General features: G+C 64.2%; 53 protein-coding genes, 2 tRNA genes and 2 riboswitches (2 of these 57 cut by a window edge). Of the genes, 29 read left to right on the top strand and 26 right to left on the bottom strand.

Annotation, left to right across the window (positions count from 1 at the left end):
• Positions 1 to 190: the end of a DNA mismatch repair endonuclease MutL gene (gene mutL / locus H163_RS0103410; protein ID WP_019963143.1), read on the top strand. Its footprint begins 1736 nt before the window's first position; 190 of the gene's 1926 nt are visible here — the last part of the coding sequence; its start codon lies beyond the left edge, outside the window; the stop codon is at positions 188 to 190.
• A 132-nt stretch (positions 191 to 322) separates the two neighbouring features.
• Here mutL and H163_RS0103405 read toward each other — a convergent pair whose 3' ends face one another.
• The gene (locus tag H163_RS0103405) at positions 323 to 1486 is read right to left on the bottom strand and encodes a porin (protein ID WP_026355402.1); all 1164 of its coding nucleotides are present in this window, start codon (positions 1484 to 1486) and stop codon (positions 323 to 325) included.
• A 473-nt stretch (positions 1487 to 1959) separates the two neighbouring features.
• Here H163_RS0103405 and H163_RS0103400 point away from each other — a divergent pair, with 473 nt between their 5' ends.
• Positions 1960 to 2226 carry a hypothetical protein gene (locus H163_RS0103400; RefSeq protein ID WP_019963141.1) on the top strand — a complete coding sequence of 89 codons (267 nt, stop codon included), beginning with the start codon at positions 1960 to 1962 and terminating at the stop codon, positions 2224 to 2226.
• 34 nt (positions 2227 to 2260) lie between these two features.
• Here H163_RS0103400 and rsmD read toward each other — a convergent pair whose 3' ends face one another.
• Entirely contained in the window at positions 2261 to 2821 is a 561-nt protein-coding gene (rsmD, locus tag H163_RS0103395; protein WP_019963140.1) for a 16S rRNA (guanine(966)-N(2))-methyltransferase RsmD, read from the bottom strand.
• An 11-nt stretch (positions 2822 to 2832) separates the two neighbouring features.
• Complete coding sequence (locus H163_RS22100; RefSeq protein WP_051105318.1) at positions 2833 to 4377, bottom strand: pseudouridine synthase; 1545 nt, start codon at positions 4375 to 4377, stop codon at positions 2833 to 2835.
• A gap of 666 nt (positions 4378 to 5043) precedes the next feature.
• Here H163_RS22100 and H163_RS0103385 point away from each other — a divergent pair.
• A complete protein-coding gene (locus tag H163_RS0103385) occupies positions 5044 to 5526 on the top strand; it encodes a nucleoside deaminase (RefSeq protein WP_115336400.1) in 483 nt (160 codons plus the stop codon).
• 6 nt (positions 5527 to 5532) lie between these two features.
• On the opposite strand, the gene H163_RS0103380 is transcribed toward H163_RS0103385, so the two are convergent.
• The 5 genes from H163_RS0103380 to purD all read right to left on the bottom strand — a co-directional run bounded on the left by H163_RS0103380 (position 5533) and on the right by purD (position 10391).
• A complete protein-coding gene (locus tag H163_RS0103380; RefSeq protein ID WP_081625949.1) occupies positions 5533 to 6477 on the bottom strand; it encodes an MBL fold metallo-hydrolase in 945 nt (314 codons plus the stop codon).
• Positions 6478 to 6650: 173 nt separating this feature from the next.
• On the bottom strand, positions 6651 to 7004 hold the full coding sequence (locus H163_RS0103375) for a hypothetical protein (protein ID WP_019963136.1): 354 nt from the start codon (positions 7002 to 7004) through the stop codon (positions 6651 to 6653).
• Positions 7005 to 7145: 141 nt separating this feature from the next.
• A complete protein-coding gene (locus H163_RS0103370) occupies positions 7146 to 7979 on the bottom strand; it encodes a patatin-like phospholipase family protein (RefSeq protein WP_040678052.1) in 834 nt (277 codons plus the stop codon).
• A gap of 105 nt (positions 7980 to 8084) precedes the next feature.
• Positions 8085 to 8987 (bottom strand): alpha/beta fold hydrolase, encoded by a 903-nt coding sequence (locus tag H163_RS0103365; protein ID WP_208975297.1) that lies wholly within the window; start codon positions 8985 to 8987, stop codon positions 8085 to 8087.
• A gap of 141 nt (positions 8988 to 9128) precedes the next feature.
• The gene (purD, locus tag H163_RS0103360; protein ID WP_019963133.1) at positions 9129 to 10391 is read right to left on the bottom strand and encodes a phosphoribosylamine--glycine ligase; all 1263 of its coding nucleotides are present in this window, start codon (positions 10389 to 10391) and stop codon (positions 9129 to 9131) included.
• 111 nt (positions 10392 to 10502) lie between these two features.
• Between purD and H163_RS0103355 the strand changes: the two genes are divergently transcribed.
• Positions 10503 to 10979: a GNAT family N-acetyltransferase gene (locus H163_RS0103355; RefSeq protein WP_019963132.1), complete on the top strand. Its 477-nt coding sequence runs from the start codon at positions 10503 to 10505 to the stop codon at positions 10977 to 10979.
• A gap of 127 nt (positions 10980 to 11106) precedes the next feature.
• Positions 11107 to 12060: a 4-hydroxybenzoate octaprenyltransferase gene (gene ubiA / locus H163_RS0103350; protein ID WP_019963131.1), complete on the top strand. Its 954-nt coding sequence runs from the start codon at positions 11107 to 11109 to the stop codon at positions 12058 to 12060.
• A gap of 3 nt (positions 12061 to 12063) precedes the next feature.
• On the opposite strand, the gene H163_RS23575 is transcribed toward ubiA, so the two are convergent.
• On the bottom strand, positions 12064 to 13320 hold the full coding sequence (locus H163_RS23575) for a GGDEF domain-containing protein (protein WP_051105306.1): 1257 nt from the start codon (positions 13318 to 13320) through the stop codon (positions 12064 to 12066).
• Between the two features lie 202 nt (positions 13321 to 13522).
• The gene (locus H163_RS0103340) at positions 13523 to 14122 is read right to left on the bottom strand and encodes a DUF6101 family protein (protein WP_208975296.1); all 600 of its coding nucleotides are present in this window, start codon (positions 14120 to 14122) and stop codon (positions 13523 to 13525) included.
• Positions 14123 to 14368: 246 nt separating this feature from the next.
• Here H163_RS0103340 and H163_RS0103335 point away from each other — a divergent pair, with 246 nt between their 5' ends.
• From H163_RS0103335 to lpxK, 6 genes are read left to right on the top strand one after another with little or no spacing between them, the layout of a single operon-like run.
• Positions 14369 to 15712 (top strand): TldD/PmbA family protein, encoded by a 1344-nt coding sequence (locus H163_RS0103335; RefSeq protein WP_019963128.1) that lies wholly within the window; start codon positions 14369 to 14371, stop codon positions 15710 to 15712.
• Complete coding sequence (locus H163_RS0103330) at positions 15699 to 16496, top strand: 3'(2'),5'-bisphosphate nucleotidase CysQ (protein ID WP_019963127.1); 798 nt, start codon at positions 15699 to 15701, stop codon at positions 16494 to 16496. The genes H163_RS0103335 and H163_RS0103330 overlap by 14 nt, the downstream gene beginning before the upstream one ends.
• Before the next feature lie 48 nt (positions 16497 to 16544).
• Positions 16545 to 16790: a DUF4170 domain-containing protein gene (locus H163_RS0103325; RefSeq protein ID WP_019963126.1), complete on the top strand. Its 246-nt coding sequence runs from the start codon at positions 16545 to 16547 to the stop codon at positions 16788 to 16790.
• Positions 16791 to 16828: 38 nt separating this feature from the next.
• Complete coding sequence (locus H163_RS0103320; RefSeq protein WP_019963125.1) at positions 16829 to 17527, top strand: lysophospholipid acyltransferase family protein; 699 nt, start codon at positions 16829 to 16831, stop codon at positions 17525 to 17527.
• Entirely contained in the window at positions 17520 to 18842 is a 1323-nt protein-coding gene (locus H163_RS0103315; protein ID WP_019963124.1) for a 3-deoxy-D-manno-octulosonic acid transferase, read from the top strand. The genes H163_RS0103320 and H163_RS0103315 overlap by 8 nt, the downstream gene beginning before the upstream one ends.
• Complete coding sequence (gene lpxK, locus H163_RS0103310) at positions 18839 to 19864, top strand: tetraacyldisaccharide 4'-kinase (protein ID WP_019963123.1); 1026 nt, start codon at positions 18839 to 18841, stop codon at positions 19862 to 19864. The genes H163_RS0103315 and lpxK overlap by 4 nt, the downstream gene beginning before the upstream one ends.
• 332 nt (positions 19865 to 20196) lie before the next feature.
• Here lpxK and H163_RS0103300 read toward each other — a convergent pair whose 3' ends face one another.
• The gene (locus tag H163_RS0103300) at positions 20197 to 20421 is read right to left on the bottom strand and encodes a DUF2093 domain-containing protein (protein WP_040678048.1); all 225 of its coding nucleotides are present in this window, start codon (positions 20419 to 20421) and stop codon (positions 20197 to 20199) included.
• A gap of 288 nt (positions 20422 to 20709) precedes the next feature.
• Here H163_RS0103300 and tldD point away from each other — a divergent pair, with 288 nt between their 5' ends.
• The 3 genes from tldD (at position 20710) to H163_RS22090 (ending at position 23855) form a co-directional block, all read left to right on the top strand.
• Positions 20710 to 22089: a metalloprotease TldD gene (gene tldD / locus H163_RS0103295; protein ID WP_051105317.1), complete on the top strand. Its 1380-nt coding sequence runs from the start codon at positions 20710 to 20712 to the stop codon at positions 22087 to 22089.
• Between the two features lie 33 nt (positions 22090 to 22122).
• A complete protein-coding gene (locus H163_RS0103290; protein ID WP_019963120.1) occupies positions 22123 to 22737 on the top strand; it encodes an HAD family hydrolase in 615 nt (204 codons plus the stop codon).
• Positions 22738 to 22820: 83 nt separating this feature from the next.
• Positions 22821 to 23855 carry an IS110 family RNA-guided transposase gene (locus H163_RS22090; RefSeq protein WP_081625948.1) on the top strand — a complete coding sequence of 345 codons (1035 nt, stop codon included), beginning with the start codon at positions 22821 to 22823 and terminating at the stop codon, positions 23853 to 23855.
• Between the two features lie 500 nt (positions 23856 to 24355).
• Here the strand turns inward: H163_RS22090 and H163_RS0103280 are convergent, their stop codons facing one another.
• Positions 24356 to 26314 carry a tetratricopeptide repeat protein gene (locus H163_RS0103280; protein WP_026355397.1) on the bottom strand — a complete coding sequence of 653 codons (1959 nt, stop codon included), beginning with the start codon at positions 26312 to 26314 and terminating at the stop codon, positions 24356 to 24358.
• A gap of 917 nt (positions 26315 to 27231) precedes the next feature.
• On the opposite strand from H163_RS0103280, the gene galE reads away from it, so the two are divergent.
• Entirely contained in the window at positions 27232 to 28236 is a 1005-nt protein-coding gene (galE, locus tag H163_RS0103275; RefSeq protein WP_019963117.1) for a UDP-glucose 4-epimerase GalE, read from the top strand.
• A gap of 72 nt (positions 28237 to 28308) precedes the next feature.
• On the opposite strand, the gene H163_RS0103270 is transcribed toward galE, so the two are convergent.
• The 3 genes from H163_RS0103270 to H163_RS0103260 form a co-directional block, all read right to left on the bottom strand.
• Positions 28309 to 29391 (bottom strand): hypothetical protein, encoded by a 1083-nt coding sequence (locus H163_RS0103270; protein WP_026355396.1) that lies wholly within the window; start codon positions 29389 to 29391, stop codon positions 28309 to 28311.
• The gene (locus H163_RS0103265) at positions 29388 to 29651 is read right to left on the bottom strand and encodes a spike base protein, RCAP_Rcc01079 family (protein ID WP_019963115.1); all 264 of its coding nucleotides are present in this window, start codon (positions 29649 to 29651) and stop codon (positions 29388 to 29390) included. Before H163_RS0103265 ends, H163_RS0103270 begins: the two co-directional genes overlap by 4 nt.
• 247 nt (positions 29652 to 29898) lie before the next feature.
• A tRNA-Gln gene (locus H163_RS0103260) sits at positions 29899 to 29973 on the bottom strand.
• Between the two features lie 313 nt (positions 29974 to 30286).
• Here H163_RS0103260 and H163_RS0103255 point away from each other — a divergent pair.
• A tRNA-Pro gene (locus H163_RS0103255) sits at positions 30287 to 30363 on the top strand.
• Between the two features lie 182 nt (positions 30364 to 30545).
• Here H163_RS0103255 and H163_RS0103250 read toward each other — a convergent pair.
• Positions 30546 to 31031, bottom strand: a complete 486-nt coding sequence (locus tag H163_RS0103250) for a peroxiredoxin (protein ID WP_019963114.1) — start codon at positions 31029 to 31031, stop codon at positions 30546 to 30548.
• Positions 31032 to 31156: 125 nt separating this feature from the next.
• A complete protein-coding gene (locus H163_RS22085) occupies positions 31157 to 32065 on the bottom strand; it encodes a protein-disulfide reductase DsbD domain-containing protein (RefSeq protein WP_019963113.1) in 909 nt (302 codons plus the stop codon).
• Positions 32066 to 32219: 154 nt separating this feature from the next.
• On the opposite strand from H163_RS22085, the gene H163_RS0103240 reads away from it, so the two are divergent.
• The 5 genes from H163_RS0103240 (at position 32220) to H163_RS0103220 (ending at position 39554) form a co-directional block, all read left to right on the top strand.
• Positions 32220 to 32834 (top strand): YqgE/AlgH family protein, encoded by a 615-nt coding sequence (locus H163_RS0103240; protein WP_019963112.1) that lies wholly within the window; start codon positions 32220 to 32222, stop codon positions 32832 to 32834.
• 200 nt (positions 32835 to 33034) lie between these two features.
• Positions 33035 to 34441 carry a threonine synthase gene (gene thrC / locus H163_RS0103235; RefSeq protein WP_019963111.1) on the top strand — a complete coding sequence of 469 codons (1407 nt, stop codon included), beginning with the start codon at positions 33035 to 33037 and terminating at the stop codon, positions 34439 to 34441.
• 228 nt (positions 34442 to 34669) lie between these two features.
• Positions 34670 to 35956 (top strand): M16 family metallopeptidase, encoded by a 1287-nt coding sequence (locus H163_RS0103230; RefSeq protein ID WP_026355394.1) that lies wholly within the window; start codon positions 34670 to 34672, stop codon positions 35954 to 35956.
• Between the two features lie 108 nt (positions 35957 to 36064).
• Complete coding sequence (locus H163_RS0103225) at positions 36065 to 36622, top strand: GNAT family N-acetyltransferase (protein WP_019963109.1); 558 nt, start codon at positions 36065 to 36067, stop codon at positions 36620 to 36622.
• Positions 36623 to 36680: 58 nt separating this feature from the next.
• Positions 36681 to 39554 (top strand): EAL domain-containing protein, encoded by a 2874-nt coding sequence (locus H163_RS0103220; protein WP_040678043.1) that lies wholly within the window; start codon positions 36681 to 36683, stop codon positions 39552 to 39554.
• Positions 39555 to 39808: 254 nt separating this feature from the next.
• Here the strand turns inward: H163_RS0103220 and H163_RS0103215 are convergent, their stop codons facing one another.
• The 4 genes from H163_RS0103215 to ispH are packed head-to-tail and all read right to left on the bottom strand — an operon-like array spanning position 39809 to position 43271.
• A complete protein-coding gene (locus H163_RS0103215; protein WP_019963107.1) occupies positions 39809 to 40834 on the bottom strand; it encodes a diacylglycerol/lipid kinase family protein in 1026 nt (341 codons plus the stop codon).
• Positions 40831 to 41307, bottom strand: coding sequence for a ribonuclease HI (rnhA, locus tag H163_RS0103210; RefSeq protein WP_019963106.1), 477 nt, complete (start codon positions 41305 to 41307; stop codon positions 40831 to 40833). Before rnhA ends, H163_RS0103215 begins: the two co-directional genes overlap by 4 nt.
• Positions 41304 to 42269: a homoserine kinase gene (locus H163_RS0103205; protein WP_019963105.1), complete on the bottom strand. Its 966-nt coding sequence runs from the start codon at positions 42267 to 42269 to the stop codon at positions 41304 to 41306. The genes rnhA and H163_RS0103205 overlap by 4 nt, the downstream gene beginning before the upstream one ends.
• A 6-nt stretch (positions 42270 to 42275) precedes the next feature.
• Positions 42276 to 43271: a 4-hydroxy-3-methylbut-2-enyl diphosphate reductase gene (gene ispH, locus H163_RS0103200; protein ID WP_019963104.1), complete on the bottom strand. Its 996-nt coding sequence runs from the start codon at positions 43269 to 43271 to the stop codon at positions 42276 to 42278.
• A gap of 196 nt (positions 43272 to 43467) precedes the next feature.
• Between ispH and H163_RS0103195 the strand changes: the two genes are divergently transcribed.
• The 7 genes from H163_RS0103195 to H163_RS23570 all read left to right on the top strand — a co-directional run bounded on the left by H163_RS0103195 (position 43468) and on the right by H163_RS23570 (position 50204).
• A complete protein-coding gene (locus tag H163_RS0103195; protein ID WP_019963103.1) occupies positions 43468 to 44106 on the top strand; it encodes a hypothetical protein in 639 nt (212 codons plus the stop codon).
• 181 nt (positions 44107 to 44287) lie between these two features.
• Positions 44288 to 44402: riboswitch (glycine riboswitch) on the top strand.
• Between the two features lie 3 nt (positions 44403 to 44405).
• Positions 44406 to 44513: riboswitch (glycine riboswitch) on the top strand.
• A gap of 58 nt (positions 44514 to 44571) precedes the next feature.
• Positions 44572 to 45738: a glycine cleavage system aminomethyltransferase GcvT gene (gene gcvT / locus H163_RS0103190; protein WP_019963102.1), complete on the top strand. Its 1167-nt coding sequence runs from the start codon at positions 44572 to 44574 to the stop codon at positions 45736 to 45738.
• 42 nt (positions 45739 to 45780) lie between these two features.
• Complete coding sequence (gene gcvH, locus H163_RS0103185) at positions 45781 to 46152, top strand: glycine cleavage system protein GcvH (RefSeq protein ID WP_019963101.1); 372 nt, start codon at positions 45781 to 45783, stop codon at positions 46150 to 46152.
• Between the two features lie 3 nt (positions 46153 to 46155).
• Positions 46156 to 46659: an OsmC family protein gene (locus H163_RS0103180; RefSeq protein WP_019963100.1), complete on the top strand. Its 504-nt coding sequence runs from the start codon at positions 46156 to 46158 to the stop codon at positions 46657 to 46659.
• A 5-nt stretch (positions 46660 to 46664) separates the two neighbouring features.
• On the top strand, positions 46665 to 48011 hold the full coding sequence (gene gcvPA, locus H163_RS0103175) for an aminomethyl-transferring glycine dehydrogenase subunit GcvPA (protein ID WP_019963099.1): 1347 nt from the start codon (positions 46665 to 46667) through the stop codon (positions 48009 to 48011).
• Positions 48008 to 49600, top strand: a complete 1593-nt coding sequence (gene gcvPB / locus H163_RS0103170) for an aminomethyl-transferring glycine dehydrogenase subunit GcvPB (protein ID WP_019963098.1) — start codon at positions 48008 to 48010, stop codon at positions 49598 to 49600. Before gcvPA ends, gcvPB begins: the two co-directional genes overlap by 4 nt.
• Before the next feature lie 175 nt (positions 49601 to 49775).
• Positions 49776 to 50204, top strand: a complete 429-nt coding sequence (locus tag H163_RS23570) for a cupin domain-containing protein (RefSeq protein WP_019963097.1) — start codon at positions 49776 to 49778, stop codon at positions 50202 to 50204.
• 2 nt (positions 50205 to 50206) lie between these two features.
• Here H163_RS23570 and H163_RS0103160 read toward each other — a convergent pair whose 3' ends face one another.
• Complete coding sequence (locus H163_RS0103160; RefSeq protein ID WP_019963096.1) at positions 50207 to 51109, bottom strand: glycoside hydrolase family 18 protein; 903 nt, start codon at positions 51107 to 51109, stop codon at positions 50207 to 50209.
• 413 nt (positions 51110 to 51522) lie between these two features.
• Between H163_RS0103160 and tyrS the strand changes: the two genes are divergently transcribed.
• Entirely contained in the window at positions 51523 to 52788 is a 1266-nt protein-coding gene (gene tyrS / locus H163_RS0103155) for a tyrosine--tRNA ligase (protein WP_019963095.1), read from the top strand.
• Positions 52789 to 52938: 150 nt separating this feature from the next.
• On the opposite strand, the gene H163_RS0103150 is transcribed toward tyrS, so the two are convergent.
• From H163_RS0103150 to H163_RS0103135, 4 genes are all read right to left on the bottom strand, one after another.
• The gene (locus H163_RS0103150) at positions 52939 to 53727 is read right to left on the bottom strand and encodes a hypothetical protein (protein ID WP_147290391.1); all 789 of its coding nucleotides are present in this window, start codon (positions 53725 to 53727) and stop codon (positions 52939 to 52941) included.
• Between the two features lie 292 nt (positions 53728 to 54019).
• A complete protein-coding gene (gene arsC, locus H163_RS0103145; protein WP_019963093.1) occupies positions 54020 to 54442 on the bottom strand; it encodes an arsenate reductase (glutaredoxin) in 423 nt (140 codons plus the stop codon).
• Between the two features lie 3 nt (positions 54443 to 54445).
• Entirely contained in the window at positions 54446 to 55504 is a 1059-nt protein-coding gene (gene arsB, locus H163_RS0103140; RefSeq protein WP_019963092.1) for an ACR3 family arsenite efflux transporter, read from the bottom strand.
• A gap of 3 nt (positions 55505 to 55507) precedes the next feature.
• Positions 55508 to 55518, bottom strand: partial view of an arsenate reductase ArsC gene (locus H163_RS0103135; RefSeq protein ID WP_019963091.1) — the end only. 517 nt of this gene lie beyond the right edge of the window; the window shows 11 of its 528 coding nt (coding positions 518-528); the start codon falls outside the window, past its right edge; its stop codon occupies positions 55508 to 55510.

The following is a 55518-nucleotide window of genomic DNA, read 5'->3' as shown; positions in this document are numbered from 1 at the left end:
CGATCACGTGGCGGCGACGATGGCCTGCCATGGCTCCATCCGCGCCGGCCGCCGCATGCGTCCGGAAGAGATGGATGCATTGCTGCGCGAGATGGAAGCAACACCGCTTTCCGGCCAGTGCAACCACGGACGGCCGACATGGATCGAGCTGAAACTCTCAGACATCGAAAGGCTGTTCGGCCGGAAGTAGCGATCCGGTTCGGGTCTGGACCTGCTTCATAAAGAAGAGGGCCGCACGGTGGCGGCCCTCTGGTCTCGTCCTGGGAGGGACTGTGTCAGAACGTGGCATGGCGCAGGTGCACCATGCCACAGAGCTTCATCATCAGAACACGCGCTCGACGCGGATCGTGGTGTAGAACTCGTCGCGGTCACGGCGGCCCGAGCTACGGTTGTAGTCGAAGCTGCGGTAGGCGAATTCGGTGCCGATGGAAAAGTCGGAAACCGGCTTCCAGTTGACGTTGAAGTTGGCGCCCCACTGCTTGAAGTCGTTGGCAGTGCCAGCTGCATCGGCGGAGTAGTAGCCGCCTTCAATGTTGGCATCCCACTGCTCGCTGAAGTTATGCAGGAAACCAGCGCCAATGCCCCAGGCCTTGGTGGTCTTGAGTGCAGCACCGGTCAGCGTTGCGTCAGAGATCGACGCATCCCAGGAGTCGAGCACATAGCCCGATGCACCATCGCCATACATGGCCTGCAGCGCAAAGGCGTCACCCTGAGCGAAGTAGGGAACGTTGATCTGCACACCGGCGCCGACGGCGTAGCCAACCTTGCTGTCGGAACCAGCGGTAACTGCGCGTGCCTCGTGGAGGGCACCCATGACCTGTGCGGAGCCCCAGGCCTGATCAAGGCGCAGGTTAGCGACCAGATCCGGCAGACGATGTCCGGCGTAGGCGCTGCCGTTGATGCCCCAGCGGCGGACGGTGCCATCCTCGATCGAAACGGTCGCGCTCAGGCCATTGCCCAGCGATGCCGTATAGGCGGCAACCCAGTTGCGCACATCGGTGTACTGGGTCTGGAAGTTGCCGTAGGAGTAGCCCGTCCAGAAGTCATACATGGACGCGGTGCGGCCGAAGGTGAAGTTGCCGAACTGGACGAAGGCGTGCTCGAGCGTGGTGGAGGTGCCGGTGCCGTTGTTCGAATTGTTTTCGAAGTAGGTGTTAATGTAGGCGCGGACGAGGCCGTATTCGCTGTTGGTGCGCGCATCCAAACGGATGGTGCCACGGGCACGCGTGTAGGTGCTGAAGTCCGTGCGGTCATCCCAGGCATTGTCACTGTCGCCGAAATTGTCAAAGCGATACTCGGCGCGGACACGTCCTTCGACGCGCAGGCAGGTTTCGGTGCCGGGGATATAGAAGAAGCCGGTGCCGAAAGCATCACAGACGCGGACGTAATCAACCGGCTCGGGAGCAACCGGGAGATCGGCTGCAAGGACGCCAGCAGAAGAGGCAGCCAGAAGTGTCATTGCAGAAATCAGTCGTGCACTGCGCATTCAGAGATCCTTCCCAAAGAGCCAGCTCCCCGCCCCAAAGGCGGCTGGTGAGTCGGTGTTCGATACCAAGATGATACGCCGGCTTGAAAAAAAGAAAATCGGCAGAACAATGAGATTTACTTATTTAATCGGGTAGATGCAAAAAAGACACGCGCCTGTTTACAGGGCTGCATTCTGATTGTGAAAAATGCAAATGGATGAAAGCTTTGGCAGTCAAGTAAGGTGTTGTCTGCCTTGTTTTTGACCATATGACTAAGGGGCGTGCGCCTCCCGTGGTTGATCGTTTTCCGCAGCAGGCAGGGGAGAGCGGGCCGGCCGGTCCCGGGCAGGAGACTGAGCTGATTGCCCATCATGCGCCCGTCACGCGCCCGTCACGCGCTTGTCTTGGACGCGTGGCAATCAAGTGGGAGGCAGGGAATCCGCCGGCTTCGGCGAGGGCGCTGCGGCGGAGTGCCGGGAGACTTCAGATCCGTATGAAAAGCATTGTCTGGCTGGCCGCACTTCCGGTCCTGCTCGCGGGGCTTGTGACATTGCCCCTGCCGCTGCCAACCGGGCTTCCTCTCATCGCCCTGAGCCTCTTCATGGTGCTTGCTGCCAGCCCCTGGGCCATCCGCCTGCTGAGACGCCTGCGGCGGCGGTCGCTGCGCCTGAACGGTATCTTCATGAAGCTGGAGGACAAGGCTCCGCTGCGGCTGGGGCGCGTGCTGAAGCGCACCCGTCCCCGCATCAGGATGCCGTGACCGCAAAACCGCAGCCTTTAGCCTGAAAAGGGGATCAGCGCGGCATGCAGCGCGCGAAAAGCACCTGACTGTCGCCGCTTGTGCGCTGGTCGAGAAGCTCGAAGCCAGCCGGAAGCGTGACCGTGTTGCTGGCCCGTTCTTCCAGAATGCAGATGGCGCCACCGGCCAGCCAGCCGCCTTCGCGGGCAGAGGCCAGGGCCAGTTCGCCGAGGCCCTTGTCATAGGGCGGATCGGCGAAGAGCAGGTCAAACGGCTCGATTGTTCCGGCTGCACCCAGTTTCGTGGCATCCCGGCGCAGGATCTTGGCGGCGCCGTTGAGGCCGAAGGCTTCCATGTTGCGGCGGATCACGCCGCGCGCATCCGCGCCTTCCTCAACGAAGGTGGCGTGTTTTGCACCACGGCTGATGGCCTCGAAGCCGAGGGCGCCGGTGCCGGCAAACAGATCCAGCACCCGTGCGCCCTCAAGATCCGCGCCGACGCCATGCAGCAGGATGTTGAAGATGGTTTCGCGCAGCCGGTCGGAAGTCGGGCGCGTGGCGTCCGACTTCGGCGTGGCAAGGCTTGCGCCCTTGAACCGTCCGGCAACGATGCGCATAACCGGTCCTCTTAGCCGCGCGAACGGGGCTTGAAGCCGCCGCCACCGCCGCGCTTCGGCCCGCCGGGGCCGCTGCGCACGGGCCGGTTTCCACGGTCAGGCCGGTTGCCGTGGTCCGGACGGGGACCGCGATCGTCGCGCTGGCCACGCTCAGGCCGGTCACTGCGTTCGAAACGGCTGCCGCCTGCGGGGCGTTCGAAACGGTTGCCGCCTTCGGGGCGCTCGCGCCGCTCCGGACGCTCGGGCCGCTCGGAACGCTCGCGCGGACGGATCGGCCGGTCATCCGGGTCACGGAAGGCGGGCTTGCGGTCACGGCCGGTGCGCTGTTCCTGCTGCTTGTCCTCAACCAGGCCCTCTGCCCCCCAGATGCGGCGGGGGCGGGGCGTGCGCTGCGGACGCTCGTCTTCAGCCTTGCGGACGGAAGGCTCGCGCGTCAGGCGGAAGCGGCTGCGCGGGGAGACCTTCTGCGGACGCTGGCTCTCACCGCCTTCACGCTTGCCACCCTCCCGGTTGCCATCACGGCCACCGTCTTTGGCGCCAAAGCTGCGCTCGCCGCCTTCAGGGCGCGGCCTGCGCGGGCCCTTGGGGCGGTTCACGGCTTGTGCGCCGTCACGTGCGGTCATCCACTCGCCACGGGTCTTGGGACCCTGCTGCTGCGGCTTCTTCTTTTTCGGCTCTTCCTTCGGAGCGGCCTGGGTCAGCACCGGAGCTTCAAAGTCGGCCCCTGCGGCTTCCGCCAGCTTGTCGCCCAGCTGGTCACGCAGCACGCGGCCCTTGATCTCGCGGGCCTCACCTTCGGGCAGGTCGAGAAGCTGAAACGGGCCGAAGGAGAGACGGATCAGCCGGTTGACCGACAGGCCCAGATGCTCCAGCACGCGCTTGACTTCGCGGTTCTTGCCCTCGCGCAGGCCCAGCGTCAGCCAGACGTTGTCGCCCTGCGTCTTGTCCAGAACCGCTTCGATGCCGCCGTAAAGCACGCCGTCAATGGCAACGCCATCGGCCAGCGCGTTCAGCTGGTCTTGCGTGATCTCGCCAAAGGCACGCACGCGGTAGCGGCGCAGCCAGCCGGTGGCAGGCAGTTCCAGCACACGGGCAAGGCCGCCGTCATTGGTCAGCAGCAGCAGGCCTTCGGTGTTGATGTCGAGGCGGCCGACGGACACTACGCGCGGCAGGTCCTCGGGCAGCTTCTCGAAGACGGTCGGACGGCCTTCCGGGTCGAAGTTGGTCGTCACCAGGCCGCGCGGCTTGTGATAGAGCCACAGGCGGGTGCGCTCCTTCTGCGGCAGCGGCTCGCCATCCACCAGAATGATATCGTCTTCCGTCACGGTGATGGCCGGAGTGGTCAGCACGGTGCCGTTGACGCTGACGCGGCCGTTCGTGATCCACACTTCCGCATCGCGGCGCGAGCACAGCCCGGCGCGGGCCATCACCTTGGCGATACGCTCGCCGTCATGGGACGACACTTCGGGCGCAACGCGCACGGCCTGCGGCTTGGGAGCCGCCTGGCGCTTGGGCGCAGGCTTGCTGTCTGCGCGCTTGGGCCGGTCGTTGCGCATCGGGCGGTCATCACGATAGGGGCGGTCGCCGCCACGGGGAGCCCAGCCATCACGCTGCTGCGGGCGGTCGCCGCCACGCGGGGCCCAGCCATCACGCTGCTGCGGGCGGTCGCCGCCACGGGGGGCCCAGCCGTCACGCTGCTGCGGGCGGTCGCCGCCACGGGGAGCCCAGCCGTCACGCTGCGGACGCTCGCCGCGCGGGGCACCGTCATTGCGGTCGCCGCGCTGGCCGCCACGCGGGCCGTGCCCGCGCTCGTCAAAGCCGCCTTCGCGGCCCTGACGGTTGTCCTGGCGGTTATCTGGGCGGTCACCCTGACGGTCGCCTTGGGGGCCGCTCTTGCCACCGAAGCGGGGGCCGGAAGAGCGGGGGCCAGAAAAGCCTTTGCCGGGCGCGCGGTTGCCGCCGCGTCCGGAAGAGGAAGAGCCTGCGCCATCGTTACGGCGCGACGGGCCGCCGGGGCGATTGCCGCGGGGCCGGGAAGGAGTTTTATTGCCGGTCATGGCCGCCTCATAGCAGAGCTTGCACGGTTTAGGAATCAAGCAAATGCGGCTGCCGCACAAAATTCGCAGCTCTTGGCAAACGCCTCAGGCGACGGAGCGGCTGACGCGCGGCTTGCTTTGCTCTAAAAGCACCAGAAAGACAGGCAGATAGCAGCGTAACCGGACATGAACCCACCCAAGGCAACAGAGCGCAACGCCCCCGTCCGGTCCTTCATGGATCTGGCACTGGAAGAGGCGCGTCTGGCCGCCTCGCGCGGTGAAGTGCCGGTGGGCGCCGTGCTGGTGTGTCAGGGCGAGGTTCTGGCAAGGGCGGGCAACCGCACGCTGGAACTCAATGATCCCACGGCCCATGCCGAGGTGCTGGTCATCCGCATGGCCTGCGAGGCACTTGCCTCCCAGCGGCTGCCGGGGTGCGATCTCTATGTCACGCTGGAGCCGTGCCCCATGTGTGCAGGCGCCATCTCCTTCGCCCGCATCCGCCGGCTCTACTACGGGGCGGGGGATGAGAAGGGCGGCGCTGTGGATCATGGCGTGCGCTTCTACGCCAGCCCCACCTGCCACCACGCGCCGGAGGTCTATTCCGGCTTTGCCGAAGCCGAGGCGTCTCAGCTGCTGAAGGATTTCTTCCGCAGCCGCCGGGAGGATTAAGGGGTACTACCCGCCGCCCGGCATCATCACCATGACTGTTCGCTGCTCCGGCTGCAGCTTGCGGGAGAGAACGGCAGAGGAGGTCGGGTAGGGCGTCACGGCCCAGCCATCGCTTGCAGCCCGTGCGAGGAAGCGCTCCAGCGCGCCGGTGAAGTGAAAATGCATGGGCACGACCACGGTTGGCTTGATGCCGTCCAGAACGGCCATCAGGCTGTCGAGGCGCAGGGTGGCGGCATTGTCCACGGGTGCCAGCACCACGTCGATCCGGCCGAGCGTGGCCAGATCATCCGGCGTCAGCTGGTGATGCAGGTGACCGAGGTGGGCAATGCACAGGTCCGCCAGTTCGAAGATGAAGATGGAATTGCCGAAGGCGCGCGTTTCCCCGTCCCAGCCGCGGGCGTTGGTCGGCAGGTTGCGGATGCGCACGTCTTCGACACGGATGTCGTGATGGATGGGGCCACCTTCCGGGTTCCAGCCCGTGAGCACATGCTCGATGGACGGGTCCGGGTTGAGCGTGAAGTGCGTGGAATGGGCGTTGTTCATGGTCGCAACGCGCGGCGGCAGCGCCGGTTTTTCCCGGTCGTTGTAGTCCGTTGCGATGCGCACGCCCTTGGGGCTGGTGATTTCAAAGGTCGAATGACCGATGTAGCGCAGGCCCACCTCGTCCTGAGCCAGGGAAGCTGCCTGCGCCAGCTGCAGCGCAAGGTCAGGCGACGCGCTGGCGACCTTTATGCCGGAGGGCAGCACCCAGCCGCTGGTCTGAGGCGCTTGCGGGCCGGAGGCGATCAACTGGCAGCTGGCGGCAGCCGGAGTGGCAAGGCTGAGGCCTGCCAGAAGCGGGGCTGCGCGCCACAGGGAGGACCGGAGTTGCCGCCATGCGGCGTGGAGCTGTCCGGCAGCTTGCCTGAGACTTGCAGATCTGCGGTGGCTTTCGGAACTATCCCTGACCATGGCGCACCCCGTCCTGATGCGGTGATGGAAAGAGCGTAGGCCAGATCGTCCGTCAGGCAAGCTCACTTTTGCGTCAGAGCCCGGCAGGCGGACAAAGAAAAAGCGCCGCTCCGGATGTCTTGGCTGGGGGAAGACGGAGCGGCGCGAGGCGGGGGCAGGCGGGAGGAAAGACCTTACCCCTTGATTACACAGAGAGTTACCGGCGGCCTTGCACCGCGCTGAGGCTGGAACTTGTCGCAAGGCAGGCTGGCCTGCATCTCGCGGGACTGGCGGTAAAGAATTTCACCGGCATGACCGGCTTCGTCGAGCAGCGCGCGCAGGCTGCAGCCTGCTGCGATCATCAGCCCGATGGGCCGCAGATGCGCCTTGCGGTAGCAGAATACGGCAAGCCGGGCTTTCTGCTCTTCCGGCAGATCTCCGGCGGCGCTTGCGGCCGAGGCTGCGTTCAGGTGCATAAGGTGCTGGAAGGTCTCTTCCGAGACCGGGCAGGTGTCCTCATCCAAGGACCGGGATGCAACGCGGGTCATGCGGTTTCTCCTTCTGGATACAGGAGAAATTCTCAATCGCGCATATTAAACAATGGTTAATTTGGCATTCTGCGTCAAATAATGGCATGAAAAGATATCATAACACCGGACGAATACACGGAAGCCGCGCAATTTTGCGGTTTACGCCGCTTTTTCGAGCAGTTTTGAGAGCCGGACTTTCACAAACTCACGTAGCGGCTCTGCGGATTCGAGCACCATCCGGGTCTTCATGAAGTCGAGAACGCGTATGTCGTCGACGGCTGGCCGCACAAGTATATCCGGCCGCTTTTGCTTGAGTTTTTCTGCAGTAATTGTACGCATCAGGATCTGGGACGAGCCGAACAGGGCATCCAGCGTGGCCGGAGCATTCCGGTGGGTTTTGCGCGGCACGGGCACGCCCACCACATCGACGGCAACGGTGATTTCGCAATCGGCAGGCAGAATGTCAAAGGGCAGGGGATTGGCGATGCCGCCGTCAATCAGCACTTTGCCGCCCATTTCGACCGCCCGGAACACGGCCGGGATGGCGATGGAGGCGGCGATGGCTGGGCGCAGCGGACCTGTGGTGATGTCAATCTCGCTGCAGCCGTAGAAATCAGTGGCCAGCACCGTCAGCGGGATCTTCAGATCCTCGAAATGATCCGGGATCAGATCTGCGGCAAACAGATTGACCACCTTCAGCGGGTCGAACTGCGCAATCCCGCCGCTAAACATATCGGTGAAGCGTTTGGGCCGCAGCTGCCACAGGCGGGCAATCAGCGCGTTGCGGTGGCGGAAGGTTTCAAGCGCATAGTCATACAGTTCCGTGCCTGACAGGCCAGCCGCATAACCGGCCCCCAGCAGCGCGCCGATGGATGAGCCGGTGATGTGGCAGGGCTTCACGCCCAGATCGTCAAAGGCCTGAAACACCGGGATATGGGACATGCCGCGCGCTCCGCCGCCGCCAAGGGCAAGGCCGATCCGGGGGTAGGTCATCTTGAAACTCGCTTCCTGCATCTGCGCGGGGAGATGTTCCTGTATCAGGGTTGCGCCTGTCTTGCGTGATTTATCCGGCAGGAAAATGACAGGAACGCCGGCCGCTTATTCTCCCTGCAGAAACGGCAGAAGGGCCGCCAGCGTTCCAACCGGGTTCTCCTCGGCGAGAAAATGCCCGCCGGTCACGCCTTCGCCTTCCGCCTGCGGTGCCCAGCGGCGCCACACATCCAGCGGCGTGCCAGCGCCCGGTGCAATGCCTGACGTGCCCCAAAGCGTCAGCAGCGGGCAGGCGATCTGCCGTCCTGCGGCGATGTCGGCACCGTCATGCTCCAGATCAGTCGTGGCGCCTGCCCGGTAGTCCTGACACATGGCGTGGATGCGGGCGGGCTGGCGGAAGGCGAGCCGGTAACAGTCCAGCGCCGCCGGATCAAAGGCAGCAAGGCTTCTGGCGGCTGTCCAGCTCGCCATGGTGTGATCGATGTAATAGTCCGGGCTGCCGCCGATCAACGTTTCGGGCAGGGGTGCAGGCTGGGCAAGGAAGGCCCAGTGGTAGACCTTGAGCGCGAACTGCCGGTCCATGCGGGCCCAGTAGTCATGGGTGGGCAGAATATCCAGCACGGCGGCGCGGCTGACGGCTTCCGGATGATCCAGCGCCAGCCGGTAGGTGACACGTGCGCCCCGGTCATGGCCGCAGACCATGAAGCGCTCGTGGCCAAGGCCGCGCATCAGTTGAGCCACGTCCTGCGCCATCTGCCGCTTGGAATAGAGGCTGGCACCCCCTTCGGGTGCATCGCTGGCGCCATAGCCGCGCAGATCCGGGATCACCAGTGTGAAATGCCGCACAAGCTCCGGCGCGATGCGGTGCCACATCACATGGCTTTGCGGAAAGCCGTGAAGCAGCAGCAGGGCTGGCCCTGAGCCGCCGAGACGGCAGAACAGCCGGACACCGCCAGCCTCCATCATTCTGGCGTCAAATCCGGGAAAAAGATCTGCCTCGGGTGCTGTCATCATCCGGCTCCTTCCTGTGCTGACGGCAGGATGGCCGCAGCGCAGGGCGGGCGCAAGGGAGATGCGGTCTTGCGAGAACAAGAAGCCCGGCACAGCGGATGCCGTGCCGGGCTTCTTCAGAACAATGCGTGCTGTCTGCTCTCAGAGGGCGCGCCAGGCGATGTCGCGGCGGCAGAAGCCTTCGGGCCAGTCGATCAGATCCACGGCCTTGTAGGCCCGTTCGCGGGCTTCGGCGACGGTCTTGCCGGTGGCGGTAACGTTCAGTACGCGCCCGCCCGTTGCCAGAATGCGCCCGCCATCAGCCTTGGTGCCGGCGTGGAAGACTTTGACACCTTCCACCTTGCCGGCAGCCTCAAGGCCACGGATCTCGGTGTTCTTTTCGTAGGCGCCCGGATAGCCCTTGGCGGCCATGACGACGGTGAGGGCCACGTCATCGCTCCAGGTGGCCGTGTGCTGGTCCAGCGCGCCGTCTGCGGTGGCGATCAGCAGCGGCAGCAGATCTTCCTTGAGGCGCAGGGTGATGACCTGGCATTCCGGGTCGCCGAAGCGGGTGTTGTATTCGATCAGCTTCGGGCCATTCTCGCCGATCATGAGACCTGCGAAAAGCACGCCCTTGAACGGGGTGCCGCGCTTTGCCAGCGTTTCGATGGTCGGGAGGATGATCTCCTCCATGGTGCGGGCGATGATGGCATCGCTGGCGACTGGAGCGGGCGTGTAGGCGCCCATGCCGCCGGTGTTGGGGCCTTCGTCGCCGTCAAAGGCGCGCTTGTGATCCTGTGCAGCCACGAGGGGCAGGGCTGTCTTGCCGTCGGACAGCACGAAGAAGCTGGCTTCCTCGCCGGTGAGGAATTCCTCGATCACCACTTCCGCCCCGGCTGCGCCGAAGCTGCCGTCGAAACAGGCGTTCACTGCCGCTTCGGCCTCGTCCAGCGTCATGGCAACGACCACGCCCTTGCCCGCGGCAAGCCCGTCAGCCTTCACGACAATCGGCGCGCCCTGCTGGCGCAGATAGGCCAGCGCCTTGTCCTTGTCCGCAAAGCGGCCATAGGCAGCGGTCGGAATATTGGCTTCGGCGCACAGATCCTTGGTGAAGCCCTTGGAGCCTTCCAGCTGGGCAGCGGCCTTCGAGGGGCCGAAGGCCTTGATGCCGGCCTCCGCCAGATCATCGACGATGCCTTCCACCAGCGGGCCTTCCGGGCCGACGACAACGAAATCGATCGCCTTTTCCTTGCAGAAGGCAATCACGGCAGCGTGGTCTGCAACGTCCAGAGCAACGAGTTCGGCCTCTTGCGCAACACCGGCGTTGCCGGGTGCAGCGTAGAGCCGGGAGGTGAGCGGCGACTTGGCAATGGCATAGGCGAGGGCGTGTTCACGGCCACCGGAACCGATGAGGAGAATATTCATGGGCAAGCTCTCACGTCTGCGCGGCATCGCCGCTGGGCCTTCCAGAGTTGCGGCGCGGATTAGCACGGCAGGCCGGGGGCGGCAATCCGCTGAGACGCCGGAGAGCTCCCGATGATGCGGCCCGGCGGCTTTTCGCTGATGCTTGGAACGGCTGTCACGGCGCCGCGTATTGTCGAACTCGCGGGCCGCATGCGCGGTGAAACGGGGCTGCCAATGACACGGGCGCAGGAAAGCGCGCTGCGCATGCTGATGGTGGATGCAAATCTGGGCCGGGCGTGGCTCGCCAATTTCCGGGATCAGCCTGCGGGCTATGCCGTTGCGTTCTTCCGTCATTCGGTGGAAATGGCCGGCCGTCTGGCGCTCTTCGGCGAGTTCTACATCGCCCCGCAGGCCCGCGGGCGCGGGCTGGGCCGCCGTCTCCTGCGCGGGGCCTGTGCCGATCTTGCCGATTTCGGCATCCGCCATTTCCAGGCCGCAGCGCCGCAGAATTCCGTGGCAGCTGGATTGATCCTGTCCGAAGGCTTTGGCCTCAGCCCGCTTACGGTCTATGAGCGGGAGATCGGCGAGGAAGACGATCTGGGGCCATGACTGCCCATGCTTGATGAGGCTGGCAGCCGGGAATGGGATTGGAAGATCCGGTTACATGGCGGACGTAAGGCTTCAGGCCGCTGCCAAGGGCTCGCCAGCAGCGGCAGGGTCGTGGTAACGAAGGAGCATGAGTCTCAAGATTTTCGGCACCCGCGACACGGGCCCGGTTTCTGATGCTGTGAAGCGTCACTGGGTCGACACCAAACTGCCCGCCTGGGCCCGGCCTTATGCGCGCCTTGCGCGCTGGGAGCGGCCCATCGGCTGGCAATTGCTGCTGTGGCCGTGCCTGTGGTCATCCGCGCTGGCGGCGGTCGCGGCCGGAAATGCCTATCCCAACCCTTGGCATATCCTGCTGTTCCTCATCGGGGCGGTGGCCATGCGCGGGGCAGGCTGCACCTATAACGACCTTGTGGACGAGAAGATCGACGCGCAGGTGGAACGCACCCGCTCGCGGCCGATCCCCGCCGGACAGGTGACCCGCGCACAGGCCAAGCTCTTCATGGCGCTGCAGGCGCTGGTGGGCGGGCTGGTGCTGATCCAGTTCAACCTGTTCACGATCGTGCTTGGCCTCGCCTCGCTGCTCGTCGTGGCCATCTACCCCTTCATGAAACGCTTCACCAACTGGCCGCAGCTGTTCCTTGGCTTTGCCTTCTCCTGGGGCGCGCTGATGGGCTGGGCAGCCCTGTTCGGCAAGCTCGATACGGCGCCTTTCCTGCTTTATGCTGGCGGCATTCTCTGGACGATCGGCTATGACACGATCTACGCCCATCAGGACAAGGAAGACGATGCGCTGGTGGGTGTTCGCTCCACTGCAAGGCTGTTCGGATCCTGGACGAAAGCGGCGCTGGTGGTGCTTTATGCCGGCGCAACGGTGCTTTTTGCCCTTGCTGCGGCGCTTGCGGATGCGGGGCCCTTTGCCTTTGCCGGCATTGCGCTGGGCGCGCTGCATCTGTTCTGGCAGATCGTGGTGCTGGATATCGATGATGGCGATCAGTGCCTGAAGCTCTTCCGCTCCAATGACCGCTATGGCTGGATTGTCTTCGCAGGCCTCTGCCTGGAGGCGCTGGTCAGCCGCTTGTGATGGCTATTGGGCGGCAGATGCCACGGGCAGATGCAGCACCTGAATAACGGAAGCGTTCGCCTCCATCTCTTCTTGCTGGCCCGTTACGGGTTTGTCATGGCCGTTGCGAACCATGTTTCTGCCCGCACGTTTGGCTGAATAAAGCCCACGGTCAGCGGTGGCCAGCGTCTGCTCCAGGCCATTGGCGCCGCTTCGGCCTGCGGCGATGCCTGCACTGACGGTGACGGGCATGGCACCGCCTGATCTGCGCAAGGCCTTTTCGGCAAAGTCAGAGCGCAGCCGGTCAGCCACCGCTTCAAGTGTGCGGATGTCCGTATCCGGCAGGAAGACGGCAAACTCCTCGCCGCCAAGCCGGGCCGCGAAGTCGCCTTTGCGGGTGTTCTCGCGCAGAACATCGGCAAAAATCGTCAGCATTTCGTCGCCGGCAGCATGCCCATGAAGGTCGTTCACCTGCTTGAAGTGGTCCAGATCGAACAGGGCCACGGCAAAGGGCTTGCCGGCAAATGCATGCTTCTCCAGCCAGCGGCCTGCATCATCGAAAAAGGCGCGGCGGTTGGAGAGCTCGGTCAGCGGATCGCGCAGAGCCTGTTCCCGCAGCAGCCGTTCTTCCCTCTCGATGATCATCGCAAAGGCAGAGATGATGGTCGCGAGTGTGGAGATGATGAGCGTGAGAAGGTAGATGGCCGTCATGTTAGACCTGAGGGCAGCATCAAAGCTATCCAGCCCAGCGAGCGAGAAGCCGAGAGCCATGGCCATCTTCGACAGGACCTCGAAGGCCATGCTGTCGCGAAGCCATTTCGCTGATCTCAACCGGTCGTGATTGTACTTGCGGGTGACCTGGATCGAAGCGAGCAGGAGCAAAATGACCAGTGAGTTGACCAGAACCACGCGCGCCAGGAAGTTGTCGTAAAACACAGGCACAAGGCACATGGACGTCCAGAGAGAGGCAGGCGCTGCCGTCACCATCCAGCTTTCATGCTTGTTCCAGAACATTTTGATGGCCCTGAGGCGCAAGCTCATCGCCAGCAGAATTATGCCATTGCCGGCTGCAATGCTCGAAAAGTCCGGGATGTGTCCGCGCAGGCTCACGAGGAAAATTCCAGCGCCCATCAGGCCAAGAGCAACAGCCCAGTAGCGGACGCTGTCGGCGTGGGCGCTTGGTCTTCTGACAGAAAAGCGGAACACAAGCATCAGCATGCCTGCGCCCATCAAAAGCATGAGCGTGACAGCAGTCGAAAGCGTGACTACATCAAGTTGCATAAGATCTTGTTCCTGCCCGGAAGGTGGCAGATCTAGCGCAGAAAATGCTAAAATATCCGTTAGGTCAAATGCGTAGAGTGCGAAAAAATTTGCTTCGCTGTGACAAGCAGCCGGTGATCTGAAAACAGAAGATCATAGACAGAAGAGGCGGCCCCGGGCCGCCTGACTGCTTTCTGCCGCAAGCTCTGCCGAACTTCTGAACTCAGTGCCGCGCGATGATCTCGCGCTCGCCGCGATGTACCGGCTGCAAGGCAAGGCCACGGCCCGGCTTGCGGCGGTTCAGGAAGCGGGGGCGGTGGCCGGTGAGGGCATAAACCTTGCGCCGCAGGCAGGACCTTGCGGGGAAATGCGGCTGCGCCGCATCCTGAATGGTCGAGACGCTGCCGTCCGGCTCCACAATCTGAAGCGGCAGGTTGAGCGCTTCAGCCCAGCCGGCCCAGTCCTCGGCCAGATCCTCGGCATTGTCCGCCTCGCGCAGTGTAAGGCACAGAGCGGGGTCCGGATGGCGCAGGAAGAGCCGCGCCACCAGCGTGCCAAGAAGTCCCGCCGGGCGGATTTCCACGGCAATGCCTTCAAAGACATTCAGCGGAACCACCAGCGTCAGCGGCAGTCCGGCCAGCGGGCGCTTGATGATGGCGGTGTCACGGTCCAGATAGACCCTGGCAGCGACGCGGGCGCTGCCGGCAGCAGGCGGCGCGCTCATGGTGGTGTCGAATCTGACGGGGAGGGTTGCCGGGTCGAGCCGCTCTGCGCGGCCCGCCCCGGCCTCCAATGCTCCGTCGATAGCTGTCTGACGTCCCAATTGCCTCTCCATCGGGCCCTTGTTTTTGCGGTGGGCCTCGTGAATGACATCAATCTACGCAGCAGCCGGTGGGCATTGCCTTAACAGGCGTGGTTAAGAAAAGATGATCTGATTCAGGGTTATCAAAGACTAACCAGTTACTTAAGGAAAAACTTACTTTGCTTGTCCGCCCCGGCGGTCACGCCGGTCTTGCCGCCTGTGCGCCCGCGCCTTAAACAGGGGCATGACAAGGAGAAAAGACCAGCCATGAGCGATCTCGTCGACAAGCGGGTACTGGAAGAGCGGGCAGCGCGCCTTGTGGAGGCTGCGCGCCGTGCGGGCGCCGATGCCTGCGATGCGGTGGCCATCACAGGTGTTTCCCTGGGCGTCGAGGTGCGGGAAGGCAAGGTCGAGGAAACCGAGCGCGCCGAGGGCGACGACGTCACCCTGCGCGTCTTCGTGGGAAGGCGCACCGCCTCCGTCTCTGCCAACACGCTGCAGGACCTGGACGGCCTTGCTGCCCGCGCCGTCGCCATGGCCCGTGTGGCGCCGGAGGACCCTTATGCCGGTCTTGCGGAAGAGGAGCGTCTTCTGAAGACGCTGCCGGAGCTGGAGCTTCTGGATACGCATCAGCCGTCCGCCGATGAACTGAAAGAGATGGCGCTGGCTGCCGAGGCCGCAGGCCTGTCCGTTGCCGGTGTCAGCCGGTCCGGCGGGGCGAGCGCCTCCTGGCGGCTGGGCGGCATGGTACTGGCGACGAGCCACGGCTTCACCGGCTCCTACACCAGCTCCCGCTTTGGCCTGTCCATGACGGCGGTGGCCGGTGAGGGCACGGCCATGGAGCGTGATTTCGACTTTGATTCCCGCACATTCTTCGCCGATATGGACGCCCCGGCTCTGATCGGCCAGCGCGCGGGCGAGCGGGCGGTGCGGCGGCTCAATCCGAAGAAGCTGTCCACCCGCAAGGGGCATGTGATTTATGAAGCGCGTGCGGCGCGCAGCCTGCTGGGGCATCTGGCCGGAGCCATCAATGGCGCGGCCATTGCCCGTGGCACCAGCTTCCTGAAGGACCGGATGAACGAACGTGTCTTCGCGCCGGGCATCCGCATCAGCGACAATCCGCACAAGCCGCGCGGCGCAGCCACACGCCCCTTCGACGGCGAGGGCACCGGTGCGCTGCCACTTGATATGATCGAGGACGGTTTCCTGCGGCACTGGTTCCTGGACGGGGCAACCGCGCGCGAGCTTGGCCTTGCTGCCAATGGCCGTGCCCACCGGGGCGGTTCCGGCACTTCGCCCGGTGCCACGAACCTGACGCTGCATCCGGGCACGGAAAGCCCGGAGGAGATGATGCGCGCCCTCGGCTCCGGCCTGCTGGTGACGGATCTGATCGGCCATGGCGCCAATGGCGTGACGGGTGACTACTCACGCGGGGCGTCCGGCTTCTGGTTCGAAAACGGCGAGCTCGTCGAGGCGGTCAGCGAGATCACCATTGCGGGCAACCTCAAGGACATGTTCGCCCGGATGCGCCCGGCCAATGACCTGGATGCGCGCTATTCCACCGCCACGCCCTCTGTCGTCATCGAGGATCTGACCATTGCCGGAAACTGATGCTGGCCTTCTGGCGGATCTTGCGCTTCTGGAAGCGGCTGCCCGCAAGGCCGGGGAAATCACCCTCGGCTTCTTCGGGCGCGATCCGCAGACCTGGATGAAGGCGGGCAGTTCGCCCGTCTCCGAGGCCGACATGGCGGCGGATGCCTATCTGCGCGAGACGCTGCTCGCCGCCCGGCCGGATTATGGCTGGCTGTCGGAGGAAACGGCGGATACACCCGACCGGCTCAGCAAGGCGCGTGTCTTCGTGGTGGACCCGATCGACGGCACCCGGGCCTTTCTCGCCGGCAAGGACGAGTGGACGATTTCGCTGGCGGTTGTTGAAGACGGACGTCCTGTGGTGGCGGTGCTGCTCAATCCGGTGCGGGGCGAGCTTTTCAGCGCCGTCACGGGCTGCGGCACCCGCCTCAACGGGCGGCTGGTGACGGCACGTGTGCGTGAGGACCTGACGGGGGCAACGCTGTTGGGGCCTCAGGGCCTGCTCAACCGGGCGGCCGAAGAGGGCGGCATCGTGCCTTCCGGCACCATCGGCTCGCTGGCCTACCGCATCGCCAAGGTGGCCGCCGGAGATGTGGACCTTGCCGCCGCGCGGGCCAATGCCCATGATTGGGATCTTGCGGCTGCCGATCTTTTGGTGCAGGAAGCGGGTGGACGGCTGACGGACTGGTCCGGCGCTGCATGTCTTTACAACCGCGAGGCGCTGCAGCACCCGGAACTGGTGGCCGCCGGTGAGGCGCTGTCGGTGAAGGCTTCAGCCTTCCTGCGCGGCCTGAAGCTGCGCTGAGGCCCCGCGCCACCTGATTGCCGCAAGACAAGACGCAAGGAGCACATCGTGACGAACAGCACCGGAAACGAGCCCAAGCAACTGCTGCATCTGGTTTTCGGCGGTGAGCTGGAAAGCCCGGAGGGCCTGACCTTCCGTGATCTCGAAAAGCTCGACATCGTCGGCATCTACCCGAATTACGCGACGGCCTACACCGCCTGGAAGAGCAAGGCGCAGGCCACCGTCGACAATGCGCATATGCGCTATTTCATCGTCCACATGCACCGCCTGCTGGACCCGGAAACCGCCGCCTGAGAGCCTCTTGATCCCTCGGGCGCGACGTCAGGAACAGAATGCTTAAGAAACTCGGCCGGAATCCCGCGCTGTTGAAGGCCGCTGGCTTGCTGCTGGCGGCTTACCTGCGTCTTGTGCGCAAGACGAACAGCATGGTCATTGATCCGCCGGATGCCTATGAGCGGCTGCAGCCGCACCGGCCCTTCATCTGCGCCATGTGGCATGGCCAGCATTTCATGATGCCCTTCACCCGGCCGGATGACTGGGACGTGCATGTGATGATCTCCCGCTCTGCGGATGGCGAGATCAATGCCACGGCGGCTGAAAAGCTGGGCCTGAAGCTGATCCGTGCCTCGGGCAGCCAGAAGTCCTACCAGATCACCAAGCGCGGCGGCATGCGCGGCTTCATCGAGGGCCTGCGCGTGCTGAAGGAGGGCGGCATCATGGCCCTGACGGCCGATGTGCCGAAAGGCCCGGCCCGTGTTGCCGGGCAGGGCATCGTGCAGATGGCCCGCTACTCCGGCCGCCCCATCGTGCCCTTCGCCATTGCCACCAGCCGCTTTCTCTCCTTCAACAGCTGGGACAAGGCGAGCCTGAACCTGCCGTTCGGCCGCGCTGCCATCGCCATCGGCGAGCCCATCTATGTGGCCAATGATGCCGATGACGCGGCGCTGGAAGTGGCCCGCCTTGCCGTCGAGGCAGGCCTCAACGAGGTGACCGCCCGCGCCTATGCCCTGACCGGGAAACGCCATGGCTGACGCGCGCGCCGCTGCCGCCGCCTCTTTCCCCTTGCGCGCTTATGGAGCCGTGGCAGGGCTGGCCCTGCCGGTCCTCAAGCTGCTGCATGCCTCCCGCGTGCGGGCGGGCAAGGAGGATCCGGCACGGCGCGGCGAGCGTTTCGGCATTGCCACCCGCCCGCGCCCGCAAGGCCGGCTGGTCTGGCTGCATGCGGCCAGTGTTGGCGAAACCAACTCGGTGCTGCCGCTGATAGAGCGCTTGACGGGCGAGGGCACCAGCGTGCTCCTGACCACGGTAACGCGCACATCGGCGGAAATAGCCGCGCAACGCCTGCCGCAGGGCGCCTTCCATCAATACGCCCCCTTTGATGCACCGCAGCTTGTCCGACGGTTTCTGGGCCACTGGCAGCCGGATCTGGCGCTGGTGGTGGAATCGGAGATCTGGCCCGGCACCTTCGCCCGGCTGGCGCGGATGGGTGTTCCGCTTGCCATCATCAACGGGCGCATGTCGGCCCGTTCCGGCGCCAAGTGGGAGAAGAGCGGCGCTTTCGGCCGTGCCGTCTTCGGCTGCGTCAGCCTGTGCCTCGCCCAGAGCGAGGCGGATGCCGCACGCTACCGCAAGCTCGGCGTTGCTGATGTGCGCTCCCCCGGCAACCTGAAATTCGACGCCGCCGCACCGCAGGCTGATCCTGCCGCCGTTGCAGCCCTGTCGGCGCAGATGGCAGGCCGTCCGCTTTGGCTCGCCGCGTCCACCCACCCGGGCGAGGATGAAACCGTGCTCGCCGCTCACAAGCACCTGGCGGAGCGCTTTCCCGGCCTGCTGACGCTGCTGATGCCGCGCCATCCGGTGCGCGGCGGTGATATCGCGGCACTCGCCTCAGGGGCTGGCCTTAAGGCGGCGCAGCGCTCCTGCGGGGCGTTTCCGGACGCGGATCTTGATGTCTATATCGCCGACACGCTGGGCGAGATGGGATTGTTCCTGCGGCTGGCGCCGGCTGTCTTCCTCGGCGGGTCCTTTGCGCCCGTGGGTGGCCACAATCCTGTGGAGCCGGCGCAGCTTGGCGTGCCGCTGGTCACCGGGCCGCTCGTTGCCAATGCCCGGGCCGTCTACCGCGACCTGTGGGATGCGCAGGCGGCCGTGCGCGTCGATGATCCGGCAGAACTGGGCCCCGCCATCGCCCGGCTTCTGGCCGATGAGCCGGGGCGCAAGGCCATGGCTGCACGCGCCTTTGCGGTGGCGGAGGCGGGCGCAGGCGCGCTGGATCGCACGCTGGAACATCTGCGGCCTTTGCTCTACGCTGACAGTGGTGCAAGGGACGGGATTTCCGGGGAATGAGAACGGCTCCAGCCTTCTGGTGGCATGACAGGATCAGCCTGAAGGCCGCACTGCTTTCGCCTCTCTCCTTCATTTACGGCGCGGTCTCCGGCCGCCGGATGCGTCAGGCGCCTTCCGCCCATGCCAGCCTGCCGGTCATCTGCATCGGCAATTTCGTCGTGGGCGGGGCGGGCAAGACGCCCTTTGCCCTGAAACTCTGCGCCCTGCTGCAGGCTGAGGGGCACAAGCCGGTTTTCCTGCTGCGCGGTTATGGCGGGCGGCTGAAGGGCCCGGTGCTGGTGGACCCGGAAAAGCACAGCGGCGCCGATGTGGGCGACGAGGCCTTTCTGCTGGCCGCCGCAGCGCCCACGATCGTCGCTGCCAACAGGCCGGAGGGCGCGGCCTTCGCTGCTACGCTGGAAGCAAGCCTTATCCTCATGGACGACGGCTTCCAGAACCCGGCGCTGGCCAAGGATCTGACGCTGGCTCTGGTGGATGCTGAAGTCGGCACCGGCAACGGGTTATGCCTGCCTGCCGGGCCTTTGCGCGCGCCGCTTGCCACCCAGATCCGCAAGGCCGATGCGCTGGTGGTGGTGGGCGAGGGCGCCCGCGCAGCCAAGGCCGTGCATCTTGCCGCCCGGCGCGGCCTGCCGATCATCGAGGCAAAGATCACGCCCACCAATGGCACAGAGTTCGAGGGGCAGAAGGTGATGGCTTATGCGGGCATCGGACGGCCGGAGAAATTCTTCGCAAGCCTTGCCGCCACGGGGGCCGAAGTGGTGGAGGCCCGCGCCTTTGGCGATCATCACCCCTATTCGGAAGCCGAAGCCCAGAGCCTTCTCACCCGAGCCGAGACAGACAACCTGCAACTGGTGACCACCGCCAAGGACATGGCCCGCATCGAAAGCGCCGAGGGCGAAATCTACCGCTGGCTTGCCAAGCGCTCCGCCGTGCTGGAAGTGGACATGCGCATCGAGCCGCAATCCCGCCTCATGGACCTCATCGCCGAAACCCTCCGCCGCCGCCCCTTCCGCAGCCGGTGAGGGGGCTGCAGCGGAGATCTGGCAGTCATGTCACGGAAGCGCGTATTCTGAGCGCAGATCCTGCCCTCTTGCCATGACTGCGGCGCAGTTGGCTGAACCAGCGGGCAGAGAAACCCTCACAGGTCCCGGCTCAAGGCCGGGACGGCACAGTGGGGATGGTCAGGCTGCGTTCTTTGAACTTGGAGAAGGTGGAATTGCCCCAGAAGGCAATCATTTCTCCGCGCCGTCCCGGCCTTGAGCCGGGACCCGCAAGGGACGCAGGGCATGTCATGCCCGATCCCCCGCTGTCCCGCATGCACAGAGGGGCAAATCCGCCCCGGACAGAAAAAACCTCAGAGGTCCTTGCCCTCGAACTGCACGAAGCGGGTGTGGGCGGCGGCGGGGTCCACATAGGCCTCCTGGCGCTCCACGTTCCAGTATTTGAGCTCATCCAGCGGAATGGCCTGCCCGGTCACGGCACAGCGCACGAAGGTGCCGGGAGACTCGATCTGGAAATCACCATCCAGATAGCGCAAACGCGCCTCACCCGGCATGCGCGGGGTTTCCATACGGTTCATCACATCTCTCTCCTGCATCCGGCCCACCCCTGAGGCAAGCCCCAACTCTTGCGCCGGTTATGGCCGGAAGCCGGGGGATGGTCAATGCCGGGGGCTTGAGACTGGCGGAAGTGAATGCCGGGGCTCATCCACAGGGGGATGAATTCCCCCACCTGACCCGCTATGTTACCTCAAAACCGGTGCCGCCTGCGCCGGGTCCCTATTCCGCCGTTCAGTTGAAAGACACCGATGAGCCAGTCCCCTTCTGCCGCCGCAATTCCGGATCTGATTGAAGCCACGGGGCTTGGGATGGAGGCGGCGCGGCGGATTGTGGGGGAGGCGCTGGCGGGGGCGGATGACGGGGAGCTGTTTGTGGAATACCGGCAGTCGGAAGGGCTGGTGTTCGACAATGGCCGCCTGAAGGGCGCCAATTACGACACGTCGCAGGGCTTTGGCCTGCGGGCTGTCTGCGGTGAGGCGGCTGGTTATGCCCATTCGGGCGAGATTTCGGAAGCGGCGCTGAAGCGGGCGGCGGATGCGGTGTCTGCGGTGCGCTCCGGCCATGCGGGCAGCTATGCCGCCGCGCCCGCCCGCACCAATGTGCAGCTTTACCCGGATCTCAACCCTCTGGCGGGGCCGAGCTTCGAGGAGAAGGTGAAGCTGCTGCAGGAGATTGATGCCTTTGCGCGGGCGCGTGATCCGCGCGTGCGGCAGGTCACGGCCTCCATCGGCGGCTCCTGGCAGGTGGTGGACATTCTGCGGGCCGATGGGCACAGGGTGCGTGATGTGCGGCCCATGGTCAGCCTGTCCATCTCCGTGGTGGCGGCTTCTGGCGAGCGCATGGAAACCGGCTCCTTCAGCTGCGGCGGGCGCGAGGGCTTTGCCCGCTTCATCACGCCGGAGGCCTGGCAGGCGGGTGTGGATGAGGCGCTGCGCCGGGCGCTGGTCAATCTGGAGGCGGTGCCTGCGCCCGCCGGTACGTTTGATGTGGTGATGGGCCCCGGCTGGCCGGGCATCCTGCTGCATGAGGCGGTGGGCCACGGGCTGGAAGGGGATTTCAACCGCAAGAAGACGTCCGCCTTTGCCGGGCTGATGGGCCAGCGCGTGGCGGCCCCCGGCGTGACCATTGTGGATGACGGCACGATTGCCGGCCGGCGCGGCTCCATCACCGTGGATGACGAGGGCACGCCCTCGGCCTCAACGCCGCTGATCGAGGACGGCATTCTGGTGGGCTACATGCAGGACCGGCAGAACGCCCGGCTGATGGGCATGAAGCCCACCGGCAATGGCCGCCGCCAGTCCTTTGCGCATATTCCCATGCCGCGCATGACCAACACCATCATGATGGGCGGCGACAAGGACCCGCAGGAAGTCCTTTCCTCGGTGAAGAACGGCATTTATGCCGTGTCCTTCGGCGGCGGGCAGGTGGATATCACCAGCGGCAAGTTCGTCTTCTCCTGCACGGAAGCCTACCGCATCGAGAACGGCAAGGTCGGCGCGCCGCTGAAGGGGGCGATGCTGATCGGCAATGGCCCGGATGCGCTGACCCGCGTCAGCATGATCGGCAATGACATGGCGCTGGACCCGGGCATGGGCACCTGCGGCAAGCAGGGGCAGGGGGTGCCGGTGGGCGTCGGCCAGCCATCCCTGCGGCTCGACGGGCTGACCGTCGGCGGCACGGCGGTCTGATTCTTTGCCTTTGCTCCTGTTGCGGGACCTTGCATGACCATCAGCTTCGTCATCTTCGACATGGACGATGTGCTCTATGATTTCGACCGGCAGGCCCGGTGTGAGGCGCTGGAGCGGCTGACCGGCCGCCCGCGCGGCCTGTTCGAGCCCGCCATCTGGGGCTCGGGCTGGGAGGCACGGGCAGAAGCGGGCGATCCGGCAACGGCGGAAGCCTATCTGGCGGGCTTCGCGCAAGGCCTTGGCCATCCCATTTCCGAGAGTGACTGGGCCCGCATCCGTCAGTCCGTCATGCGTCCGCGACCGGCTGTGCTGGCGCTGGCCAATGCGGTGAGCGAGCAGGCCGATACGGCGCTTCTCACCAACAATGGCATGCTGCTGGGCAAGGTGCTGGGCCACTGCGCACCGGAGGTGATCGACATCTTCGGCGAGCAGGCGCATGTCTCGGCCGAATTCGGCGCCCGCAAGCCTGACCCTGCCGTCTATCTGCGCCTGTGCGAGCGCTACGGCCATGATCCGGCGGCAACGCTGATGGTGGACGACCTGCCGGAGAATATCGAGGGCGCGGAGGCTGCGGGCCTCAAGGGGCATCTCTATGAGACACCTGAGGGCCTGCGCGCCGCTTTGCGCGGCTTCGGCTTCGAGGTTTAATACATCCCATACATGAGGTTGCTGCTCCCCAGAGCGGGGGAGATCATCCGCCTTGGTTTGTCGAAGACCTAAGGAGAGCAGCGATGGAATATTACGTTGGATTGGACGTCAGCCTCAAGAGCACACATATCTGCGTTATGGACCAGGAGCGGCAGGTAGTGTGGCGTGGGAGCGCGGATACGCAGCCGTCGATGATTGCGGAACGGCTGAAGAGATGGCAGGGCCATCTTGCGAAAGTTGGTCTTGAGACGGGTTCTCTGACGCCTTGGCTCTACCACGAGCTGAAGGGTTTGGGTTTTCCGGTCATCTGCATGGATGCGCGGCGTGCTGCGGATGCGCTGAAGGCACGGCCAGAGAAGACGGACAAGGCAGATGCGCAGGCGCTTGCCGAGATGCTGGCGAGCGGCTGGTATTCACCGGTGCATGTGAAGACGATGGAAAGCCATCGGCTGAAAGCGCTGCTTGGTGCGCGCGAGCAGTTGGTCAACGTCAAGCGCCAGCTTTACGGGCAGGTGCGGGGGCTCTTGCGCCCGTTCGGCATCAAGATTTCGGCACGTGCCGGTGCAAAACGGTTTGACGAGGAGGTCCGTTCTTCCTGCAATCAGCACGAGGTGCTGTATATCGGGATCAGCGCCCTGCTCGACACGCTTGCGCGGGTTGAGCTCGAACTGGCAGGACTGGACAGGAAGGTGCGCCAGATCACGGCGGCATCGAAGCCGTGCTGGCATCTGATGTCGGTGCCAGGTGTTGGCCCGCTTACCTCTCTGGCCTTTGTGGCGACGGTGGAAGACCCTGAGCGGTTTCGAACCGCCAAGTCGATCGGCTCCTACATCGGCCTGACACCCAAGAGGTATCAGTCGGGTGACCGGGATGTGACAGGCTCGATCTCCAAGCAGGGCGACGAGATGTTGCGGCACTATCTCTATGAGGCGGCAGGCTGTCTGCTGACGACGGTGACCGCACCTTCCGCCTTGCGAAGCTGGGGTTTGAAGCTGGCCAAACGGCTGGGTCCCAAGCGTGCACGCACGGCGGTTGCCCGCAAATTGGCGGTCCTGCTGCTTGGGCTTTGGAAGAGGGAGGATCATTTCCGCGCCGCCCCTGGTGGCAGAGCTTTATAGAAATCGGGATCGTGAAGTTCGTTCGCAAACAAACCCTCAGTGTCCATGAGGTGAAGCGACCGGACCGGGACGGACGAATGCGAGACAGTTGGATGCGGGCCAAAGTTAAGACCCCGTTTGATACACTGCATCGCCCCCCCCTGGATGTGAAGCGAAAAGCCCCGGATAGTGGTGACGGACTGGGACAGACCGCACACCGAAGAGAACCATGGGACGCTTTTAATCTTCGACCGGAGTGGACTGGGAAATGCGAACAAAAATCTTGACGCAGCAGCCAAATGTAGAGAACCAGCACTCAATGAGCTTGACACATCGGGAGTTGGTCAAGCCCGTGCGGCGCATGAGCCAATTCAAGGCTTGATGCGTCAGTATCGAAAGCCTTGGTATGAGGCGTGGTGGTTGTCTTTTGCCGCCGGCCAGAGATGCCGGATTGCCCCGTTGGCAGTGATGGCACGCGCGGGGGCGCGGGCCATCACTGGAGATCGTGTCAGCCTGGGTGATCAGGCGCCGGCTGCGATGCGGACGGCGATCAGACGGGCGGCATCGCCCGTTAATGGCCCCTGACGGCAGCGCTCGCCGGAAGGGCCTGCATCACACAGCGCGCTGATGGCGCGGATGGTGTCCCGGGTGAGCAGGCCGTTGAGCGGCCCCTTGTACAGCCCGCGCGCCTGCATCTCATCCTGCACGAGATAGACAAAGGCATTGGCATTGGACCAGCGCAAGGTGGTGAGCAGGTTGAGGCGCGTCTGCTGCGGGGCCTGCCTGAAAGCTTCGGCCAGGGCGGCGAAATCGGCGCGGGAACTGGCGGAAACACCGCGGATCATAAGTTCTTCGCGCGCCACAAAATCCGGCCTCAGAAGGGCGGCATGGGCGGCGAGTGCGGCCCGCGCCTTGGCCGGATTCGGCTTCAGCTGCTTGCCGGCGCCGCTGCGGTGGAGGCTGACGAGCCGCCGCGCCGCATCCGCGTTGCCGGAAGCTGCCGCTTTTTCCAGCCTGGCCAGCGCACCGGCAGGATTGGCCCTGGTGCCCTTGCCATGCAGCATCCACTCGGCGGACAGCACGGCGGCCGCCGTAATGTTCCGCGCCTCCGCTTCCTTCAGATAGGCCGCGGCCTTTGCTTGGCTCGACTGGCGGCCGAACTGGCCGTCCATATGCCCCCGGGCAAGATCAAGCAGTGCGCTGCTGTTGCCTTCCGCTGCTGCGCGCTCCAGGTGGGAGAGGGCCTTGCCCGGGTTCTGCCCGGCCAACTGGCCGGTCCGGTAGGCATTGCCAAGGCGCAGCAGGGCCGTGGCATTGCCCTGCGCTGCGGCCTCCTCAAGCAGCCGGATTCCTTCGCCTCTGTCTGCCGGGATGAGTTCGCCGCGCAGCAGCACATCCGCAAGGGTCAGCATCGCGGAGGCATTTCCAGCCTCGGCCTGCTCCCGCAGCAGGCCGATGCCCTTCTCCGTGTCCTGCGGCTCGCCCTGGCCCCAAAGCGCGGCCTCGGCCAGCCGGAGTGCTGCGTTTGATGCACCGGCCGACTGGGCCGCCTCGAAGGCGGCCAGCGCCTTCGCCGCATCGGCCGGCACGCCGATGCCATCGCGGTAGATTTCCCCAAGGCGGAGAGAACTGGCGGCGTTTCCGGCCTCTGCGGCCTGGGTCAGGTATTCCACGGCCCTGTCGCCATCCACCGGAATGGGGCCGCCGCGCGAATAAAGATCGCCCAGGGTGTGAAGCGCCCAGCGGTCGCCGGTCTCCGCCACTTTGCTCAGCAGGGCAAGGCCCTCTTCCGGGCTGGCTTCAACGCCCTCGCCGTTGATGAGAGCTAGAGCATAAGCACGCTTGCCGCCGGTATTGCCGTTGTCTGCGGCGGACTTGAAGAAGGCGGCTGCCTTGGCCTGATCCTGTTCAACGCCAATGCCGTTCCGGTAAATTTCGCCCAAGCGGAGAGAGCTGGCGGCATTTCCAGCTTCTGCCGCGCGGGTCAGATAGTCAACCGCTTTTGCGCCGTCCATCGGAATGGGGCCGCCGCGCGAATAAAGGTCACCCAGAGTGTGAAGCGCTCCGCGGTCACCGGTCTCCGCCACTTCGGTGAGCAGGGCAAGGCCCTCTTCCGGATTGGCTTCAACGCCCTCGCCGTTGATGAGGGCACGGGCATAGGCGCGCCTGCCGGCGGCATTGTCATTGTCTGCGGCCGATTTGAAGAAGGCGGCTGCCCTGGCCTGATCCTTGTCAACGTCAATGCCGTCCCGGTAGATTTCCCCCAGGCGCACCTTACTCCAGTCGTTCCCGGCTTCGGCGGCACGGGTCAGATAGTCAACGGCCCTGGCGCCATCCACCGGCACCAGGCCGCCACGCGAATAGAGATCACCAAGGGCGTGGAGGGCATCCTTGTCGTCCGCCGAGGCCGCGTCTTCCAGGTGCTGCAATGCGGTCTGCGACGCGGCTTCGTCCGTGCCCTGCCGCACGACCTCGCGCAATTCCTGTATGCTTGGCGTCTCCGGCGCTGTCTGCGCGAGGCTTTCAGAGACTCCCGGCAGGACTATTGCTGACGAGAGCAAAAGACATGCGGCGGCCATCCTGCCGAAACGGGGCAGAGCGGCACGGCGCCAAAAAGAACTGGTCTTTCCACTATTTAGGTCAAGATTTAGATCAAGGTTCAGGTATGGTATTGGCATGACAAATTGCCTCCGGAATGCAGGTGAAAATCAAGTATGAGAATGATCGTGATCATTAAAATTTTAAACAGGCATGTCAACCTTTGTCATTTGATTTGACGGCTGTTTATTTCTAGGCGTTTCCTAAATATAGTGGGCGAACTTTATTTGGTGGGATTTTTTACCGCATCAATGTTCGTGCCGGGTGATAAATAAAACAGCAAGTCTTACGGTTTGTTGCCGGGGCGGGCAGGTGATACCAGCTCCCGATAAGCTTGACGCATCGGGATCCGGTACAGCCTGAGCGGCACCCGCGCATTTTCACGGCGTCATGCGGCAGCATTGCGGCGCCTTGAGATTGAACGGCGTCATACCCGTCCTGACCGGATGCCACGGGCACATGACCCCGCGGGCCAGGACCGGATTTCCAGAAGACGGGGCATCGTCAGACGGGGCACTGTCCGCTGGCTGCGCCTCCGCCGCCCGGAGGGCGTTGAAACCGGTCATGCGAATACGGGCGAGCAATGCAATTGCCGCAGCCTGATTTCTGCGGGCTGTTTTTTCCGAAGAAAAACATGCGGTTGCCGGAAATGAGATCGGCCCGTGTGTTGGCCGGTGAGCTGGATGGATCTGCTGAAGCGGCGCTTGCAGTCTGCCGCCGCATGGGGCAAAGCTGCCATGATTGCGCTGGAGCTCCGCCCGCCGGTACGGTCCTGGTTTCGAAGGAAAGACAATTTGCCATGACGACACTCATCACCGGCGGCGCCGGTTACATCGGCAGCCACATGGCCCATTGTCTTGTGCGGTCGGGGGAGAGTGTCGTGGTGCTCGACAATCTCACCACCGGCTTCGGCTGGGCGCTGCCTGCCGGGGCGCATCTGGTGGTGGGCGATGTGGCCGACACCGCGCTGGTGGGCCGTCTGCTGGCGGATCACGGCATCGAGGCGGTGATCCATTTCGCCGGGTCTGTCATCGTGCCGGAATCGGTCTCCGACCCGTTGAAATATTACCGCAACAACACTTCCGCCTCGCGCAGCCTGATCGAGGCCTGCGTCACGGCCGGGGTGGACAAATTCATCTTTTCCTCCACCGCTGCGGTCTATGGCGATCCGTCGAGCGTGCCGGTGCCGGAGGATGCGCCGCTGGTGCCGCTTTCGCCCTATGGCATGTCCAAGCTGATGACGGAACTGATGCTGAAGGATGTCAGCGCCGCGCATGACTTCCGCTACACGGCGCTGCGCTATTTCAATGTGGCCGGGGCTGATCCGCAGGGCGCGACGGGGCAGAGCACGCCGCAGGCGACGCATCTCATCAAGGTGGCCTGCGAGACGGCCCTTGGCCAGCGCCCGCAGATGAGCCTGTTCGGCACGGATTATGAGACGGCAGATGGCACGGGTGTGCGCGACTACATCCATGTAAGCGACCTTGTGGAGGCGCACAGGCTGGCGCTTCTGCGGCTGCGGGCGGGTGGCGGCAGTGCGGTGATGAACTGCGGCTACGGCGAGGGCTATTCCGTGCGGCAGGTCATCGAAACGGTGAAGGCCGTTTCGGGCGTCGATTTCAAGGTGGTAGAGGCTCCGCGCCGGGCGGGCGATTCGCCGCTGGTGGTGGCCGACAGCGCCCTTGCCAGGCAGGAATTGGGCTGGCAGCCGAAATACAATGATCTGGAGCTGATCGTCCGCCATGCCTTTGCCTGGGAAGAAAAGTTGAAGGCCCGCCGCGTCAACTCTGTCCAGCCGGACTGACGAGGCCGGGGCAGGGGATTTCCCCGCCCCGCATCAGCCGGTGGCATGGCGTCATCAGGCCGCAGCGCCGGCCTAGGCCCATCCGGTGGCGCTGACCAGCGGGACGGCGCCAAAGGGGCTGGAGGGCACGGCGATGCTGGCCGGACCTGCGGAGGTTTCGGCGGCAGTGCCGAGTTCCAGTGTGGCGCCGGTCCCGGCAGTCAGCACAACGGCACGCGTGCCCCGTGGCAGATGAAGGGTCAGGGCATCGGCTGGCCGCGACACGGCCGTGCCGCGTGCCGGCACCGGGGCGCTGAGGCCGCGGGCCGCGAGTGTTGCGGCTGTTGTGGCTTCCAGATGCGCGCCTGCCAGCCGCAATGTCATGTCAAACGTGCCAAAAAGACCAAATTCCAGGCCAGCCCTGACGTCTGCCGTAGCGGCACTCTGAACGGTGCGGTTGATCTCGAAACGCGCAAGCCCCGCCTGAGCGTGGGCCGGAGGCACAACAGTCTCCAGATGTTTGAAGAGAAAAACATTGCTGGCGTTCATCTCAGAGAGGCGCAGGCGGCAGCTGACATTGGCGAGGCTTCCGCCAGTCACGCCCAGATGGATGCCGAACAGCACCGGGCTGCCCGGCGTCACCGGCATGTGTGTGAGTTCGGAACTGGAGAAGAAGATCTGCAGATCCGAAGCCGTCGATGTCCCCCAGAGGCGGATGTCCACCGAGGGCAGCCCCCTGTCGCTGCCCACCTGCACGATGCGGCCGGAAATAGCCGCTCCATCCACCCGCGATTGACGCCAGGTGGCGGGCATGCCGTTCAGGGTGTCCGTGGTGGAAAGGGTTGCGCCTTCGCCCGTATTGTCAGGAATGGCATTGCTGACCGAAGGGGAGAGGAACAGCCCCCGGTCCGTGCGGGCAGGCTCATGGGCGGCAAAGCTCTGATGGCTGCCGTCCAGGCTGGGCGCCAGCGCTTCGCCGCCGCGCGCCAGGCTGAAGGCAGCCGCCGGGGAGATGTTGCGGTTGCCCGCCATGTAGCGGTGCTTGCGGAAGTCGGCGGCATAAACGGCCCCGCGCGGCCACCAGCCGCCGCGCCGTTGCGGTGTGGCAAGGGCAAGGCCCAGCACCGGCCCCAGACAGAGGCTGGGTGCCGCGAGAGAGGAAGCCGCGGCGCTCACAGCAGGCCGACCAGGCCCGAGGCGGTGGTGCCGGTGGCTTTCACCGCCGTGGCGCGCAGCGGCAGCAGGCAGCCATCGGGCACATTGGTGAGGGTGATGGCCGCCCCGCTGCGCAGCGTCAGGACGATTGACCCGCCGGTGCCGACATAGATTGCGCGCACCACTTCGCTCAAGGTGGTGCTGTCGCTGGGGGTGATGGAAAAACCGTGGCTGGCGGGGGCTGTCAGGCCGGCGCCATGGCTGTCGAAGCGGTCCGTCATCGCATCTGTCTCCTTGCAGCAGGCCGCGCCTGCGAGGAGGACAGAATAGGGCTGCCGGAGGAGCAGGGGATAAGCGGCCGGCAGCGTGACGCTGGCAGGCGCTTGAGCGCAAACAGGCTGGCGGTGGGGCGGAGCCGGGGCCGCGGAACTGGTCCTTCCGGAGCAGCCTAACTAAAATTTTCGAATATTTTCAGGTGCTTACAGGTGCCGTTTTTCGGCGGGCTTCGGCAAAATTAGCGAAGACGGATGGCTGGGGCGGGAGGATTCGAACCTCCGAATGTCGGTACCAAAAACCGATGCCTTACCACTTGGCGACGCCCCAGAATGAGGAACAAGCGGTGTGTGACCGCGCCTCAGGCGCGCTGTATGCCTCAAGCCCGGCGCGGGCGCAAGTCTTCCGGTCAAACACCTTCCACACATCCACATGATGCGCAGGGCCGCATTTCGTGAAACAGGAGAGGCGGTCAGGGACTTATCCACCGCCCGGCGGCAGATTGTGGAGCACTGGCAAACTTTCTTTGCCGATGTGCGTGAGGGGGGCTTGCGGGGCAAAAAAAGCGGTGCTAATACCCGCCACATCGACGGGGCAGCGCCCCGGCGGTTCCCGGCCCGGGCTTCCCGGTGCTCGACTGGATCGGAGTGTAGCGCAGCCTGGTAGCGCACCTCGTTCGGGACGAGGGGGTCGAGTGTTCGAATCACTCCACTCCGACCATCCAGTTTTCTTCCAAAAAGTTCAGATAGATAGCCGCCCTTGGGCGGAACAATCATGCCGTTTGCGCCGCCATTGCGGATAGCGCCGCACACTCTGCGCCGCCCCTGACTCATCCACAAAGAAAAAGCCGGAGACATGCGCCTCCGGCCTTATGTGTTCCCGTTCCAGTTTCCCGAACTGGATCAGAGCGCTTCCAGCATCGCGGCGGCACCGGAAACGGTGGCCTGGCCGGGGGCGTCTTCCACGTTGAGGGCGGAGACAACGCCGTCCTTGGCGATGAGGGCGAAGCGCTTGGAGCGGATGCCCATGCCGAAGCCGGAGGCGTCCAGCTCAAGGCCCAGTTCCTTCACATAGGACGCGCTGCCATCGGCGAGGAAGAGGATCTTGTCACCGGCGCTGGTGGCCTTCTTCCAGGCATCCATGACGAACATGTCGTTCACGGAAACCACGGCGATGGTGTCCACGCCTTTGGCCTTGAAGGCATCGAAATGCTCGACGAAGCCCGGCAGGTGATTCATGTGGCAGGTCGGGGTGAAGGCGCCCGGCACACCGAACAGGACAACGGTCTTGCCGTTGAAGATGTCGCTGGCCTTCATCTCCACCGGGCCGTCGCCGCCGATGACCTTGAATACGCCGTCCGGCAGACGGTCGCCAATCTTGATGCTCATCCGGATCTCTCCACGTCCAAATAAAAACGCTTAAGGCACGCCGCAGCTCGGAAGTGCAAAAGCGGGCCGCCCTTCGACATAGGGTCATATGGCGGCGCCGTCGAGCCTTTTCAGCGGAAGGGGCGCTAGTGTGCCGGGCCGTCCGTCCGCCGGATGCTGCGGGTCCTGCCGTCGATCTCGTAGGTGGCCTCGACTGCGCGCCCGTCCGTCACCAGCATGAGGCGCAGGGGCAGGGCCTCTTCTGGTCCGCTCAGTCCCTTGAGGGACAGGCTCCAGCGGGCAGTGCTGCCGTCCCGCGCGCCCGGCTTGGGCAGGCCGGTGGTGGAATCTGCTGCGCCTTCGGCAAAGAGATCGGCCGTGGCGGCATCTCCCACATCAGCGGTGATGTCGAGCTTCAGCGCAGTTTTGCCTTCCCGGAAACTGAAGCCGGTCAGGCGCGGGCCTTCAGTCTCCTGCATGGCAACGGGCAGGGCGGCCCGCGCCGTGCTGATGAGCCGGGCGGCAATACGGTCGGGCTGGGGATCGGCAGCCAGATCCAGCGCAAAATGCGCTTCGGCGGGCACGCAGATCTGGTTGCAGACGCCGAAGAAGGCCTTGGCCTCCAGCCTGAGCGGCTTATCCGCTGCTGCTGGCGTCAGTTGCAGGGGCAGCAGAACGCTCTCCGTATAGACAATGGACTGGCTGAAGCCATCGTCATAACGCTCCGGGGCGGGGAAGGAGAGACTTCCATGCGCCAGATTCGTGCTTCCTTCGAAGGTGAGTTCCGGCGGAATGCCTGTCTCGCCCGGATAGCGCCAGTAAGTATGCCACTCCGGGTCAAGGGCGATTTCAAGGCCGGCCTCGTAGCTGCCATCGGGCGCCTTGCCGGCCACCACCAGCCGCACGGCGCCGCCCTCCACCATCTGCCACTCGGTGATGACGGCACTGGCCGGCGACGTACCGGCCAGCAGCAGGACGGAGCAGGCCGCTGCAAGGCGCTGTGCTGCAGAGCGAAGGGATGTTGCCGTCTGATCGTGGGGCTGAGATGAGGACATGCGAAAGGTGATAGCGCAAAGCCTGCACGGCGTCCTCCCCTTCTGTGGCCGGAGGGCGCTCATAACTCTGTGAACGTTGCAAAAATTGCCGGTGGTCAAAGCGTCAAGCAAGTTAACAAATCACCTGGCAGCAGGTAATCTCTACAGGGGTGCAATGCAAAAGGGAGGCTGCATGACACAAGGTTCGGACACAGGCTGGCTCGACGGGCAGTTTCTGATTGCCATGCCGAACATGCCTGACAGCCGGTTTGCCCACACTGTCATCTATCTCTGTGCTCACTCTTCTGATGGGGCGATGGGGCTGATCATCAATCAGCCATCCAACAGCCTGTCCGTGGCTGATCTTCTGGTGCAGCTCAACATCGTGCCGGAAGGCCAGTCGATCCGCCTGCCCAACGCGCTGCGCGGCATGAGCGTCTATCGCGGCGGCCCGGTGGAAACCGAACGCGGCTTTGTGCTCCATTCCGATGACTTCCAGCTGGAAAGCTCCACCTTGTCCATTCAGGACGGCATCTGCCTGACGGCAACGATGGACATTCTGAAGGCTCTGGCCGAGGGGCGCGGACCGTCGCAGGCCATGCTGGCCCTGGGTTATGCCGGCTGGGCGCCCGGCCAGCTGGAGCAGGAGATCCAGTCCAACGGCTGGCTGACCGGCCCGGCCGATCCGTCGATCCTGTTTGACGCCGAAATCGGCACCAAGTGGCAGAGAGCCTTGTGGCAGATCGGTGTTGATCCTTCCATGCTCTCCGGCGACTCAGGCCATGCCTGATGCGGGACGGGGCACCTGCAAGCCATGCTGAACCGGGCGGGCTGGTGTTCTCAAATGCAGTTTGCGCGCCTTGGCAAACTGTCTTATGGGTCATGGTCCCGGGACGCCCGTCCCGCCGAAGATCAAACGCCTGTTGACTGCGCCCGCCGCAAATTGGCCAGGGCGCAGGACTGTAGCCAGACATAAAGGGATCCGGCGCGGTGAGATATGTCAGTACGCGTGGTGACGCACCTGTTCTCGATTTCGCAGATGTTCTTCTTCAGGGCCTTGCCCGTGACGGCGGGCTTTACCTGCCCGAGACCTGGCCGCAGTTTGACGCCAAAACCATCGCAGGCTTTGCCGGCAAGTCCTATCAGGACGTCGCCTTCGAGGTGATCCGCCCCTTCACCGGCGGCACCATCAAGGATGCCGATCTCAAGCGCATGATCGATGAGGCCTATGCCACGTTCCGCCATCCGGCTGTGACGCCGCTGGTACAGATCGCACCGAACCGCTTCGTGCTGGAGCTGTTCCACGGCCCGACGCTGGCCTTCAAGGATGTGGCCATGCAGCTGCTGGGCCGGCTGATGGACCATGTGCTGAGTGAACGCAACCAGCGCGCCACGATCGTTGGCGCCACGTCCGGCGACACGGGCGGTGCGGCCATTGAGGCCTTCCGCGGCCGCGAGCGCACGGATGTGTTCATCCTCTTCCCGGAAGGGCGCGTGTCCGACGTGCAGCGCCGCCAGATGACGACGCCCACGGAAGCCAATGTTCATGCACTGGCGGTGGAAGGCAATTTCGATGATTGCCAGGCCATCGTGAAGGGCATGTTCAACCATTTCGATTTCCGCGACCGGGTGGGCCTGTCGGGTGTGAACTCGATCAACTGGGCGCGCATTCTGGCGCAGATCGTCTATTACTTCGTGGCAGGCGTTGCCGTTGGCGCGCCGCACCGCCCGGTGTCCTTCACCGTGCCGACCGGCAATTTCGGCGATATCTTTGCAGGCTACGCCGCCATGCGCATGGGCCTGCCGGTGGACAAGCTGGTGATCGCCACCAACCGCAACGACATTCTGGTGCGCACGCTGGAAACGGGCCGCTACGAGATGCGCGGCGTCTCGGCCACCATCTCCCCGTCCATGGATATCCAGATCTCGTCGAACTTCGAGCGGCTTCTGGCGGAAATGCATGGCCGCGATGGCGCCGCCGTGAAGGCCATGATGGGCAGCCTCTCCCAGTCCGGCAGCTTCACCATCGCTGATGGTCCGCTCGCAGAGATGCGCAAGCTCTTCGCAGCCGGGCGCTGCGGCGAGGATCAGACGGCTGCCACCATTGCCCGCACCCATGCGGAAACCGGCTACCTGCTCGACCCGCATACCGCCATCGGCGTGCATGTGGCCGAGGAGCTGGGGGAGAGCGAAGCGCCGATGGTTGTGCTGGGCACGGCCCATCCGGCCAAGTTCCCCGCCGCCGTCAAGGCTGCCAGCGGTGTCTATCCGGCTCTGCCCGAACAGCTGGAGCCGATGATGACCGCGCCGGAGCGCCAGAGCGTGCTGCCGGCGGATCTGGGCGCCATCGAGCGCCATGTCGAGGCAAACGCCCGCGCCGTGAAAGGCACGGCCTGAAACTGACGCGGGGAGGGGCGCAAGGCTGCTTGCGCCCCTTTCTGCTTGAGCTGCCATCTGGCCGTGCCCTAGGGTATGTGTCACAACAATGACAAGGGCTGGCAAAGGCCCGCAAGCCGTGAAACAGTATTGCCACAGCCGGAGCGCCGGAATGCCTGAGGGCAGGAGGGCTGAAACAAGGGCAGGCGTGACACGCCACCCGCTCCCCTGTGAGCCCGGGAGGACCGCATGGAAGTAAGGACGACCCGGTTGGCCAATGGGCTGACCGTCATCACGGACCGGATGCCGAGCCTGAAGACTGCGGCGCTCGGGGTGTGGGTGAGGACCGGGTCACGGGCGGAGGCACCAGAGCAGAATGGCATCACCCATCTGCTGGAGCACATGGCCTTCAAGGGCACCGCCACCCGCAGCGCCCGCCAGATTGCCGAGGAAATCGAGGCCGTTGGCGGTGAGCTGAATGCCTCTACCAGCGTCGAACACACCAATTACTATGCCCGGGTGCTGGCCGAAGACGTGCCGCTGGCCGCAAATCTTGTGGCCGATATCCTCAAGAACTCCGTCTTTGATGCGGAAGAACTGGCCCGCGAGCAGCACGTGATCCTGCAGGAGATCGGTGCCTCACTCGACAGCCCGGACGATCAGGCCTTTGATCTGTTCCAGTCCACCGCATGGCCGGGTCAGCCGTTGGGCCGGCCGATCCTTGGCACGCCCGAAACCCTGATGAGCTTCGACCGGGATTCGCTGACCCAGTATCTGGCCAACCGCTACCGGGGGCCGGACATGGTTCTGTCGGCGGCAGGCGCCGTGGATCACGACGAACTGGTGCGCATTGCGGAGGATCAGTTCTCCAGCTTCAGCGGCGAACAGGCGGCGCCTGTGGGCGAGGCCACCTATGCCGGCGGCGAGGGCCGTCTGGAAAAGGAGCTGATGGAGGCGCAGATCCTGCTGGGCTTCAAGGGCCAGTCCTATGCCTCGCCGGATTATTATGCCTCGCAGATCCTGGCCTCTGTGCTGGGCGGCGGCATGTCCTCGCGCCTCTTCCAGGAAGTGCGGGAAACGCGCGGCCTGTGCTATGCGATTTACTCGTTCCACTGGGCCTTCAACGACACGGGCCTTTTCGGCCTGCATGCGGCGACGGGCGAGGACAACCTCGAAGAGCTGATGCCGGTGATCCTGGGAGAGCTGGAGCGCGCAGGCAGCGACATTTCCGAGGAGGAGGTGGCCCGTGCCCGTGCGCAGATCCGCGCCGGACTGATGATGGCACTGGAGAGCCCTGCCGCCCGCGCCGGTCAGATCGCCCGGCAGATGCTGATCCATGGCCGCACGCTGAGCCTTGAGGAAGTGTCGCAGCGCATCAATGCGGTGACGGCCGAGAGCGTGCGCCGTGTGGCATCGGACATCTTCACCTCCAGCCAGCCGACGCTGACGGGCCTTGGCCCCATCGGCAAGATGATGACACTGGACGAGGTGCAGCAGCGCCTCAGCGGCCCTGTGCCGCAGCGCGCCTTCGCCTGAACCGGGCCGGGATAAGGAGGGCGTCAGGTGGCCTTGCTTCTGTCCTTCGGAGCGTCGGAGACAGAGCCCACATTGCGGGGGCAGGGATTCTATCTGCGCCCGCCCCTGATGGCGGACTTCCCGCAGTGGTCTGTGCTGCGGGAAGAAAGCCGCAGCTTCCTGACCCCTTGGGAGCCGCTCTGGCCGGTGGATGATCTGACCAAGCCTGCCTTCCGCCGCCGCCTTCGCCGTTATGCCAATGACCGCAAGGAGGGGCGCAGCTATCCCTTCTTCCTCTTTTCACAGGATGGAACGCTTCTGGGCGGGGCGACCTTGTCCAACATCCGGCGCGGTGTCGCCCAATGCTGCTCGCTCGGCTACTGGATGGGCGCACGGCACGCTGGAAAAGGTTACATGTCCAGCGCGGTCGCCTTGATCGCGCCATTCTGTTTCGATGTGTTGCGCCTGCACCGGATCGAGGCGGCCTGCCTTCCCAGCAACGGGCCGTCGATCCAGCTTCTACGCAAGAACGGGTTCACACGCGAAGGTTATGCGCGCCGCTACCTCAATATCAACGGTCAGTGGCAGGACCATATCCTCTTCGCGCGCCTTGCTGATGATCCGGTGCCGGCCGTTGCGGCCGCCTCTCCACAATGGACCAGTGGCGCCTCGAAAGAAATCTTGTGACATGGCCGACAACCCTTTAACTGTTCGAGCCATGCTCGCCACTCCGCTTCAACTGCCGGTGACATTTCTCCGGTTCCTGGCTGCCGTACTGCTGCTGCTGACTGCGACCCTGTTCGCAGGCCGCGCCCTTGCGCTTGAGCCGATCCCGGTGCCGCTGGATGTGGAGGCGCTGGAACTCACCGGCGCCATCGATCTTTACCGCGATGCCGGACCGCGCCTGCAGGTCTCCACCGCGCCCGGTGCCGATGGCATTGTCCGGCGCATCGAGGTGGCCTCGCGCGACGGGCAGAACACCAACTGGGCGGTTTTCTCGCTGACCAACACCTCCGATGAGCAGGTCGACCGGCTCATCGTCGCGCCTTTCTATCAGCTGGCCGGATCACGCATGATCTGGCCGGATCTGGGCACCTCCCGTGTGGCTTCGATCACGCCCAGCCAGGGCATTGCCCCGGAGCGGCAGAAAAGCCTTGAGGCCGATGTCTTCCTGATTACGCTCGATCCGGGCGCCATCGTCACCTATGTGGCCGAACTGCGCACGCCCGAGCTGCCGCAGATCCGCCTGTGGGAGCCCGATGCCTACAAGGAAACGGTCAACGCCTACACGCTCTACCGCGGCATCATTCTCGGCATTTCCGGTCTGCTGGCGCTGTTCCTGACCATTCTGTTCGTGGTCAAGGGTACGGTGATGTTCCCGGCAACGGCCTCGCTGGCCTGGGCGGTTCTGGCCTATCTGTGCATTGATTTCGGCTTCTGGAGCCGGGTCTTCAACCTCACGCAGGGCGAGGACCAGCTCTACCGGGCGAGCGCCGAAGTGATGCTGGCGGCCAGCCTGATCATCTTTCTCTACGCCTATCTCAACCTGAACCGCTGGCACATCCGCTACAGTCACCTCGCACTTGGCACGCTCACCCTGCTGCTGGGGCTTCTGGGTGTCGCGGTGTGGGATCCCTCGATTGCGGCCGGCATCGCGCGCCTGTCACTCGGCTTCATCGGCTTTGCCGGTTTTGCTACGATTCTGGTGCTGGCGCTTCAGGGCTATGACCGGGCGATCATGCTGATCCCCACCTGGTTCCTGCTGATCGTCTGGCTCATTGGCTCGGCGATGACCGTTCTGGGCGTGCTCAACAACGATATCGCCCAGCCGGCGCTGGGCGGCGGGCTGGTGCTGATCGTGCTTCTTATCGGCTTCACGGTGATGCAGCACGCATTTGCAGGCGGCGCCATCGTCCAAGGCCTGATTTCGGATGTGGAGCGGCGCGCTCTGGCCCTGACCGGCGCAGGAGATATCATCTGGGACTGGGACATCGACCGTGACCGCATCTACACCGGCCACGAAGTCGAGGATCTGCTGAACCTTCGCCATGGCACGCTGGATGGCCCGGCGCGTGACTGGCTGGATGTGCTGCACCCGCAGGACCGCGACCGTTTCCGCGCCACGCTGGATGCAGTGGTGGATCAGCGGCGCGGCAAGGTGCAGCAGGATTTCCGCCTGCGCTCCGAGGATGGCCATTTCCGCTGGTTCCGCCTGCGTGCCCGCCCCATTCTGGGATCGGATGCCGAAGTCATCCGCTGCGTCGGTACGCTGCTGGACATCACCGAGCAGAAGACGGCCGAAGAGCGGCTGCTGCATGATGCGGTGCATGACAACCTGACGGGCCTCGCCAACCGCGAACTGTTCATGGACCGGCTGGAGGCCGCTCTTGCCCGCTGCAAGGCGGACAGCAGCATCGCCAAGCCGACGGTGCTTCTGCTCAATCTCGACCGGTTCAAGCAGGTGAATGACGGCATCGGCCTGTCGGCAGGGGATTCGATCCTGCTGACCATCGCCCGCCGTCTCGACCGCATGCTGCAGCCGCAGGATTCCCTCGCCCGGCTCAACGGCGACCAGTATGGCATGATCCTTCTGTCGGAGCAGGAGGCGGGGCGCATTGCCCAGGTGGCCGACGCCTTCCGCAAGGCCGTGCGCGCGCCGGTGACCTATGGCGACCGGGAGGTCTTCCTCACCTGCTCCATCGGTTTTGCCTTGTTCGAAGGCGGACGCCAGACGGCGGAAGAGCTGGTGACGGATGCGGAAATCGCGCTGAACCATGCCAAGCGTCTCGGCGGTGACCGTCAGGAAGTCTTCCGCCCGATCCTGCGCCCGCTGGGCCGCAATGTGATTGATTTGGAAGGCGACCTGCGCAAGGCGATCAAGGACGGCGAACTCGCCGTCCATTTCCAGCCCATCGTGCGCCTTTCGGATCAGTCCGTCGCCGGGTTTGAGGTTCTGTCCCGCTGGAAACACGCCAAGCGCGGGCCGATTGCTCCGAGCGAATTCATCCCGATTGCCGAGCAATCCGGTCTCATCAACGAACTGGGCGTCTATGTGCTCGACAAGGGCGCGCGCCAGCTGGCCGAATGGCAGGACAAGATCCGCACGCCGGTGCCGCTGTTCCTCTCGGTCAACATCTCCTCCCGCCAGCTGCTGCGTCATGACCTCATCAATGAAGTGAAGGCCATCCTGTCGCGCTCGCGCATTGTTCCGGGCACGTTGAAGCTGGAGCTGACCGAATCCATGGTCATGTCCAACCCGGAATATGCCGCCAAGGTGCTGGAGCGCCTGCGCGGTCTGGGGGCGGGGTTGTCGCTGGATGATTTCGGCACGGGCTATTCCTCGCTTGCCTATCTGCAGCGCTTCCCCTTCGATACGATCAAGATCGACCAGTCCTTCGTGCGGCACAACGGCCAGTCGGCCCGCCCGGTCATACTGCGCTCCATCATCGCTCTCGGCCATGATCTGGGCATGTCCATCGTCGCGGAAGGGGCGGAAAGCGAGTCCGATGCGCTCGAACTGTTCCAGCTCGGCTGCGAATATGCGCAGGGCTATTTCTTCGGCGAAGCCATGACGGCAGAAGAGGCCACCGTGTATCTGCGTGAGCACCACGAGGCTTGAGGCTGCGGGATTGAGGGCGAATTTAGGGTCGCTATTTTGCAGACCAAAGAGCAGAGCCTTTCGATCGTCATCCCGGACGCGCCCCGCGCGATCCGGGACCGGTGAGCCGAGGTGAAAGCTTTTTCTCTTACACAAATAGATAGACGGTGACTCACCGGTCCCGGATCTCCGCTTCGCTGCGTCCGGGATGACGCCGGAGATGTTTGGCCTGCGAGCTATGCTCGCCAAGCTCGGAACGCTCTTCCAGTAACCCCTCACCCCACCAGCAGGGCCAGCGGACGGTTGCCGTCCGTCAGGGTCAGCGGCGTGACGCCGAAGGGATCGCCGTCGATCTGGGCGGGCACGGCTCGGCGGCTGGTGAGGGTGAGGCTGTTCACCGGCACCAGCGTGACCCCCTTCGTCTTGTGCAAGCGGCCTGTCAGCAGCGCGAGGCCGAAGCGCAGGGCGGCCAGCGGCGTGTCCTTTTCCAGCGCAAGAAGATGCAGGCCGGGCCTTGTCACGCCGCCATCCGGACAGATGACGAAAGGACCGCCATAGTGGCGCGCCTTGGTGACGACAGCGAGGCGGCACGTGAGTGTCCGGCCGGCATGGTCGCCGTTCTCTGGCTCATCGCCGATCCGCACGAAGAGGTCTTCCCCATGGCGCGAGAAGGCGATGTCGAGCGCGGTGAGTACATAGGCGAGCTTGCCGAGGCGGCGCTTCAGCGCCAGCGGCACCGCATGCACCACTTCCGCATCAAACCCGGCAGAAGCCATCAGTACGAAAGGCCGGCCGTTGGCGAGGCCGTAATGCAGCGGCACACTGCGCCGTTGCAGCATCATGCGGGCGATGCCCTCGGCGCTGCGCGGAAGCTTCAACTCGGCGGCCAGAACATTGGCCGTACCGCAGGGAATGACCGCCAGTTCGGGAGCAGCCGCTGCCGTGTTCTGCTGAAAGCCGCGGATCGCCTCATTGACCGATCCATCGCCGCCAGCCACTGCCAGAATGCCGGTCCGCAGGGCCGGATCGGCGCAGATCTCACCGATTTCTCCGGCCCGGCGCGTCAGGCGGATGGTCACCGTGCAGCCCCTGGCTTCCAGCCTTGCGGCAATGTCCTGCAGAAGGCGGGGGCGGTAACCGCCGGAAGCCGGATTGGCGAGGATGAGGACGCTGCGCGCAAGGGCGGCGGCACTGTCATGCGCGCCGGAGCCGCCTTCCTGGGAATGAGCAGCGGCCCGAGCCTCTTCCGGCCCGGAGCTGTCATCTCCCGCCATGAAATCTGCCTTGCGCAGGGGCTTCATCCGTTGCTGTCTCCAGCTGCCTTGCGGCCTTTCTGATAGGGCTTCATGCCGAGCCGCGCCAGTTCGTCGGCCCGTTCATTCTCCGGATGTCCGGCGTGGCCTTTCACCCAGTGCCAGGAAATCTGGTGCTGGCGCTGCGCGGCGTCGAGAGCCTGCCACAGGTCGGCATTCTTCACCGGCTTCTTGTCCGCCGTGCGCCAGTCGTTGCGCTTCCAGTTGAACATCCACTTGGTGATGCCATCACGCACATAAACGCTGTCGGTGTAAAGATCGATGGTGCAGGGGCGCTTGAGGGCGCTTAAGGCTTCGATGGCGGCCGTCAGTTCCATGCGGTTGTTGGTGGTGTCCGCTTCGCCGCCGTTCAACTCCTTCTCGTGCGGGCCGAAACGCAGGATCGCGCCCCAGCCGCCCGGACCCGGATTTCCCGAGCAGGCACCGTCCGTGTAGATGACGACCTTCGCGTCCTCGCTCATGCGTCCAGCCCGTAATCATGAGCGGAGATGGCGCCCCGGTGGAAGCGCAGCTTGCGCAGATATTCGGTGGGGTCCTTCGGCGTCACCAGCGCGCCGGGGGGCACGTTGAGCCAGTCGTAAAGCCGCGTCAGCAGGAAGCGGATGGATGCGCCGCGCGCCAGCAGGGGCAGGGCCGCGAACTCTTGCCGCGTGAAGGGGCGGATCTTGCGGTAGCCATTGAGGAAGGCGCGGGCCTTGGTGACGTTGAAGGCGCCATCTGCCTCGAAGCACCAGGCGTTGATGCAAATGACCGCGTCATAGGCGAAGCTGTCGGTGCAGGCGAAGTAGAAGTCGATCAGGCCGGACAGTTCGCTGCCGAGGAAGAACACGTTGTCGGGGAAGAGATCTGCATGGATCACCCCGCCCGGCAGATCCTTCGGCCAGTTGGCTTCCAGATAGTCGAGTTCGCTTGAAAGCTCTTCGGCAAGACCGGGCACCACCGTACCGGCGCGCTCGGCAGAACGGTTGAAGAGGGGGCGCCAGCCGCTGACATCCAGCGCATTGTGCCGCTTCATCGGGAAATCGGCACCGGCGATATGCAGCCGGGCAAGGGCTTCGCCAAGGGCGGCGCAATGCTCAAGGCGCGGGCGGCGCACCCACATGCCTTCCAGGAAGGTGACCATGGCAGCGGGGCGGCCTGACAGAGTGCCCAGCATGGTGCCGTCTTCGGCCACCAGCGGCTGCGGGCAGTTGATGCCCTTCTTCGCCAGATGCTGCATCAGGTTGAGGAAGAAGGGCAGATCGTCCGGGTTCACCCGCTTTTCATAGAGGGTGAGGATGAAATTGGCCTGATCCGTGCGCACCAGAAAGTTGGAGTTTTCCACGCCCTCTGCAATGCCCTTGTAGGACAGGAGACGGCCAACGCCGTATCGGGCGACAAAGGCGGCAAGGTCTTCGTCGGCAACTTCGGTATAAACGGCCATTGGGGGCTACTCGGCTGCGCTGGGAACGTCTGCCATGGTGCGAAGCTCGCGCGGCAGGTTGAAGGCGATGGTTTCTTCCGCGGTGCGCACCTCGTTCACCGTCACGGTGAAGCGCTCTGCAAAGGCGGCGATGATTTCCTCGACCAGCGTTTCGGGCGCAGAGGCGCCTGCCGTCAGGCCAAGGCTGGAAATGCCCTCGAAATCGGCCCAGTCGATGTCCGAGGCCCGCTGCACCAGCACGGCCTTGCGGCATCCGGCCCGTTCGGCCACTTCGCGCAGGCGCTGGGAGTTGGAGGAATTGGGCGCGCCGACCACGATCATTGCATCCACCTGCGGCGCCACCACCTTCACCGCATCCTGGCGGTTGGTCGTTGCGTAGCAGATGTCTTCCTTGTGCGGGGCGACGATATCAGGGAAGCGCAGCTTCAGCACCTCGACAATGCCCTTGGTGTCGTCCACCGAAAGGGTTGTCTGGGTGATGAAGGCAAGCTGACGGCCGGTGCGCGGCTGATAGTTGCGCGCATCCTCTTCCGTCTCGATCAGGAAAACCGTGCCCTCCGGCAGCTGGCCCATGGTGCCGATCACTTCCGGGTGGCCGGCGTGGCCGATCAGCAGGATCTCACGGTCGCGCCGGTCGTGGATCTCTGCTTCCTTGTGCACCTTGGAGACGAGCGGGCAGGTGGCGTCGAGGAAGAACATGTTCCGCCCGCGCGCGTCTTCCGGCACGGACTTGGGCACGCCATGGGCGGAAAAGATCACCGGGCGGTCGCGCTGGTCTGCCGGGATCTCGTCAAGCTCTTCGACGAAAACGGCGCCCTTGGCCTTCAGCCCGTCAACCACAAACCGGTTATGCACGATCTCGTGGCGCACATAGACCGGGCGGCCGAACTTCTCCAGCGCCAGTTCGACGATCTGGATGGCACGGTCCACCCCTGCGCAGAAGCCGCGCGGTGCACACAATTTCACGTCCAGCGCCGGAAGAGCGCCATGATTGCCGGTCATGTCAGGTCCTTGAGCGTGGCTCATGGGGGCAATAGAGTGATCACCCCATGGCCTGTCAAGGGGAAGCATGCGCATTGCTGCGGGGCAAGCCCTGCATTCTGCGCCGTGCATCCATACAGGCAGGCTGCGTCTCGCCAAAACGGATGTGGCCTGTTATAGACCGGCGAACAGGTTTCGAGTGAAGTGGAACTTCTGAATGCTGCAAGTCGAACGCATTTCCGCCCGTTCTGCCGCAGGCCGCGTGGCCACCTTTGCCGCGCTGGCGGGGCTCCTTTCCGGCTGCATGTCATTCGGCGGCGGTGATTCCGCTGATGCGGGCGGTGCGCCGGCAGGCCCCAGCCTGACGCAGAAGATCGTGACCGGCGGCAAGGGGCCGATCGAGGTTGATCCTCAGGCCTTCGAAAAGCAGCCCTATTGCCCGACGATCGAGCTGCAGTCCGACACGTTCCTCATCACCAAATACGAGCGCGGCAAGGAGCATGATGCCCGTGCGCTGCTCTATCAGGCCAATCTCGAGGATTGGGCGCGCGAGTGCCGCCGCGAGGGGGAGCAGACCCGCATCAAGGTTGGTCTTGCAGGCCGCGTGACGCCTGGCCCTGCATGGCCGGGCGGTGAAATCAAGCTGCCGGTGCGTGTTGCCATCATCCCGCAGGGCGTTTCGGATGCCACCCCGGTGGTCTCTCAGCTTCTGTCTGTCTCCGTGTCGGCTGCAGCTGGTGCTCCGGCCGCGACCTGGTCGCTGGTTGAAGATTCCTTCGTGGTGCCGCGTGATACCTCGCTCAAGATCGTCTTCGGCTTTGACGAAGGCGCACCGCAGCGGACGAAGCGCCGCTGAGGCCTGTGGGGACGTTCTTAACCCTTGCCGTCAAACGGGACGGGAATACCTATCCGTCTCAGGATGGCGCATATTGACAAGGGCAGGACGGAAATAGACAATCGCGTTGCTCACCCGGGTCGTGACGGGTGGGCGGAGCGGCAGCGGCTGCATTTGGTGATGCAGACGCTGGCGGTTCAAAAAGGCGACAGCGGGAGAGGCTGGAGAGGTGCCCTGCAGCAATGCGGGGGATCTGAGACAGCGCCGAAGGAGCAACCACCCCGGAAACTCTCAGGCAAAAGGACCGCTTCGCTTTGACGCTCTGGAAAGCAGGCCTCGCATGCTGATGCGTGAGGTCTCACCGAAGGAGTAACCTTCCGGCTGCATTCGTGCGCCGGGCGGGAAATCTCTCAGGTACTCGGACAGAGGGGGTGCGGATGGGCCGTTACAGGTCTGTCCTTGCGCCACTGACGACGAGGACCCTTGATGGCCACGACTGATTCTGCGGCCGCCCCTGAGGCGGACCTGAAGCGTACCCCCCTTCATGACCTGCATGTGGCGCTTGGCGCCCGCATGGTGCCTTTCGCGGGCTATGAGATGCCCGTGCAATATCCCGCCGGCATCCTGACCGAACATCTCCACACACGCGCCGCTGCCGGGTTGTTCGACGTGTCGCATATGGGCCAGGCCTGGCTCATCGGCCCGGACCACGCCACCACCGCCCGTGCGCTGGAGGCTCTTGTGCCCTCCAACATGGTGGAGCTTGGCCGCGGCAAGCAGCGCTACACGGTTCTGCTCAACGCAGAAGGCGGCATCGTTGATGACCTGATGGTCACCCGCCCTGTGGCGGAAGAGGATGATGGCCGCCTGTTCCTGGTGGTCAATGCCTCGCGCAAGGACGTGGACTATCCGCTGATCGCCGCAGCCCTGCCTGAGGGCGTGCGCCTTGAAATTGTCGAGGACCGCGCTCTGATCGCCGTGCAGGGGCCGGAGGCTGTTGCTGCCGTTGCCCAGCATGCGCCGGAAGCGGCCAGCCTCGGCTTCATGAGTGCGGCCTGGATGGACTTCGACGGCATCCGCTGCCATGTGTCGCGCTCCGGTTATACCGGCGAGGACGGGGTGGAAATGTCCGTTCCCGCAGACGCTGCGGAGGCCATCGTCAAGGCGCTGCTGGCGGACGAGCGGGTGAAGCCGATTGGTCTTGGTGCGCGCGACAGCCTGCGCCTTGAAGCCGGGCTCTGCCTTTATGGCCACGATCTGGACGAGAGCACCTCGCCGGTCGAGGGCGACATCACCTTCATCCTGCAGAAGCGCCGCCGCGAGGAAGGCGGCTTCCCCGGCGCCGCCCGTGTTCAGGGCGAACTCGCTGCAGGCCCGGCCCGCAAGCGTGTCGGCCTGAAGCTGGAAGGCCGTGCTCCTGCCCGTGAGGGGGCTGAGATCCGTCTGCCCGGCGGCAGCGAGGCTATCGGCACCGTCACTTCCGGCGGCTTTGCCCCGACCCTCGGCCAGCCCATCGCCATGGGCTATGTTGCCGCTGCCCATTCCGCCCCCGGCACGAAGCTTGCGCTCATTGTGCGCGGCAAGGAGCTGGAAGCCACCGTTACCACGATGCCTTTCGTGGAGCACCGTTACGTGCGCGCCGCCAAGGCGTGAGCCGTTCAGAAACAGAAGATCATCCAGTCTGGAGACCAGAGAATGACGACCTATTACTCCAAGGATCATGAATGGGTTGCCGTTGACGGCGGCGTCGCCACCGTCGGCATCACCACCTATGCCCAGAGCCAGCTTGGCGATGTGGTCTATGTGGAACTGCCAGAAGTTGGCCGCACCGTCTCGCAGGGCGATGATGCCGCCGTGGTGGAATCGGTGAAGGCCGCCAGCGAGGTCTATGCCCCGGTCAGCGGTGAGGTTGTCGAGGTCAACACCAAGCTTTCCGACAATCCGGCCAATGTGAATGAAGACCCTGAAGGTTCGGCCTGGTTCATGAAGCTGCGCATCTCCAACGAGGGCGAGCTTTCGGAACTGATGGACGAAGACGCCTACAAGACCTACGTGGGATCGCTTTAAGCCATGCCCGGCCACCTCTACACCGCCGAAGTGATCTGGCGCCGCGAGGGCGAGTTCCGCACTGGACGCTACTCCCGCGGCCATACCTGGCGCTTTGACGGCGGTGTGGAGGTGCCAGCCTCTGCCTCGCCCACCGTCGTGCCGCTGCCCCATTCGGTGCCCGAAGCCGTGGACCCGGAAGAGGCCTTTGCTGCGGCCATCTCCTCCTGCCACATGATGACCTTCCTTGATCTGGCCCGCCGCGACGGGCTGCTGATCGAGGCTTACGAGGACAGGGCAGAGGCGGAAATGAGCCGCATTGCGCCGGGGCGCATGGGCATCACCCGTGTCACCCTGCGCCCCGTGATGGCGATCATCGCGGACAGCCAGCCAGACCCGGCCCGGCTCGCCGAACTGCACGAGAAGGCGCATGAGATGTGCTTCATCGCCAACTCGGTGAAATGTGAAATCGTCGTGGCGCCCGGCCCGGTGCGCCTCGTTGCTCCGCAACCGCATGAAGGGACGTAAACCCGATGCGTTATCTGCCGCTTTCCGACACAGACCGCGCCGACATGCTGGCGCGCGTCGGCGTGTCTTCGATTGATGACCTGTTTGCCGATATCCCGGAAGCCGCCCGCCTCAAGGGCCTCGTCGACCTGCCCAGGCGCAAGTCCGAGATCGAGGTGGAGCGCCACCTGAACCGCATGGCCGGCAAGAATATCGCCGCCGGTACTGTGCCCTTCTTTGTGGGGGCAGGCGCCTACCGCCATCACGTTCCGGCGACGGTGGATCACCTGATCCAGCGCTCCGAGTTCCTCACCTCCTACACGCCCTATCAGCCGGAAATCACGCAAGGCACCTTGCAGTACCTCTTCGAGTTCCAGACGCAGGTCGCGCGCCTCACCGGCATGGAAGTGGCTAACGCCTCCATGTATGACGGCTCCACCGGCACCGGCGAAGCCGTGCTGATGGCGCACCGCGTCACCCGCCGCAACAAGGCGGTGCTCTCCGGCGGGCTGCATCCGCAATACCGTGCCGTGGTCGAAGGCCTGTCCAACCTTTCCGGTGACAAGGTGGAAGCGCTCCCTGCCGACCCGATGGGCACCGAGGACATTCTGGCGGCCATCGACGGCGAGACGTCCTGCGTCGTCGTGCAGTCGCCGTCCTTCTATGGCCAGATCATCGACCTGAAGCCGATTGCCGAGAAGGCCCACGCCCATGGGGCGCTGCTGATCGCCGTCTTCACCGAGGTGGTGTCGCTGGGTCTGATCGAACCGGCTGGTACGCAAGGCGCGGATATCGTCGTCGGCGAAGGCCAGTCCATCGGCAATGGTCTCAATTTCGGCGGTCCTTACGTTGGCCTCTTCGCCACGAAGCAGAAATACATGCGCCAGATGCCGGGGCGCCTGTGCGGCGAGACCGTGGATGCGGAAGGCAAGCGCGGCTTCGTGCTGACGCTCTCCACACGTGAGCAGCACATCCGCCGCGAAAAGGCGACGTCGAACATCTGCACCAACTCCGGCCTCTGCGCGCTGGCCTTCACCATCCACATGACGCTGCTGGGCGAAGCCGGTCTGACGCGCCTTGCCCGGATCAATCACGCCAATGCGGTGAAGCTGAAGAAGCTGCTGGCCGCCGTGCCGGGCGTTGACGTGCTGAACAAGGCCTATTTCAACGAGTTCACCATCGCTCTGCCGAAGGTGGCGGATCAGGTTGTCGAGGCGCTGGCCGAACGGGGCATCCTCGCCGGTGTGCCGGTGTCGCGGCTGGAGCCGCGCAACAAGGACCTTGCGAACCTTCTCGTTGTCGCTTCGACCGAAATCAACACCGATGAAGACCGCGCTGCCTTCGCAGCCGCGCTCAAGGAGGTGCTGGCATGAGCATGAACACACAGGGACGCCCGACCGCTGCGGGCGATGCGGGCGCGGCTTTCCGGCCCAAGACCTTCACCGGCAACCGTGCGCTCGACATGGAAGAGCCGCTGCTGTTCGAGATCGGCCGCCTCGATGTGGCGGGCGTTGATCTGGACGAGCCGGAGGCTTTCGAGGCGGAGCTGGGCACCCACGCCCGCACGGCGAAGATCGGCCTGCCGGGCCTTTCCGAGCCGGAGACGATGCGCCATTACGTGCGTCTGTCGCGCAACAATTACGCCATCGACAGCGGGCTTTATCCGCTCGGCTCCTGCACCATGAAGCACAACCCGCGCCTCAACGAAAAGATGGCGCGCGTGCCGGGCTTTGGCGACATTCACCCGCTGCAGCCGCTGTCGACCGTCAAGGGCGCCGTGGAGCTCATCTCCGAGCTGGGCGACTGGCTGATGGAGCTGACCGGCACCACCGCCGTGGCCATGAGCCCGAAGGCCGGCGCCCATGGCGAGCAGTGCGGCATGATGGCGATCAAGGCCGCGCATATCGCTGCGGGGCGTGATCCGAAGATCGTGCTGGTGCCGGAAAGTGCCCATGGCACCAACCCGGCCACCGCTGCGCTCCTCGGCTTCAAGGTCGTTGCCATCGACGCCAAGGACGACGGCACGGTGGATCTGGCCTCGGTGAAGAAGGCGATTGCGGAGAATGACGGCAACATCGCCGCCATCATGCTGACCAACCCGAACACCTGCGGGCTGTTCGAGCGCGACATCATGGAGATTGCCGCCGCCATCCACGCCGCCAACGCCTATTTCTACTGCGACGGCGCCAACTTTAACGCCATCGTCGGCAAGGCGCGTCCGGGGGATCTGGGCATCGACGCGATGCACATCAACCTGCACAAGACCTTCTCCACCCCGCATGGCGGCGGCGGACCGGGCTCCGGCCCGGTGGTTCTGTCGAGCCGTCTTGCCCCGTTCGCGCCGCTGCCCTTCGTTCGCAAGTCGGACAGCGGGCTGGAACTGGTGGAAACGGAAGCCGGCCTCAAGGATGGCGAAAAGCCGTTCGGCCGCATGACCGCCTTCCACGGCCAGATGGGCATGTTCGTCCGGGCGCTGACCTACATGCTGAGCCACGGCTCGGACGGGCTGCGTCTTGCCTCCGAGGATGCGGTGCTGAATGCGAACTATGTCCGCGTTGGCCTGCAGGACCTGATGAGCCTGCCCTTCGGCGAGCGCCCCTGCATGCATGAGGTGCTGTTCGATGACAGCTTCCTCAAGGACACGGGCGTCACCACTCTCGATTTTGCCAAGGCGATGATCGATGAGGGCTATCACCCGATGACCATGTACTTCCCGCTGGTCGTCCATGGCGCGATGCTGATTGAGCCGACCGAGTCCGAAAGCCGGGCAGCGCTGGATCTGTTCGTCGCCACGCTGCGGGATCTCGTCATGTCCGCCAAGCGCGGCGAGACGGAGCGCTTCACCGGCGCGCCCTACCTTGCCCCGCGCCGCCGCCTCGATGAAACCCGCGCCGCCCGTAGCCCGGTTCTCACCTGGAGCGAACCTGCCCCGGCCAGCGTCACCCCGGCTGCGGCGGAGTAAGCACGCAGCCAGTCTGAATGCACCAAAGGCCCGGCGTAACTGCCGGGCCTTTTTCTTGCGGCCTTGCGCTTCTACGCAAATTTCACGGGAGTAAATTATTGATACTTCCATGCGTTGTATATGCTCTGCCGGGGCTGGGAGGACATGGCGGGCGCACGGGGATGCCAGGGCAGGTATGGTTCATCAATTCAAGATCCCGGACGGCGAACAGGCGGTGCTTTACGGTAATGCCGAAGATCTGGGGTTTCACCGGTTCACGGTCGCGGGCGAGTTTCTGAGTTTTCCGGCAACGGGCTGCGCCATTCATCCGCTGGTGGTTTCCATGATGCCGGGGGAGGTAACCGGCTGGCACCAGCACCATTGCCCGGTGTTCTGCTATGTGCTGGAGGGGGAGATTAGGGTCACCTATCAGGGTGGGCAGACGCGTCTTTTCCGGCAGGGCGAGTGCATGGTGGAGGCCATGCGTGTGACGCATCAGGGTGAGAACACGGGCCAGAGCCTGGCCCGTATCCTCACTGTCTTTCTCAATGGTGACGGCCTTCCGGAGAAAGCCGTCATGCCGGAACCGGCGGAACTGGAGCACTGCTCACCGGCTTCCTGCTGATCTCAGCTCTTCATCGCCGCGGCCATGGCGCTGCCCCAGGCGTTGGCATTGGCCGATGAGCTTGTGTCGAGCGAAAATTCCCAGCCCATCACGCCGCCAAAGCGCGAGCCGAAACGCTGTGTCAGCGGCTGAACGAGGCTGGCTGCGGTGGTTGCTGCATCCAGATATCCGGAGCCGCCATTGTCGGTCGAGGTGACGCGGCCCAGCACCAGCTTCTCCGGCGGAATCGAGACGGAAAGGTCTGCGATGCTGGACGGGAAGCCGCCGCCACTGAGACCTGCCACCTTCTGCTGCTGATCGGCAGCTGAGGCGCCAACATACCACGGATTGTTGTAATACTGGATGTTGAGCCAGTCGATCGCGCCCTGAGCAGTGGTCATGACCCGCTGATACGGCCCCTCCGGATAGGAGGAATAGGCGCCCGGATAGAGATAGGGCGGCTGAGGGGCGTGGCTGATCAGACGCGTGCCGGGGGCTGCCTTCACCTGAGTAGACAGGCCCGCGAGAAAGGCCACAGGGTCGTAGCCTGAGCCTGAAGGGTTGGAGATGGCTCCCGTGTCCTCGTAGTCGATGTCGATGCCGTCAAGGCCATAGGTATTCAGGAAGCTGACGATCGAGGCCGCCGCTGCCGGCAGATTTGCTGCCATTGCCTGCCAGCCGCCGGCCGGGACGTTTTCGCCGCCAATGGAAACCATCACCTTGCGCTTGCCGCCTTCCTGCAGCTGGCTCACCAGATTGGGCTTGGCCAGAAACTGCTGCAGCTCCCAGCTCGGCGCGACGGTGCCGTTGGTCTGGGGCAGAAGAAAGCACAGGATCACATGCGTGAAGTCGCTGCCGATGATGCCGGTGATGGGGGTGTTCTGGCGCAGGGCATAGATGATGTTGCGCGGTGTTGTATCAGACATTTCCGGGTCTCCCGTTGATATGGTGTTTTGCTTGCGTTCACTGACGCAAACAAGGAGACCTGCCGGATGTAATGATTGTGACAGCTTTGGAAATGCAACCTTTAATCGTGGTTATCAAGGTGTTGACTTTGTGTCTTTCATGCAAGCCGCTGACGGTACCGGGGACATGACACTCTTCTTGCCCTGCATGCCCGCTTGACAGGCGGGATGGTTCCGGGGCATCTATCCTGCCATGATCAAGACCGCCGCCACCTTTGTGTATTTTTATTACGTCACCTCCATACCGGCGGCTGCGTAGGATCTTGCTCATTTGATCAAACCCGAAAAAGCCGCCGCGTCAGGCGGCTTTTTGGTTTTCAAAGGCTCTCCTGACAGGGGCAAACTCCCGAAGGAAGCCGTAAGTGACCCAGCATATGATCGAGGCCGGAAAACCGGCCAGCCCGCTCAAATCCGAAGCTCTGCAGGTGCTGTTCGAGCGTGGGCTCGTCAACCAGACCACGGAACTGGAGGCGCTGGATGCGCGCCTCGCGGAAGGTCCTGTCACGGTCTATGCCGGTTTTGATGCCACGGCTGCGAGCCTGCATGTCGGCCACCTGATGCCGCTGATGACCATGCGCTGGCTGCAGAAACTCGGCCACCGGCCCATCATCGTTCTGGGCGGCGGCACCAGCCAGGTGGGTGATCCCAGCTTCCGCAATGAGGCCCGGCCTATCCTCGAAAAGCAGCAGATTGCCGCCAACATCGCCGGCATCCGCCGCTCGGTGGAGACGCTGATCGACTTCTCCGGCGCAGAAGGCGCTCTGCTGGTGGACAATGCCGACTGGCTGACGGAAGTGAAGTTCCTCGAATTCCTGCGCGACTACGGCAGCCATTTCACCGTCAACCGAATGATGACCTTCGACAGCGTCAAGTCCCGGCTAGAGGCGCAGATGCCGCTGACCGTGCTGGAATTCTGCTACATGATGCTGCAGGCGGTGGATTTTCTGGAGCTCTCCCGCCGCCATGGCTGCAGCCTTCAGGTTGGCGGTTCGGACCAGTGGGGCAACATCATCAATGGTGTCGAGCTTGGCCGCCGCGACGGGCGCAAGCTGCACGGGCTGACCGTGCCGCTGGTGACCACGGCGAGCGGGGCCAAGATGGGCAAGACGGCGGCGGGCGCCGTCTGGCTGCATCCGGAGCACCTGTCACCCTTCGGCTTCTGGCAGTTCTGGCGCAATACGGCAGATGCGGACGTGCCGCGCTTCCTGCGGCTTTTCACCGAGCTGCCCCTGAGCGAGGTGGAGCGCCTGTCCGATCTGCAAGGCGCCGAACTCAACGAGGTGAAGAAGCTGCTGGCCACCCATGTCACCGGCATCGTCCACGGTGCCGATGCCGCCCGCCACGCGCTGGAGCAGGGCGATGCGCTGTTCTCCGGCGACGAGATGAGCGCCGAGCCGACGCACACCCTGCCGCTCGCCATGCTGGCACAGGATCTGGGCTTGCTGGAGCTTCTGGTCGCCACCGGCTTTGCCGCCTCCAACAGCGACGCCCGGCGTCTGGTTGAAGGCAGCGGCGTCCGCCTCAACGGCAACGTCGCCGACGACCCGCGCCGCCGCATCTCCAGCGGCGATCTGGGCGCGAACGACCGCCTCACCCTTGCCGCCGGCAAACGCCGCAAGGCACTGGTGGCGTTTGGGTGAGGATATACCAACTCTCGATAAGCTTGACTTATCGGGAGTTGGTCAAGCCCGTGCGGCGTTTGAGCCGTTTCAAGGCGTGATGCGTCAGCATCTCAGCGCCTTGGCATTGGCGGCGAGGCGGCGGGCAACAACCCGCCGCCTGCCAATCCGTCAGGAGAAGCTGCGGATCATTGTCATCAGGAAGGATTGCTGCTCGGCGCTGGAATCGAACATTGTGCGCGGGAAATACTGCACATTGCTGCGGATCGGGATCGACAGGCTGCGTCCGGTGGAGGGCAGGGGAATGGTCAGTTCCTGCTTGCTCTGGCCTGCTTGCAGCAGGGCGGTCATCAGCCCGGGGAAACGGCTCTCATAGAAGCTTGTGATTGACTGGGGCATGGCAACCGAATGACCCCAGTGAGCGCCAGTGGTGGTGTTGATGTTTGCCAGATCCAGATCCAGCATGTTGAGGGGCTGATACTTATTATTTGTCGCGGTTGCGCTGCCACCGAAGAACAAACCCTGCAAGGGACCTGCGTTGATATAGACCGTGTTTTGTCCCATCGGTATCGGATTGTTGGCCGCGTTGAATGTGTTGAGCTGCTGGGTGCTCATCTGATTTGCTTGCGAAGCCAGCAGGTTGGCATTGATCGTTGTCTTGTTGTTGCCAAGCTGGACCGAGTAGATCGTGTTGGCTGCAAGGTTTGCCTGAATCGTCAGGGCATCGTTCCACTGACCTGCATACATGTAGACTTCGCGGCCCGCCTTCTCGGAGATAAGAAAGCCGTCCCGGTGCAAGGGGCGGTAACGGATGAAGTTCACGACATTGTCGATGAAGTAGAGGCTCGGAAACTGGCCGTCTTCGATGCTGTACTGACCGGCATTGTTGGCAAGGCGCAGGGTGCCAAGCAGGAAGTTGGCCGGAATGACGGGCCGGATCGGCGTGGGATTTGCAGGCATGTCAGTGGTCCTTTCGGCAGGAAGGCTTGGGGAAGGTGGCAAGCTGTCCTGGGGAAGGGCCGGCAGAAGCGAGGCCAGCATGGCGGCAGCCGCTTCCCCGGGAGAACGAGGCTGTGTCTGCTGGCGGTTCTGCCTGAAAAAGCGGTAGGCCAAAGCGGCCAGCATCAAGTCCATCTGGGTCACCGTTCCGGGCAGGACATGCCCACACGTGCAAGGACGCCTGATGCTCATTCATGTGAAAAAGGCCCGGAGTGGGTTCTCCGGGCCTTGAAAGCTGCGTGCAGAAGCGCGCTCAGCTGATCCGCTTGCCGTCCGCGTCCAGAACCTTTTCACCGTCTTCCTTGGTGAAGGCGCCTTTGTGGGTGTCCGGAAGGATCTCCAGCACCACTTCCGAGGGGCGGCAGAGGCGGGTGCCGAGCGGGGTGACGACGAAGGGGCGGTTGATGAGGATGGGCTCGCGCATCATCGCGTCGAGCAGCGCCGCATCATCAAGGTCCGGGTTGCCAAGGCCCATTTCCTCGTAGGGCGTGCCCTTCTCGCGCAGGGCGCCGCGCACGGTGAGGCCTGCGGCGGCGATCATCGCGGCCAGATCCTCGCGGCTGGGCGGGGTCTTCAGATATTCGATGACCGTGGGCTCGATCCCGGCGTTGCGGATCATCTCCAGCGTGTTGCGCGAGGTGCCGCAGGCGGGATTGTGATAGATCGTGGCATCCATGGTTCAGGCCTGTCCTTCTGTGATGCTGCGGGCAGAAACGGCGCGGGAGGCCTCGTACCAGCCTTTGCTGCGGTTGACGACGGCGACCAGCGCCAGCATCACCGGCACCTCGATGAGCACGCCGACAACGGTGGCGAGCGCTGCGCCGGAATTGAAGCCGAAGAGGCTGATGGCTGTGGCGACGGCCAGCTCGAAGAAGTTCGAGGCGCCGATCAGGGCGGAAGGGCCTGCGATGCAATGCGCTTCGCCGGTCACCCGGTTGAGGATATAGGCAAAGCCGAAGATGAACACGGTCTGCAGCAGGATCGGCACGGCCAGCAGGGCGATCACCAGCGGCTGGGCAAGGATCTGGCTGCCCTGGAAGGCGAAGAGCAGCACGACGGTCAGCAGCAGCGCACCGATGGACAGAGGCTGGATCTGCTCCTGAAAGCGCGCCAGCGCCCGGCCATCTCCAGCCCCAAGCGCCTTGCGCAGCATCTGCGCGGCAATCACCGGCACGACGATGAACAGGGCAACCGAGATCAGCAGCGTATCCCAGGGCACGATGATGGAGGAAACGCCCAGCAGCAGCGCCACGATGGGAGCGAAGGCCAGCACCATCACAGCGTCATTGAGGGCAACCTGCGTCAGAGTGAAAGGCGCGTCGCCCCTTGTCAGGTTCGACCAGACGAAGACCATGGCCGTGCAGGGCGCGGCCCCAAGAAGGATCAGCCCGGCGATGTAGCTGTCGATCTGGTCCTGCGGCAAAAGCGGGGCAAACAGCCAGCCGATGAAGATCCAGCCGAGAACCGCCATGGAAAAGGGCTTCACCGCCCAGTTCGAAAACAGCGTGATGCTCATGCCGCGCCAGTGCTGGCCGACTTGCCGGATGGCGGCAAAGTCGATCTTCATCAGCATGGGGATGATCATCAGCCAGATCAGCACGGCGACGGGCAGGTTGACCTTGGCGATTTCCAGCGTGCCGATCACCTCGAACACCTGCGGCAGCAGGTGGCCGAGGGCGATGCCGGCGATGATCGCCAGCCCCACCCACAGCGTCAGGTAGCGTTCAAACAGGGACATGGATCACTTCACCT

The organism is Pannonibacter phragmitetus DSM 14782 (assembly GCF_000382365.1).
GTDB classification, from domain to species: Bacteria; Pseudomonadota; Alphaproteobacteria; order Rhizobiales; family Stappiaceae; genus Pannonibacter; species Pannonibacter phragmitetus.
Note: the sequence above shows the minus strand (reverse complement) of the source record. Positions and strands in the feature narration are given on the sequence as shown.

What these genes read in the sequence shown, in the direction of transcription:
- H163_RS22090 (WP_081625948.1), top strand. Translation starts at nt 22,821, where the DNA reads ATGGAATATTACGTTGGATTGGACGTCAGCCTCAAGAGCACACATATC.
- gcvT (WP_019963102.1), top strand. Translation starts at nt 44,572, where the DNA reads ATGGCCACGACTGATTCTGCGGCCGCCCCTGAGGCGGACCTGAAGCGT.
- ubiA (WP_019963131.1), top strand. Translation starts at nt 11,107, where the DNA reads ATGAGTCTCAAGATTTTCGGCACCCGCGACACGGGCCCGGTTTCTGAT.
- H163_RS0103230 (WP_026355394.1), top strand. Translation starts at nt 34,670, where the DNA reads ATGGAAGTAAGGACGACCCGGTTGGCCAATGGGCTGACCGTCATCACG.
- H163_RS0103150 (WP_147290391.1), bottom strand. Translation starts at nt 53,727, where the DNA reads ATGCCTGCAAATCCCACGCCGATCCGGCCCGTCATTCCGGCCAACTTC.
- H163_RS22100 (WP_051105318.1), bottom strand. Translation starts at nt 4,377, where the DNA reads ATGCGCAACGACCGGCCCAAGCGCGCAGACAGCAAGCCTGCGCCCAAG.
- H163_RS0103320 (WP_019963125.1), top strand. Translation starts at nt 16,829, where the DNA reads ATGCTTAAGAAACTCGGCCGGAATCCCGCGCTGTTGAAGGCCGCTGGC.
- H163_RS0103400 (WP_019963141.1), top strand. Translation starts at nt 1,960, where the DNA reads ATGAAAAGCATTGTCTGGCTGGCCGCACTTCCGGTCCTGCTCGCGGGG.
- H163_RS0103250 (WP_019963114.1), bottom strand. Translation starts at nt 31,031, where the DNA reads ATGAGCATCAAGATTGGCGACCGTCTGCCGGACGGCGTATTCAAGGTC.
- gcvH (WP_019963101.1), top strand. Translation starts at nt 45,781, where the DNA reads ATGACGACCTATTACTCCAAGGATCATGAATGGGTTGCCGTTGACGGC.
- H163_RS0103385 (WP_115336400.1), top strand. Translation starts at nt 5,044, where the DNA reads ATGAACCCACCCAAGGCAACAGAGCGCAACGCCCCCGTCCGGTCCTTC.
- H163_RS0103265 (WP_019963115.1), bottom strand. Translation starts at nt 29,651, where the DNA reads ATGACGGACCGCTTCGACAGCCATGGCGCCGGCCTGACAGCCCCCGCC.
- tldD (WP_051105317.1), top strand. Translation starts at nt 20,710, where the DNA reads ATGGAGGCGGCGCGGCGGATTGTGGGGGAGGCGCTGGCGGGGGCGGAT.
- H163_RS23570 (WP_019963097.1), top strand. Translation starts at nt 49,776, where the DNA reads ATGGTTCATCAATTCAAGATCCCGGACGGCGAACAGGCGGTGCTTTAC.
- H163_RS0103315 (WP_019963124.1), top strand. Translation starts at nt 17,520, where the DNA reads ATGGCTGACGCGCGCGCCGCTGCCGCCGCCTCTTTCCCCTTGCGCGCT.
- H163_RS0103225 (WP_019963109.1), top strand. Translation starts at nt 36,065, where the DNA reads ATGGCGGACTTCCCGCAGTGGTCTGTGCTGCGGGAAGAAAGCCGCAGC.
- H163_RS0103375 (WP_019963136.1), bottom strand. Translation starts at nt 7,004, where the DNA reads ATGACCCGCGTTGCATCCCGGTCCTTGGATGAGGACACCTGCCCGGTC.
- H163_RS0103300 (WP_040678048.1), bottom strand. Translation starts at nt 20,421, where the DNA reads ATGAACCGTATGGAAACCCCGCGCATGCCGGGTGAGGCGCGTTTGCGC.
- tyrS (WP_019963095.1), top strand. Translation starts at nt 51,523, where the DNA reads ATGATCGAGGCCGGAAAACCGGCCAGCCCGCTCAAATCCGAAGCTCTG.
- H163_RS0103215 (WP_019963107.1), bottom strand. Translation starts at nt 40,834, where the DNA reads ATGAAGCCCCTGCGCAAGGCAGATTTCATGGCGGGAGATGACAGCTCC.
- H163_RS0103335 (WP_019963128.1), top strand. Translation starts at nt 14,369, where the DNA reads ATGAGCGATCTCGTCGACAAGCGGGTACTGGAAGAGCGGGCAGCGCGC.
- rsmD (WP_019963140.1), bottom strand. Translation starts at nt 2,821, where the DNA reads ATGCGCATCGTTGCCGGACGGTTCAAGGGCGCAAGCCTTGCCACGCCG.
- H163_RS23575 (WP_051105306.1), bottom strand. Translation starts at nt 13,320, where the DNA reads ATGCAACTTGATGTAGTCACGCTTTCGACTGCTGTCACGCTCATGCTT.
- H163_RS0103365 (WP_208975297.1), bottom strand. Translation starts at nt 8,987, where the DNA reads ATGACAGCACCCGAGGCAGATCTTTTTCCCGGATTTGACGCCAGAATG.
- H163_RS0103370 (WP_040678052.1), bottom strand. Translation starts at nt 7,979, where the DNA reads ATGACCTACCCCCGGATCGGCCTTGCCCTTGGCGGCGGCGGAGCGCGC.
- arsB (WP_019963092.1), bottom strand. Translation starts at nt 55,504, where the DNA reads ATGTCCCTGTTTGAACGCTACCTGACGCTGTGGGTGGGGCTGGCGATC.
- H163_RS0103195 (WP_019963103.1), top strand. Translation starts at nt 43,468, where the DNA reads ATGCTGCAAGTCGAACGCATTTCCGCCCGTTCTGCCGCAGGCCGCGTG.
- gcvPB (WP_019963098.1), top strand. Translation starts at nt 48,008, where the DNA reads ATGAGCATGAACACACAGGGACGCCCGACCGCTGCGGGCGATGCGGGC.
- H163_RS0103240 (WP_019963112.1), top strand. Translation starts at nt 32,220, where the DNA reads ATGCAAAAGGGAGGCTGCATGACACAAGGTTCGGACACAGGCTGGCTC.
- H163_RS0103405 (WP_026355402.1), bottom strand. Translation starts at nt 1,486, where the DNA reads ATGCGCAGTGCACGACTGATTTCTGCAATGACACTTCTGGCTGCCTCT.
- H163_RS0103160 (WP_019963096.1), bottom strand. Translation starts at nt 51,109, where the DNA reads ATGTCTGATACAACACCGCGCAACATCATCTATGCCCTGCGCCAGAAC.
- purD (WP_019963133.1), bottom strand. Translation starts at nt 10,391, where the DNA reads ATGAATATTCTCCTCATCGGTTCCGGTGGCCGTGAACACGCCCTCGCC.
- H163_RS22085 (WP_019963113.1), bottom strand. Translation starts at nt 32,065, where the DNA reads ATGTCCTCATCTCAGCCCCACGATCAGACGGCAACATCCCTTCGCTCT.
- lpxK (WP_019963123.1), top strand. Translation starts at nt 18,839, where the DNA reads ATGAGAACGGCTCCAGCCTTCTGGTGGCATGACAGGATCAGCCTGAAG.
- H163_RS0103355 (WP_019963132.1), top strand. Translation starts at nt 10,503, where the DNA reads ATGATGCGGCCCGGCGGCTTTTCGCTGATGCTTGGAACGGCTGTCACG.
- galE (WP_019963117.1), top strand. Translation starts at nt 27,232, where the DNA reads ATGACGACACTCATCACCGGCGGCGCCGGTTACATCGGCAGCCACATG.
- H163_RS0103290 (WP_019963120.1), top strand. Translation starts at nt 22,123, where the DNA reads ATGACCATCAGCTTCGTCATCTTCGACATGGACGATGTGCTCTATGAT.
- rnhA (WP_019963106.1), bottom strand. Translation starts at nt 41,307, where the DNA reads ATGAGCGAGGACGCGAAGGTCGTCATCTACACGGACGGTGCCTGCTCG.
- H163_RS0103205 (WP_019963105.1), bottom strand. Translation starts at nt 42,269, where the DNA reads ATGGCCGTTTATACCGAAGTTGCCGACGAAGACCTTGCCGCCTTTGTC.
- H163_RS0103180 (WP_019963100.1), top strand. Translation starts at nt 46,156, where the DNA reads ATGCCCGGCCACCTCTACACCGCCGAAGTGATCTGGCGCCGCGAGGGC.
- arsC (WP_019963093.1), bottom strand. Translation starts at nt 54,442, where the DNA reads ATGGATGCCACGATCTATCACAATCCCGCCTGCGGCACCTCGCGCAAC.
- ispH (WP_019963104.1), bottom strand. Translation starts at nt 43,271, where the DNA reads ATGACCGGCAATCATGGCGCTCTTCCGGCGCTGGACGTGAAATTGTGT.
- H163_RS0103380 (WP_081625949.1), bottom strand. Translation starts at nt 6,477, where the DNA reads ATGGTCAGGGATAGTTCCGAAAGCCACCGCAGATCTGCAAGTCTCAGG.
- gcvPA (WP_019963099.1), top strand. Translation starts at nt 46,665, where the DNA reads ATGCGTTATCTGCCGCTTTCCGACACAGACCGCGCCGACATGCTGGCG.